This is a genomic window from Neorhizobium galegae, assembly GCF_017877055.1.
Lineage (GTDB): Bacteria > Pseudomonadota > Alphaproteobacteria > Rhizobiales > Rhizobiaceae > Neorhizobium > Neorhizobium galegae_D.
This window is the reverse complement of sequence record NZ_JAGIPG010000002.1, coordinates 852168-909038: the sequence shown is the minus strand read 5'-3', so window position 1 is coordinate 909038 and position 56871 is coordinate 852168. Positions and strand designations below refer to the sequence as shown.

Sequence of the window (56871 nt, the reverse complement as noted above, 5' to 3'; positions counted from 1 at the left end):
AATAACCGACGACGAGGACGAGGCCGACGATCGAGATTATCGTCCCGATGTTGTCGCGCCACCACCAGGTGCTCTCTTGACTTTTCGACGGAGGGGCGACGACATTTTTGGGAAAGCTGGCGACAATCGTCAGGCCCTCCTGCACGCCGAGCGGCCGAGTAGTCGCAAAGGCCGCCTGATTGCCATCAGCTTGCATGCGGGCACTACGGGCGGTCGAGCCAAGCGGTCCGGTAAAGGCAGCGATCTGGAGAATGCGTGCGCTACTCGGCAGCGTGATCCGCGCCGAGGCCTGGGCGATGCGGAATTCCCAGCCGTTGCCGGTGACATTCCAGTAAAGCTCGTCGTGATCGTCAAAATAGCGGATTTGCCGGTCGGTCCTGTAGGTGAAGACGAAGGTGTGCTCGCCATCCCGAAGGAAAACGTCCTTGTCACCGGAATAGATGCGGATGCCGCCGGTGACGCTTTCCGTGTGGAAGGGCTCGGCCTGACCATCGCGGGTGACGGAAACGACCTCGAAGCCGACCCGCACCGTGCGGCCATTGGCATCCTGCATCGTCAGCGGGAAATCGCGGAACAGGCCGCGCTTGATCCTGTCGCCTTCCGCATTGGCGATGATCGTTTCGGTGACCGTCAGGTCGCCGTTGTCGGCGACCTGGATGTCGGAATGGTAGGAGCGGATATATTCCTCCGCTGCGGCAGGCAGCGCCGCCCCTAAGCAGAAAAGCAGAGCCAGACCGAAGCCGGAGAACCACCGCATCACGACATTGCTCCTCTTCGGCGCCGGCCGATCCTTGATTCCGTTATTCGATGCCCGTGTATTCAACCCCGAGCGCAGCCAGCACATCCCAGTAGCTAGGGAAGGTCTTGGCGACGCAATCCGGATCGAGAATGGTGATGCCACCGATCATCAGCCCGGCCAGCGCAAAGCTCATGGCGATGCGGTGGTCGGCGAAGGTATTGATCTCGGCCGGCAGGGTCTGGCCGGCGAGCGTGGGGTCGGAGGCGACGATCAGGTCGTCGCCCTCTTCCGTCGCAAGGCCCTCGCGGATGGCGTTGAGGCCCAGCGAAAGCGCCCTCACCCGGTCGCATTCCTTGACGCGCAGGTTGGCGATACCTGTAAAGCGCACCGGCGTTTCGTTGAAGGCGGCGAGCACGGCGAGCGTCGGGATCGCGTCCTGCATCTGCGAGCCGTCGATTTCGGCCGGCAGATGCGGGAATTGGGCGATCACTTCATAGGCCTTGGCATCCGGCTGGGTGAAGGCGGTGGCCCGCACGCCGAGATCGATGGCACCGCCGGTCAGCACTTCTGCCGCCCAGAGATAGGTGGCAGCCGAGGCATCCGGCTCGATGACGAAATCCGCGGCCTTGTAGCCGGTCGGCTCGACCTTCCAGGTCGCGGCGTCGATCTGCTCGACCCTGGCGCCGAACGCCTGCATGGCGGCGAGCGTCAGGTCGACATAACCGCGGGCGCCGATTTCCGCGCCGGCCAGCGCAACCGTCAAGGGGGCGTTGGCGCCCTGGCTGACAAGCGGCCCCGCCATCAGCAGCGCCGAAACATACTGGCTCGACAGTCCGGCGTCGATCTCGACGCGGCCCGATGCGAAATGACCGTTGCCGCGCACCGTCACCGGCGGGCAGCCGGTCGGCGCCTCGGCATCGATGCCGAGCGATTTCAGGGCGGCGATCAGCGGGCCGATCGGCCGCTTGCGCATGTGCTCGTCACCATCGACGACGACGGTGCCATCGACCGAAGCGACGGCGGCGGTCAGGAAGCGGGTCGCGGTGCCGGCATTGCCGAGGAAGAGTGGCGCAGACGGGGGCAGAAGCTTGCCGCTGCCGGTGACGATAAAGGTCGTCTCGTCCGGCTCGTCGATCAAAACACCCATGGCCCGCAATGCGTCGGCCATGTAGCGGGTGTCGTCGCTTCTCAGCGCGCCGGTCAGCCGGCTGGTGCCGCTGGCAAGGCCCGCCAGAAGCAGCGCGCGGTTGGTGATCGATTTCGAGCCCGGCGGCATGGCGCGTCCGGAAAGCGGCTTGCCCGGCGGCAGGATGGTGAGTTTGGCTCTACCCATGATATTCGTCTCTTAACGCCAATGGAACGCCGCAACGAGGCGGCCGACCGCGCTCTTAAACCGTTGCGGCGTCAACGTCCAATGACGGATTTCAGAACTTGACGGTCGGGACGGCCCGGTCCGCGGCATTCTCGATCTCGAAATACTCGCGCTTCGAGAAACCGAACTGGCCGGCGATCAGGTTGTTGGGGAAGCTTTCCACCTTGACGTTCAGGTCGCGGGCAGCGCCGTTGTAATAACGCCGCGACATCTGGATCTCGCTCTCGATGGTTTCGAGCGAGGCCTGAAGTTCGGAGAAGTTCTGGTTCGCCTTGAGGTCCGGATAGGCCTCGGCAAGCGCGATGATTTTTCCGAGCGCCTGGCCGAGCAGGCCTTCCGCCTGGGCGCGGCCGGCGACATCGCCCGCCGGTACCGCCTGCGCCTGGTTGCGCAGCTTGACGACCTCCTCGAACGTGCCCTTTTCGTGGGCGGCGTAGCCCTTCACCGTCTCGATGAGGTTCGGGATCAGGTCGGCGCGGCGCTTCAACTGGACATCGATGCCGGACCACGCCTCCTCCGCCATCTGGCGCGCCTTGACGAGGCCGTTGTAGATCATAACGACGTAGAATGCGACGAGAACAATTATACCGATCAAAATGTACATCTGAGTCTCCCGACTTGCCGTTGCGATGGGACAGTAGAGGCCTGGTATAAAGAAGTGGTTGAAGTCATCGATTATTTTTCACGGTGATTTTTTTGACTTACCGCAAAGTTCAGGCCGCGTGGATGTCCTAGATTCTCTTACAGAAAATGGGCGATCCCGACGATTCGGCCCACCTCAAAACAATCTGGATGGAATTGCAATGGCGTGCTTGGTGCGAACCGCCAATGTGCTGGCGTTTGCCGTGCTGTTTTTTCAGTACGGAGTGATGATGAAGCCCCCGGAGCCGGCCGGCACGCGCCGATTTCTGCAGATCTATGCGGGGCAGCTTCCGACCGGAGCCTATCCGACCATCAAACCCGTCTGGCAGTTGGGCACGGAATGGACGGGAACCGCCTGAACGGTTCGCCGCACGCGGCCAGGTCCCAAATCAGGCAGCTTTGCCGAAATTCACCCCACCGGCATCGGTCATCAGGAAGGCTTCGCCGCAGGCCTTTGCGAGCGTGCGCACACGCAGGATATAGCTCTGGCGTTCGGTGACCGAGATCACCCCGCGGGCATCCAGCAGGTTGAAGACGTGGGACGCCTTGATGCACTGGTCATAGGCCGGGAAGACACATTTATGCAGCATCTGATTGGCGTTCGCACCCGGAGCACCGGCAGCGAGCAGCGCCTGGCATTCCTTCTCCGCGTCGATGAAATGCCGGTGCAGCATGGCGGTGTCGGCGAATTCGAAGTTATGGCGGGAATATTCCTGCTCGGCCTGCAGGAAGACGTCGCCATAAGAAATCTTTTCCTCGCCCTCGCGGCCATTGAAATTCAGCTCGTAGATCGAGTCGACGCCCTGCAGATAGGTGGCGAGGCGTTCGAGGCCGTAGGTCAGCTCGCCGGCAACCGGCGAGCATTCGATGCCGCAGACCTGCTGGAAATAGGTGAACTGCGAGACTTCCATGCCATCGCACCAGCATTCCCAGCCGAGACCCCAGGCGCCAAGCGTCGGGCTTTCCCAGTCGTCCTCGACGAAACGCACGTCGTGCAGCAGCGGATCGAGGCCGATCGCCGCAAGCGAGCCGAGATAAAGCTCCTGCAGGTTCGGCGGGTTCGGCTTCAGGATGACCTGGAACTGGTAATAGTGCTGCAGGCGGTTGGGATTTTCGCCGTAACGACCGTCGGAGGGGCGACGCGATGGCTGCACATAGGCGGCCTTCCAGGGCTTGGGGCCGAGCGCACGCAGCGTCGTGGCTGGATGGAAGGTACCGGCACCGACTTCCATGTCGTAAGGCTGCAGGATCGCACAACCCTTGTCCGCCCAGTAATTCTGGAGCGCGAGGATCAGCCCCTGGAAGGAGCGGGTCGGAGACATGTGGTCGGGCAGCTCGGTCATGGCCATATCTGTATCGGTTCGAGGATGCGGACGAGTGCCACGCATCAGGGGCACGGGTCAAGGATTTATGCGTTTGCGACGCTTGCAGATCGGAGGCAATCCAAGATCGACGAAATCACCGGCTTCATCTCCAGACTTACGGATTTTCCGAAAATCGGCTCGACCCGGGATGATCTCGGTCATGGCCTCAGAGCCATTCCGGCAACGGAGAAGGCTGTCGTCTGCTTTATCGTCAATAACGAAACGCTGACAGACTTTATCCTCTGCGTGGGTTATGCAGGCTTGGACTGGACATCACGGATCAATGAACAGATCTAGCCCTCTATTCCTCATCCCGCTTCACCCGATACTCCCCTGTCACGGGGTCTCTTTCCAGGGTGCCAATCGCGCCCGTCTGGCGTTCTTTTTCCTCCCGACGGGTGCGCGAGGACAGTCTTTCGGCGTCCTTGATGAACTTCTTGTAGAGCATCCAGCCGCCGCCGATGACGATGATCAGAAAGATAAGCTGCGCCATTTCCCCCTCGCGCTATCCTGACGACCTCAAAGGCCGTAGCGGCTCCACATTGCCTTTTCTTCCAGGCTCGCGGCAAGCCCCGTGACCGCGCCTGCGGCGATTTCTCCGGCCTTTCCCTCACCGAAGACGACGCCGGGTACGCGACGGCCGAAGAGGGTTCGGGCGCTGCCGATCAGTTCCAGCCTCGTATCCTTGCCGTAGCGGCGCTTGAGGACTTCGCGCATGTCGCCGAGACTGTCGATCAGGCCAAGGTCGAGACCGCGCAGCCCGCTCCAGAACAGGCCGGAAAAGATGGTCGCATCGTCGGCGAGCCGCTCGCCGCGGCGCATCTTGACCATCTCGATGAAGACCTTGTGGATCTCGAGCTGCAGGGCCTTCAGGTATTCGATGTCGCCTTCCTTTTCCGGCTGGAAGGGATCGAGGATCACCTTGTTCTCCCCGGCTGTATAGACGCGGCGCTCGACGCCGATCTTGCGCAGCAGTTCCGGAAAGCCGAATCCTCCGGAAACGACGCCGATCGACCCGACGATCGAGGTCGGATCAGCAAAGATCTCGTCGCCGGCGAGCGCGATCATGTAGCCGCCCGAGGCCGCGACATCCTCGACAAACACCAGCACCTTCTTGTTCTTTTCTTCCGCGAGCGAACGGATGCGCTGGAAGATCAGGCGCGACTGGACCGGCGAGCCGCCCGGCGAATTGATCGAGATCGCGACGACCGGCGCATCCTTCTTCGAGAAGGCCTTGTCGAGCATCGGCGCCACGCTCGCAAGGTTGAGGCTCTGCTTGAACTGGCTGCCGCCGGCCATGATCGCTCCGTGAAGCCGAACGACGGGGATGGTCAGGCCCTTCTTGCGGAACCTTTTCGGCATCAACCTCTGCAAAAACCCGGCCATTTCTTTTCCTTCTGTCGCATTCGGCTCTGCCAAAGCATGTATGTGACGGATTTTCAAACGCAATGGCCGCGCCCCCTAAAGCAGGATTTTGATTTTCCAATTTGCGAATGACTTGCATTGTCATTCCAACAAGGCATTATCCGCTCGCGAACGGAGATAGAATGAAGATGGACGTTTTGGGTTCAAAGCAGGACAGCGGCTGGCGGAACAAACGGGGGGAAGCATCGCTTTCCGACGTCCATCGAAGCATCAACATCTCGCGCTCCGGATCACGTTGGCGACGGCTCGCGGCCTTTGCTGGCCCGGGTTACCTGGTCGCGGTCGGCTACATGGACCCCGGCAACTGGGCGACCTCGCTCGCCGGTGGCTCCAAATTTGGCTATGCGCTGCTGGCGGTCGCCCTGCTGTCCAACCTGATGGCGATCGTGCTGCAGTCGCTCTGCGCCCGCCTGGCGATTGCCTCGGGCCGGGACCTGGCGCAGGCCTGTCGCGACGCGTTTCCGAAATGGGTCTCCATTCCGCTCTGGGCGCTTGCCGAAATCGCCATCATCGCCACCGATATCGCCGAGGTGATCGGCACCGCGATCGGCCTCAACCTGATCTTCGGCATCCCGCTCGAGCTCGGCGTGCTGATCACGGCCCTCGACGTGTTCATCATCCTTTATCTGCAGAAGATGGGTTTCCGTTGGGTCGAAGCCTTCATCATCACCCTGCTCGGCGTTATCGCCGTGTGTTTCGCGATCCAGATCTTCCTTGCCGATCCGCAATGGGGCGGCGTCATCCGCGGCTTCTTCCCGACAACCGAGATCGTCACCAATCCGGAGATGCTCTATCTGGCCCTCGGCATTCTCGGCGCGACCGTCATGCCGCATAACCTCTATCTGCATTCCGGCATCGTACAGACCCGCAACTACGGCCACACCCTGCCGGAAAAGAAGGAAGCGCTGACCTATGCGACGATCGACTCCACCGTCGCGCTCTGCTTCGCGCTGTTGATCAATGCCTCGATCCTGATCCTGGCGGCCGCTGCCTTCAACAGCACCGGGCGAACCGAAGTCGCCGAGCTCGGGGAAGCCCATTCGCTGCTCGCGCCGCTTCTCGGGCTCGCCATTGCGCCGACGCTGTTCGGGATAGCACTTCTCTGCTGTGGCCTGAATTCGACGGTGACGGCGACGCTTGCGGGTCAGATCGTCATGGAAGGCTTCCTCAAGATGAAGCTGCAGCCATGGATCCGCCGGCTGATCACCCGGGCGATCGCGATCATCCCCGCGGCGTTCGTGACCATCTGGTACGGCGATGCGGGCACGGCGGAACTACTGATCCTCACGCAGGTCGTGCTCAGCCTGCAGCTTTCCTTCGCGGTCTTCCCGCTGGTGATGTTCACGGCCAGCAAAGCCAAGATGGGCGAACTCGTGGCGCCGATCTGGCTCTCCGGCATCGCCTGGCTGATCGCCGTCGTCATCGCCGGCCTCAACGTCAAGCTGCTCGTGGATTTCGTCTCGGGCTGAGGCGGGCATAGGCGACCCGGCCATTGTTCAGGTCGTCCACGAAAGCCGAGAAGGCATGGCCGTCCGCGCCATGCACGAAAAGCGGCGCCCGGAATGTCAGCCGGGCGCGCGAGCCCTTGACGGCGGTAACGAGGATGCGCGTGGCGCTTTCATCCGGCCGGGGATGAAGGGCGGTGATTTCCAGCCCGCCGAAGCGCCTGCCGCAGGCCGCGATGATCTCGGCGATCGATTGCGGCCGGGCGATCAGCGACAACTGCCCGCCGGGCTTCATGATCGCACCGGCGGTGCGTATCCAGGCTTCGAACAGATCTTCCGTCATCGCATGCGCCTCGGCCTTCAGGGCATCGGGCGTCTTGCGGTCGCTGGCATCGTTGAAGGGCGGGTTCATGATCACGTGGTCATGGATCTCGTCGACAAGACCGGCGGCGAGCCGCGGCTTGCCCGTCAGGGTCACGTCCGCTTCCAGCACCTCGACGCGATCGGCCAGGAAGGCGTTTTCGGGAAGTTGCAGCGTCCAGCGCGCATAGTCGGCCATCAGCGGCGATTTCTCGATCAGCAGGACTTTCGAGTGCTGCAGCCGCGCGGCGACCGCAAGACCCGCGGCGCCTGCGCCCGAACCGAGATCGGCGACGTTCACCGGCTTATCGGAGGCGACCAGCGAGGCGAGCAGCATCGCATCGACGCCTGACCGATGCCCGCCGCCCTTCGGCTGCATGACGTGAAAGCAGCCGCGGTGGAAGGCGTCGATAGTGTGGGTGGGGGAAGTCATGGTTTGCGGCACCATTCGATGTCGGCCCCTTCACACATCCGTTGGCTTACATCCTGCGGCATAAACGACCGTCCCATCCAACCATCAAGGTCGCAGCTCCGCTTCCAACCCCGCGTCCTTCAGGATCCGCCGCGCCTCGTCGGCGCGCTCACTGTCGACCATCAGCCGGCGCTGCAACAGGCCGAGCGAGCCTTCGAGCACGCTCATAGACTGGTCGGCGACCATGCAATGGATGCCCGCATCCTTCATCAGGCTCTCAGCCAGCGACAGGATCACGATGTCGTTGGTGCGGATGATCTCCAGCATGGCTTGTTTGTTACTCCATTATATCCAGCGGGATGCGATTTGCGCTTGCCGCACTATCAGCCTCTTTCTATTGTCGTTTGAAAGAATTCGATAGGGAGGCCTGATCATTGGGCGTCGTCATACCGCTTGAAGAAGGCAAAAACAAACTGGCATCCGTCAAACCGCTGGTGGACCTGACCAAGGCGGACATGGATCGGGTCAACCAGCTGATTCTGTCCAAGGCCGGCTCCGACGTGCAGATGATCCCGGAAGTCGCCAACCACCTGATCTCGTCCGGCGGCAAGCGGCTACGGCCGATGCTGACGCTCGCGTCCGCGGCGCTGTTCGGTTATCAGGGCGATGCCCATGTGAAGCTCGCGACCAGCGTCGAGTTCATGCACACCGCGACGTTGCTCCATGACGATGTGGTGGACGAAAGCGACCTGCGCCGCGGGCGCTCCACCGCCCGGATGATCTGGGGCAACCAGGCCAGTGTTCTGGTCGGCGATTTCCTGCTCGGCCAGGCTTTTCGGATGATGGTGGACGTCGGCTCGCTCGAAGCGCTGGACGTTCTGTCGGCCGCGGCCTCGGTGATCGCCGAAGGCGAAGTGCTGCAGCTTTCCGTCGCCAAGAACATGGAAACGACCGAGGACGACTATCTGTCGGTCATCCGCGCCAAGACGGCGGCGCTGTTTGCGGCCGCCGCCGAAGTCGGCCCGATCATCGCCAATGCCGACAAGGCCGGCCGCGGCGCGCTGAAATCCTACGGGATGAACCTTGGCCTTGCCTTCCAGCTTGTCGACGACGCGCTCGATTACGGCGGCAAGGCTGCCGATCTCGGCAAGAATGTCGGCGATGATTTCCGCGAGGGCAAGATCACGCTGCCCGTCATCCTCTCCTATCGTCGCGGCACCGAGGCCGAACGCGCCTTCTGGCGCCAAGCGATCGAGAAGGGCGAAAGCAGCGACGAGAACCTCGAAAAGGCGCTCGGGCTGATCAACAAATACGGCGCCTTGAACGACACGATCGGCCGGGCGCTGCATTACGGCACGATCGCTCGCGATGCGCTGGCGCCGCTTCCAGTCTCGCCGCTCAAGGCCGCTCTTCTCGAAGTCATTGACTTCTCGATCCAGCGCGTCAACTGACGACAAGCCGTCCGTTGACGAAGGTGTGACCGGCGCCGCGCCTACGCGGCGCTGGGGATTTCCTTGCGGACGTGCTTCAAAAAAGCCATTCTATCATGAATCAATGGGGCGGAATCGGCGGCGGTATTTCACCGGCCTGCCATGCTCTTACGAAAGGCATGTCTATGCGGCAGAAATCCAGCCTTCTTCTGCTCTCCAGCGCGGCACTTGCAACCGTTCTCCTGTTCGGAACGGTGGCCAATGCGGCGACGGCGGAAGCGAAGCCAGCAGTGAAAGACGCGGTGACGTTCGGTCCCGGCAACGTGAAGACGTTTTCTGGCGCCTTCCTGGCAGCCCGAACCGCCGATGTCGATCATGACTACGACACCGCGATCGCGCTTTACCGCAAGGCGCTGGCTTTCGATCCCGCCAACCTGGAAATCCGCGAGCGGCTGATGATCTCGCTGCTGCTCAACGGCGATTTCGACCAGGGCCTCGCTGAGGCCAATGCGCTAAAGGACGACAAGGCCGTCGAGCGGATCACCAAGATCGTCCGCGGCCTCGATTCCCTGCGCGGCAAGAAGTTCGATACCGCCAAGAAGGTGCTTGCCTATGACGGTCCGAACGACCTCGACCGGCTGACCCACCAGCTTCTCTCCGCCTGGGCGGATATCGGCGCCGGCAAGGGCAAGCAGGCGATGGCCAGCATCAACAATCTCAAGGGGCCGGTCTGGTATAAGGTGTTCACCGATTACCATCTCGGCGCCATGGCGCTGGTAACGGGCGATATCGGTACTGCCCGGCAGCATCTCAACACCGCCGTCACCAACAAGGAAGCCGTCGCAACCGCCCCGGACACGTTCATGCGTGCCGTGATGGCGCTCGCCCGCCTCGAAGCCGCTGCCGGCAACAAGCAGAAGGCGCTCGATGCGATCTCCGTCGGCGACGGCATGGTCTCCAATTACGCGCCGCTGAAGGCGCTGCGCCAGAGCATCGAAAAGGGCGAAAAGCCCGAGCAGCAGGTCAGCGATGCCGCCGAAGGCGCTGCCGGCGTGCTGTTTTCGATCGGCGGTGCGCTGAACCGTCAGGGCGCCGAGGACATGGTCTCGCTCTACCTGCAGATCTCGCATGCGCTCGACCCCAGGAGCGCCGATACGCTGATCCTGCTCGGCGGCATTGCCGAAAAGCTGAAGCAGCCAGATCGCGCCATCAAGTTCTATGCGAGCGTACCAGCTGATTCGCCGATGCGCCGCATTTCCGAGCTGCAACTCGGCGTGACGCTTTCCGACACCGGCAAGGTGAACGAAGCCAAGCAGCACCTGAAGTCGCTGATCGATTCCGATCCGTCCGACATCCGCAGCTACATCGCCTATGGCAGCGTGCTTTCCGACGCCAAGGACTACAAGGCCATGGCGGAAACCTACGACAAGGCTGCCGAGGTCATCGGGCCTGTGCCGAAGCCCGGCGACTGGACCATCTTCTTCCAGCGCGGCATCGCCTATGAGCGGCTTAAAAACTGGGCGAAGGCCGAGCCGAACTTCCGCAAGGCGCTGGAGCTCAACCCAGAGCAGCCGCAGGTCCTCAACTATCTCGGCTATTCGCTGGTCGACATGAACAAGAACCTCGACGAAGGTCTCGGCATGATCAAGCGGGCCGTCGACGCACGGCCGGATGACGGTTATATCGTCGACTCGCTCGGCTGGGCCTATTTCCGGATGGGCAAGTTCGACGATGCCGTGACCGAGCTCGAACGCGCGGTGCAGCTGCGCGCTGGCGATTCGACGATCAACGACCATCTCGGCGATTCCTACTGGCGCGTCGGGCGCAAGCTCGAAGCCGTCTACCAGTGGAACCGGGCGTTGATTTCGGAAGGCGAGGATATCAACCGCGAGCAGATCAAGGAAAAGATCGAGAAGGGCCTGGCGCCGCTCGATCCGAACGCCACGACCGCCGACCGCAGCCCGTCGGAACCCGTGGCCCCTGCCCCGCCGGCACCGGCCAATCCCGACAAGAAATCCTGACGCGCATGTTTCTGGACAATCCGTCATCCGACAACTGGCTCGCCGACAAGGCGGGCCTCTTCGAACTGGCGCCCGCCAAAATCAATCTCGCCCTGCACGTGACCGGCCAGCGGGCCGACGGCTATCACCAGCTCGAAAGCATCGTGACTTTTGCGGACACCGGCGATCGGCTGTGCTTTAGCGAAGCGGACGCCGACGATTTTTCCGTTTCCGGCCGATTCGCCTCGCTGCTGCCGACTTCGGCGGAAGGCAAGACGGGCAACCTCGTGCTGAAAGCCCGCGATCTCCTGCGCACGGCGCTGGAGGATAAGGGCGTTTCGGCGCCGCCGGTTGCCATCCATCTCGAAAAGAACCTGCCGGTCGCAGCCGGCATCGGCGGCGGTTCGGCCGACGCGGCAGCAGCCCTGCGCGGCCTGATGCGCTTCTGGAATGCCAGCCTGCCGGACGGGGAACTGGCAGCGCTCGGGCTTTCGCTCGGCGCCGATGTTCCAATGTGTCTCAAGAGCGAGGCGCTGATGGCCAGGGGGATAGGCGAGGAACTGACCGCGCTTCCCGACCTGCCCTCGCTGTCTCTGGTGCTCGGCAATCCGCTCGTCGGTGTCTCGACGCCGGATATCTTCCTGCGCCTGACGCAGAAGGAAAACGCGGCGATCGGCCCGTTCGACAGCGACTGGATCGGCTTCCTGAAAACTCTCCGCAACGATCTTGAACCGCCGGCGCGCTCGCTCGTGCGCGAAATCGACCAGATCTCCAGCCTGATCGGCGCGGAGGGCACGATGCTGACGCGGATGTCCGGTTCGGGCGCCACCTGTTTCGGGATATTTCCTTCCTTCGAAGCGGCGGAAAAGGCGGTGGAGAACCTTAACGGCCAGAAGCCGGAATGGTACTTTCAGGCGGTGAGAACCGTTGGCCAGGCGCCCGAGAAAACCCCATGAACCGGATCGACGACACCCGCTCCTTCATCCCCGTCGGCATCGCCGTGCTGACTGTCTCCGACACGCGCACGCTTGCCGACGACAAGTCCGGCGACACGCTGGTGGCGCGGATTGCGGAAGCCGGCCATGAGTTGAAGGCGCGCGCGATCGTACCGGACGACAAGGACCGTATTGCCGGCCAGGTGCGGGAATGGACGCTCGATCCGGATATCGACGTGGTGATCACGACGGGCGGCACCGGCTTTACCGGCCGGGACGTGACGCCTGAAGCGCTGGAGCCGCTATTCGAAAAGCGCATGGACGGCTTTTCGGAGGTGTTTCACCGGATTTCCTATGACAAGATCGGCACCTCGACCATCCAGTCGCGGGCGACCGGCGGGGTGGCGAACGCCACCTTCATCTTCGTGCTGCCGGGTTCGCCCGGCGCCTGCAAGGATGCCTGGGACGGCATTCTGAAGGCGCAGCTCGATTACCGCCACATGCCCTGCAATTTCATCGAGATCATGCCGCGGCTCGACGAGCACCTGCGGCGCGGCGGCAAATAAGCGTCTACCGGACCGCAGCGGCCACCCAGGCCGGGATCATCTCGCTGGCGAGCTTCGACACCTTCTGGCCGCGCGCCAGGGTTTCCAGATCCATGCCCGATTTCGCAAGCGCGATCGCCTGCCGCTTCGACAGCAGCATGCCGTATTCCAGCGGCGGCACGGCGCGGCCTATACGCTTGAAGAACGGCCGCCTGTAGTTGCGCGCGGGCGCGAACCGGGCCGGCTGCTTGTTGAGCGCGATATATTCCATCACCTCGTCGATCCACCCCGCCTGCAGCCGGGCACCGGGTTCGACCAGCAACAGCCATTCGCCGCGGGCGCTGCGCAAAATATCCTTGATGTCCCAGTGGCCATGAAAACGGCAGCCGGCCGCGTCGGCGACGCGGGAGGAACCGTCCCGCGAACCGTGATCGAGCACCACGACATCGCTTACAAGCCCCTCCACCGCAGCGGAAACGAGCACCGAGAGCGTCTGCGCCAGCTCGGATTCCTGGTCGCGGCATTCCATGATGACAGTCAGCATTCCTGACATGTAACGCATTGCCACACGGAACGCCACAAATGCCGGCTCCAAATTTTGTTCTTGCAATGTTCTTGTTTTGCGGCTAGGAATTTAATCAGCAGGAACGGGGATATCCCCTTCAGGAGCTACCCATGAACGAGTTGCATCAATTGCGGCAGGACGCTTTCGCGCCTGCCCATACGGCCGATATTGCCGATGCGTTGGTCAAGTCCTCCGGTCTTCGGGTGGAGGTCGACCGGCGTCGCGGACGCGGCGCAGGGCTCAATCCCAGCGGCCGTTTCGAGGAAGAGCGCCGCGAGGCATTCGACGATGGCTGGCAGACGTTGGAGGAGCTCGAACCGTTCAGGACCGAGGTGCAGGTGGAAAAGCCGCGCACTGCGATTACCCGCAACGAATCGCCGGATCTTTCCTTCGACCGCTCGATCAATCCCTATCGCGGCTGCGAACATGGCTGCATCTACTGCTTCGCCCGGCCGACCCACAGTTTCATGGGGCTTTCTCCAGGCCTCGATTTCGAATCGAAGCTGTTCGCCAAGCCGGACGTACCGAAACTGCTCGAACGGGAGTTGAGCCGCCCGGATTACAAGGTGCGGGCGATCGCGATCGGCACCAATACGGATCCCTATCAGCCGATCGAGCGGGAATGGCGAATCATGCGGCAGATCCTGGAAGTGCTGCAGAAGGCCAATCATCCGGTCGCGATCGTTACCAAGTCGGCGCTGATCACCCGCGACATCGACATTCTCGCCGACATGGCTTCGAAAGGGCTCGCAAAGGTCGGGATTTCCGTGACCACTCTCGACCGCAAGCTTGCCCGCACCATGGAGCCGCGCGCCTCGACCCCTCCCAAGCGCCTGACTGCCATCAAGGCGTTGACCGATGCCGGCATTCCGACTGCGGTCATGGTGGCACCCGTCATTCCGGCGCTCACCGACCACGAGATCGAGCGGATTCTCGATGCCGGCCATGCGGCGGGGGCGACGGAGGCAAGCTACGTGCTCCTGCGCCTGCCGCTGGAGGTGAGCCCCCTCTTCCGCGACTGGCTGCTGCAGAACTATCCGGACCGTTACAGGCACGTGATGTCGCTCGTCCGCTCAATGCGCGGCGGCAAGGATTATGACGCCGAATGGGGCAAGCGGATGAAGGGCGCCGGTCCCTATGCCTGGCAGATCGGCAGGCGTTTCGAGATGGCGACCAAGCGGCTCGGCATGGTGCGGCGCGGCCTGCCGTTGCGCGACGACATTTTCCTCCGCCCCGACGGCGGCGGCATCCAGCTTTCGCTGCTCTGACCGGACCCTGTTCCGGTTTCATTGCGAATTCCCATTTCCGACGCGACCCGCCCTGTCCCCGCGTCGGAAAATACCCCGGTTCCACCGCCGCCCCTCGGTGGATAGCGACGCCGCAATCGCCCGCCGGGGGTTGCAGGAGGTCGGGACGACGTGCGAGGTTGCCGCCATGTTACCTCGCACGTCGCCCGATTCTCCGATGCTTTTCGAAGACGTCCCTCTGGTTCCGGATTTCAGTCTGGAACTTGTGGCGCGGCAGGCCGGCCACTGGCCGGTCGCGGGCACCGACGAGGCAGGACGTGGTCCGCTGGCAGGACCGGTCGTTGCTGCCGCCGTGATCCTCGACCCGAACAATATCCCGGACGGCCTCAACGATTCCAAGCAGCTGACCCTTAACCAGCGCGAAAGTCTTTTCGAAGCGATCATGGCGACGGCGGAAGTGTCGATCGCTGCCTCCGGTCCGCGGCATATCGACGAGCGCAATATCCTGCGTGCCAGCCTCGACGCCATGCGCCGCGCGGTCGCCGGACTTGCGGTGACACCGGCCTATGTGCTTGCCGACGGCCGCGACGTGCCGCAAGGCCTTTGCTGCCCCGGCAAAGCGGTCATCAAGGGTGATGCCCGCTCGGTCTCGATTGCCGCCGCCTCGATCATTGCCAAGGTAACCCGCGACCGGATGATGACCCGCGCCCATCTGGTCTACCCGGCCTATGGTTTTGCCAATCATGTTGGTTACGGAACGCCGCAGCACCGCGCTGGTATCGATGCGCACGGCCCCTGCTCCCTTCACCGGATGAGTTTTCGGCCGCTTAAAAAGGATGACCTGCCCGAGGCGTAAGCCGGTAGAAATCTACGGCCGTCCAGCACAGTAAACTCACGTCGGTATCGTCTTGAGCATGCTCGACCGCTCGGATACCCGCTCCCACCAGGACATCAGGCCGGAATGCTTGCCCAGCAGATCGTTTGCGACGGGTGACTTCATGAAGTAGTCGATCATCGGCGCCAAATGAAGGTCTGCCAGGCTGATCCCATCCCCGCAGAGCCACGCATGGTTCTGCGACAGGTCGGCAAGGGCCTTCAGACAGGTCGGCGCCCTTTCGAGCGCAGCATCCAGGCGGGCCACATCCGTCTGCCTGCCGCTGGCGGGTTTGGAAACCTGCTCGACGTAAATGCCCCACACGAGGGTGGGGTAGACATAGCTGTCCGCAATGCTAATCATCTGGTTCATGCGCGCCCGAATGCGAGGGGTGGCCGGCTGCAACGCGGGACCACCAAATGCCTCGTCCACATAGCGCGTGATCGCTCCCGTCTCGTAGAGCTTAAAGTCACCATCTTCAAACGCGGGGATACGCCCGAAGGGCTGACGTTCGAGGAATGACATTGGCGGACCACCTGTCGCAAAGACATCGACCGGAACCAGTTCGTGGTTCACGCCCTTCTCGAGCAGGACGAGGCGGGCGATCCGCACATAAACGCTATAGCCTGCGCCGAACAATCGTGGCTTGCGCATGACGCTCTCCGTAGGAATCTCCTATTTCCCAAAACCAAAAAGGCCGGGTTTTCGCCCGGCCTCTGGAAAGTCTTTGTCTGATTAAAAATCAGTTCAATCGCGACTGCACCTTGCCGACGGCGTCCTTGAAGAGCGTGTCCTGGGTGGAGGTGTCCGCCTTGCGGGCGATGACGCTCTGGGCGGCGGCGATGGCGAGGTCGACCGCGGCGGAGCGCACGGCACCGATCGCTTCGGCTTCCGCCTGTTTGATCTTCTGCTCGGAAAGCGCGTTGCGGCGAGCGACGAATTCCTCGGTCTTCTGGCGGGCTTCCTCGGTCAGGGCCGCTGCTTCGCGTTCGGCGACCGCCACGATCTGAGCGGCTTCCGCTTCGGCTTCCTTGCGCTTGCGCTGGTATTCGGCGAGCAGGGTCTGGGCTTCTTCGCGCAGACGCTTGGCTTCGTCGAGTTCCTTGGTGATGTTGGCGGCGCGCTCGTCGAGCGACTTCGCCAACATGCCCGGGACTTTCAGATATACGACCAGTGCCAGGAAGAGAACGAGACCTACGAGCGCGAAAAATGTTGCATCGAATGCCATCGATCAGGCCTCCGTCTTCGCGGCTGCGACTGCAGCCTTGATGTCGTCGCCGCTTGCCTTGGCGCCGATCAGCTGATCAACGATGGCAGAAGCGGTATCTTCAGCGATCTGGCTGACTTCGGCAAAGGCCTTCGCCTTGATTTCACCGATGCGGTTTTCGGCAGCAGAGAGCTTGTCGGCAAGTTCGGCCTCGATCGCTGTGCGGTCGGCGGCAGCCTTGGTCTTGGCGGCCTCGCGAGCGGTTTCGGCAATCTTGTGGCCCTTGGAACGGGCGGCAGCCAGTTCCTTTTCATAGGTCTCGACAGCGGCGTCCGCTTCCGCCTTCAGGCGGGCGGCTTCGTCGAGGTCCTGGGCGATCCGGTCGTGGCGGTGTTCGAGAATGCCGCCGACGCGTGGAACGATGACCTTCTTCATCAGGAGATAGAAGAGGCCGAAGGTGATGACGAGCCAAAGCAGCTGCGACGAAAAATGGGTCGAGTCGAACGGCGGGAAAACGCCGCCACCATGGGCAGCGCCGGTTTCGGTATGTGCTTCGCCAGCAGGCGCGGCATGCGGATCAGTAGCGGCCGGCGCGGTTTGCGCATATGCCGAGGTCACGAACATCATCACCTCCAGGTGTATTCCAAATGCGAAGGATCACGGCACGCCTTTTGCAAGCGGCCGCGATCCGAATTTCCTGGACAGATCTTAGACTGCGTACAGGAGCAGGAGAGCGATGAGCAGCGAGAAGATGCCCAGAGCTTCCGTAACGGCGAAGCCGAACACCAGACGGCCGAACTGGCTGTCAGCGGCGGACGGGTTGCGCAGAGCGCCCGAGAGGTAGCTGCCGAAGATGTTGCCAAGGCCAAGAGCCGTGCCGGCCATGCCAAAGCAAGCCAGGCCTGCACCGATGAACTTTGCTGCTTCCGCTTCCATGAGAAACTCCTTCGAAATGGTTGTTGCGGCTGATGACTGACGCCTCAGGACGCCAATGTCGTTTATCCTTAGTGCCCGCCGGGATGGATCGCGTCGTTGAGGTACATGCAAGTCAGCACCGCGAAGACGTAAGCCTGGAGGAAGGCGACGAGGAATTCGAGACCGGTCAGGGCGACCGTCATGATGAGAGGCAGGACTGCGCCGCCGACACCCAGCGCGCCCATGGTTCCGAGCGAGGCGACGAAGCCCGCGAACACTTTGAGCGTGATATGGCCAGCCAGCATGTTGGCGAAAAGACGGATGGAAAGCGAAATCGGCCGGGACAGGAACGAGATCAGCTCGATCGGAACCACCAGGAACAGCAGCAAGAAAGGCACGCCCGAGGGTACGAAGAGCTTCAGGAAGTGCAGGCCGTGCTTATAGAAGCCGTAGACGAGGACCGTGCCGATGACGAGGATCGCCAGCGCGAAGGTGACGATGATCTGGCTGGTGATCGTGTAGAAATAAGGGAACATGCCGAGCAGGTTGGCGGTCAGCACGAACATGAACAGCGAGAAGACCAGCGGGAAGAATTTCATGCCGCTGCTGCCGGCGCCTTCGCGCAGCATTCCGGCAATGAATTCATAGGACATTTCCGCGACCGACTGCGCCCGGCCGGGGATCAGGCCGCGCTGCGAGGTCGAGAAATACAGGAAGCCAGCGGCACAGGCGACGGTTGCCACCATGAAAAGAGACGCATTGGTAAAAGAGAAATCGATGCCGCCGATCTCGATCGGTACGATCTTGCTGATCTGGAACTGATGGATCGGATCGTTTGCCACCGTCTACCTCTTGTCCTTAGCCGCGCCAGGTCGGCTCAATTGCATTTCCAGAAACCGGGCCTATCATTGGCCGCCGCTTCCCTTGTCATCCTTGCCGCTTTGCTGGTTCGTGGTCGGCGGCGGAGCCACCATTCCCACGGAGCGAAGCACGTTCAGCACACCTGCACAGAACCCGAGGAGGAGAAGAACAATCATCCCCCACGGCGCAGTGCCGGCAAAACGGTCGAGCAAAAAGCCCAAAATAGCCCCGACCGCGACTGCGGAGATGAACTCGGAGGAGAGCTTCAAGCCCAAGGCCATGCCTTTTCGGCTTTCCTCGGATTGCGCGTCCCTCTTCGCCTCTGCCGCGTCGTCAGCCTTCTTGTCCGCAAGTTTCGCGGACAAGCGCTTCCGGCGCTCTTCCAGACCATCGTCGCGGTGATCCGTCATGTGCGTCCTCCCCTATTTCTGCTCCCGGCACAACCGGTTTCATGCTTTCCAACCGCAAAAACTGCAGTTAGCGGGGGATTTCGCGCCGTCCGGCCCGTTTTCAAGTCGCGCGCAACATAGTTTTGCCCGCCCCTATAGTCAAGGCGTCCAAGACTCTTCGATCCAGGTAAATTAACAAAGCAAATTCAATCACTTAAAACGAACACAACCGAAGCCGGGTAAAACTGCCGCGGGAATCGCCGCCTGTGGCGGTGACAGAAAGCGGCTCAGCTCCAGCCGCCGCCATAGGTGCGGTAGAAGACGTGCAGGCCGATGCGGCCGACCTTCTTCATCGTGCGCGCCCAGTCGGGGTGGACATAGACGGCATGATAATGCGTGGCGGAACCGACTTCCGGGAGCCATATCTTGCCGGCGGTCACGGCCATGGCCACTTCGCGTGCCATCTTCCAGTGGTATTCGGAGCGGATGCGGTCCTTGATATTGTCGCAGGCAAAGGAGAACTGGCAGCGGTTGCGCCAATCCTCGTTCTGGTAGACGACGTCGCAGATCGTATCGGGATAGGCCGGATTGCGGACGCGGTTCAGGATCACCTGGGCGACCGCCGCCTGGCCGCGGGCGGATTCGCCGCGCGCCTCGAAATAGATGCCGGAGGCGAGGCATTGCTGCTCGCGCGCCGAGAAGGAGGAAGGCGGCAGCGGCGTCGCAGCCCAGGCGTGATCATCGAGACCGATCGGCGGAATGAAGCGGCCGGCGCTCGGCTTTTCCTTTAGGATAGCGTCGAAGGGCGATTCCTTGGCGAAATCCCGCGCCGGGGCCGGCGCATAGGCGGTTGCCAGTACGTCGGCCTGATTGTTGTTGATGAGGCTCGCGATCATCGGCATAAGGTCGTCCTCAGGCTTCGGCTCGTCCTTCTTGCGGAAATAAAAGGAGGCGAGCTCGACCGGCTTCTCAGCCTTCGCAGCCTTGGCGAACTTCGCCAGTTCATCAGGGTTGTCGATGGGCAAAGTCAGGGAACTCGAACGTTGCAGCACGGAACCGGCAGAAAAGGCCTTGGGCGGCTGCATGGGCTCAATTGTGACAATGCGGCCCTTCTTGGCGGCGCGGTTGACGCGGTCTTCATCGGGGCGCGGATCGGAGGATTTTTTCTCGTCGACAAGTGCGATCTTGCGGCCGTCCGGAAGTTCGAGGCCAGCATTGCCGGAAACCGCGTTCTTCAGGCCGGGAAATGCGAGCGAGGCCTGATGGATCGAGCCCGCCGGCGAATCGGTCAGCACCATGCGCCATTGTTCGGCGCTGTCGAAACCGGTCAGAAGGTCGGCGAGATCGCCATGGGCGGGGGCGGAGGGGAAAACCAGCCAGCAGGCAAGGCCGAAGACGGCCGGAGAAGTCCATCCATTCAGTCCGGATGAGGACTTGCGACGCAAAACACTCTTCGAACGCAAAACCTTAAACTCCACAGGGCAACAAGAACCCGATGAAGATCAATCATTAACCTTGATGAGCGGTTAACGCCGGCTGCGGAAAACGCCCGACAGCCAGCCTGAATTAGCACATTCACATCAATGTCAGCGAAGGGCACGCCAATGGCGTGCCTCAGATGATGACATGCGAGCCGAGTTCGACGACGCGGTTGGCCGGCAGGTGGAAGTAGTCGGACGGGTCGGTCGCGGTGTTTGCCATGGCGATGAACAGCCGGTCCTGCCACATCGGCATGCCGGATTCGGCATCCGGCACCAACTTGCGGCGGCCGAGATAGAAAGAGGTCGACATGATGTCGAACTTGAAGCCCGTCTTGCGCAGATAGGCGAGCGCCTGCGAGACATTGTGCGACTGCATGAAGCCGAAGCGCAGTTCGATCAGCGTGAACCGCTCCGAGACCTTCTCGATCTTGAACCGCTCCTCAAGCGACACACGCGGCTTGTTGACCGTGACGATGGTCAGCACGACGTTCTTTTCGTGCAGGACGTGGTTGTGCTTGATGTTGTGCAACAGCGCGGCGGGCGCGGTTTCCGGATCGCTGGTCAGGAAGATCGCGACGCCGGGCACGGATACCGGCGCATGATCGCTCTTCTTCTCGACCATCGGAATGAAGGTTTCGAGCGGCACGTCGATGCGGCGGGTCTTTTCGAAGAGGATCGCGGTGCCGCGCTTCCAGGTCCACATGACGATGGTGAAGATGATCGCCATCATGACCGGAACCCAGCCGCCGTCGTGGATCTTCAAAAGGTTGGCACCGAGGAAGACCAGTTCCAGGGCAAGCAGCGGGGCCAGAATGCAGATCGCGAAAGTCTGCGGCCATTTCCATTTCACCCGCACGAATTCGAACGCCATCAGCGTGGTGACGACCATGGCGCCGGTCACCGAGATACCGTAGGCGGTGGCAAGCGATTCGGAACTTCCGAAGCCCAGGACCAGCGCGCTCACACCGACCAGAAGCAGGGTGTTGACCCCCGGCAGGAAGATCTGCCCGGTATTGGTCTCGGAGGTGATCAGGATCTGCATGCGCGGCAGATAGCCGAGATGGATCCCCTGGCGGACCAGCGAGAAAGCACCGGTGATCACCGCCTGGCTGGCGATGATGGTGGCCGCGGTCGCGAGAATGACCACCGGCAGCAGCGCCCATTGCGGGAACATCAGGTAGAACGGATCGGACATCGCTTCCGGGTGCTTCAGCACCAGAGCACCCTGCCCCAGATAGTTCAACGTCAGCGCCGGGAAGACGAGCGTGAACCATGCCCACTGGATCGGCCGTCGGCCGAAATGGCCAAGGTCCGCATAAAGCGCTTCGGCACCGGTAACCGTCAGGAAAACGGCGCCGAGGACGACGATGCCGACAAAACTTTCGTTCAGCATGAATTCGACCGCATAGACCGGATTAAAGGCCGCCAGGATGCTGTAATCGTCCGATATATGGGCGACGCCGCCGGCACCCATGACGATGAACCAGACGGCGGTGATCGGCCCGAAGAAGCGCGATACAAGACCCGTTCCCTTCGACTGGATGGTGAAAAGGCCAATCAGGATGCCGACCGAGATCGGTACCACGGCGCTGCTCATCGACGGCGCCACCAGCTTCAGACCCTCGACCGCGGACAGGACCGACAATGCCGGAGTGATCATCGCATCGCCAAGAAAAAGCGCGGCGCCGATGAGGCCGAGCAGCATCAACGTTGCCCTGTGGCCATTGGCGGTCTTGGTCAAAAGCGCAAGGAGCGAGAGCGTGCCGCCTTCGCCGTCGTTGTCGGCGCGCAGCAGGAAAAGCACGTATTTGAACGTGACGATGATCGTCAGCGTCCAGATCATCAGCGAGATGAGGCCGATGATCTCGAGTTCCGTGACGCCGTCGTGGGCGATCGGCTTCAGAGCCTCGCGGAATGCATAAAGCGGGCTCGTGCCGATGTCGCCGTAGACGACGCCGACGGAGCCGAGTGCGAGCGCAAAAAGGCCTTGGACCTTCGTTTTCTCGGCGTCGTGATGTTCAGCGGGGTGACCCATGGGGGATGTCCGGCTTAAAGCCAGCCTTTCCAGCGAAAGAAGAAAAAGGGGATGATGGCGGATAGAAGCATCGCCAGGATCGCGAGCGGATATCCGATATGCCACTCGAGTTCCGGCATGAATTTAAAGTTCATGCCGTAGATCGAGGCAACGAGCGTCGGAGGCAGGAACACGACCGACGCGATGGAGAATATCTTGATGATGGAGTTCTGCTCGACATTGATCAGCCCGAGCGAAGCATCCAGCAGAAAGGCGATGTTGCCGGCGATGTAAGAGGCATGTTCCGAAAGCGAATCGACATCCCGCGCAACGGTACGGCAGAGGTTGTCGTCGCTCTTGTCCTGGCTGATCAATGGCACGTTCATCAGAAAGGTCAACAGCCTGGCAAGCGAACCCAGGCTGTCGCGCACCTTGCTGATCAACCGGTGGTATTCGGCGATATCGGCGAGCTTGCGTTCCAGGAACTGCGGCGGGCGGCGCTTGCCGCGGTCGCGGAAGATGTCCGTCGACAGCGCATCGACGTGATCGACCGTCTGCTCGAGAATTTCGGCCGTGCGATCGGCGATGGTTTCAAGAAGTCTTGCCAGCAACGTGGCACCATCGCGCCCGGGTTCCGGCAGACGGCTCAAGCTGGCGATGAACAGCTGGAAGCTTTTCGGCTCGGCATAGCGCACGGTGATCAGCCGGCTGCCGGACAGGATGAAGGCGACGTCGGTGAGCTGCGGATCCTTGCCATCGGCACGCCAGACGAGCGATGCGGTCATGAACACCGAATCCTTCTCGATATAAAGGCGGCTCGAAGGCTCGATGTCCTTCAGATCCTCGCGGGTCGGGACTTGAATTCCGAGGAGGCCCTCGACATAGGCGTCTTCCTGCGGCGTCGGTTCGATCAGGTCGATCCAGACGATGTCGTCTGGAAGCCGGCGCAGCGCCTCGGCCGGCGCAAGCGTCTTCATCGAGCCAGTGGCGCTATAGACATTGATCAATCATGGTCTCCGACCGAAAGCTGTCGGCCTTGAACGAGAAGCGGGCTTGCCGGTTCCCGGGTTCCGGGACTGCCGGCCAGTCCCGGCGGGACGGGCCTATAGAGACAGCCATAGTCAAAATCAAGAGGCGTATAAATCTCTCATCGGGCACCGCAACATGACTCCCGCGTCAAATATGTTCAAGGGGGCTTCGGCGGTAAGACGATTCGCGGCCTACATCAAAGCCTTGGCCGGAAACCGCCGCCAAAGTGCCTGTCCATCGGCGCGAGGGAGGTATTCCGAAATGTTGAGGAACATATATGCGAATTTTTATTCGAAAACGATTGCCGGCGCCGGTCGCGGAGTGAGGCCACCAAGCTCGGCCCAGACCCTTGCGGCAATCTCACGGTAGATCTTTGCCGAGGCTCCTTCCGGATCGGAGGCGACGACGGGGGTGCCTGCATCGGAACGCTCGCGGATGTCGATCGTCAACGGAACCTCGCCCAGGAACGGCACGCCGATCCGCTCCGCCTCGCTTCTCGCGCCGCCATGGCCGAAGATGTCGTAGCGCTTGCCGGTATCGGGAGCGAGGAAATAGCTCATATTCTCGACGATGCCGAGCAGCGGCACCTCGACCTTTCGGAACATGGCGATCCCCTTGCGCGCATCGAGAAGCGCCAGGTCCTGCGGCGTAGAAACGATCACTGCGCCGGCCAGAGGCACCTGCTGGGCCATGGTGAGCTGAACATCGCCGGTGCCCGGCGGCATGTCGACGACGAGCACGTCGAGGTCTCCCCAGGCGACTTCGCGCAGCATCTGCAGGAGCGCCGACTGGACCATCGGCCCACGCCAGATCATCGCCGTCTCCTCATCAACGAGGAAGCCCATCGACATGGCCTTCAGCCCGTAATTCTCCATCGGCTTGATGATGCGGTTTTCGATCTGCTGCGGACGGCCGGTGATCTTCAGGAGGCGCGGCACGGAAGGCCCATAGATATCGGCATCGAGAATGCCGACCCGCAGGCCGTTCGCCTGAAGCCCGAGGGCGAGATTGACCGCCGTCGTCGACTTGCCGACGCCGCCCTTGCCGGACGCCACTGCGATGATGGCACCGACACCCGGGACACCAGGCTTTTCCCGCTGCGGCGGTTGGGCCGGCTGCTGGCCTTGGGGCGGATGGCTATGGCCGTGATCATGGGCGTGCCCATGCGAATGCGAATGGACGGCCGGAGCGGCGGGCTGCGGACGCGGCGGCGGAGCGGAGCCCGCCTTGCGGTCCGCCGTCAGCGTCACCAGCGCTCCCTTGACGCCTGGCATTGCCTTGACGGTGCGTTCCGCAGCCACCCGCAACGGCTCCAACTCGTTTGCCCGCGCTGCCGGGACTGTAATCGAGAAATAGACCTTGTTTTCGGAGATGAAGACGTCCGAGACCATGCCGCGCGAGACGATATCGCCTTCGAGGTCCGGTCCGCGCACCTTCGCCAGAACCGCCAGAACTTCCTCTTTGGTCACGTCGGCCATGATGTCAAAACTCCCAAATGCCTGATGCGATACCGATCCCTCGAAACGGGATGTCGCGTTCGCAGATATATAGGAGTTCGGCATTGCCGGGAGCAAGCAAGATAAACCGCCGTTCGATCGGCAGCCATGTGGCGCACTGATCGAACGGCAGCTTTTCTTGTCACGCCTCTTGGGGCGCTTGCAGTCCCCTCTGGACCTGCCCCTACAGAAGCACGAAACATGCCAGACGGGAAGATACTTCCTATTGATGAGCTTTTTCAACCACTTCCGGCCAAAGGCCCTGCTGCGGCGCAGCATCCCCTGACAGACAGCATATTTTGCACCAGTCAATGCTTGAGCAGTGGTGAAATTTTGTGCACTGCAGCACTCGATTTGGTTATTTGATCAAACCGATTCTGAGCGCCTTGGCGACTGCCTGTGTGCGGTTGACCGTGTCCAGCTTCTTGGCCGCCCGATTGAGGTAATGGTTGACCGTATGTTCGGAGAGGCCGAGGATTTCTGCGATCTCCGCGCTGGTCTTGCCGGCGGCCGTCCAGTTGAGGCAGTCGATCTCGCGGTCGGTCAGCACGTCCGTGGTGCGCACATCGAGGTTGCGGATTTCCGCCAGGCGCTCGAAGACGTGGATGGAGATGTACATCAACTCCATCATCTGCTGGTGGTTGAACAGCAGGCCATCGCCTGCAAAAGAAACGGCACCGCGGCTGCCGGACATGTCATGGACCGGAAAATAAGCGCCACGGACGAGACCGAACCTTCCGAACATGCCGCGCACGACCGGTCCTTGCCGCTCGGGCGGCACCGTATCTAGATCGAAGGTGAACGGGATCGTAGAGACGCGCAGCCGCCGAAGCACGGGGCTGGTCTGCATCATGCCTTCGCGGTCGAAAAGAGACATCAGTTCCGCAGGCCAGTTGGTAATTACCGTGTTGTTCGATAATTCGAGGGACGTGGCGTGAGGCAGGTTGAGGACCATGAAGGCGCGGCAGCCGTAGTGTCCCGCTGTCCGCTTCATGAACCGGAACACGTCGAACTGTGTCTTGAGATCAGCAATTTCTCCGACACTTCCGCCAAAGACACGAGGTTCTTCTGCTTTCTCGGTATTGGCCATCATCTGCTTCTCTGCCCGCCGGGTCGCGTCGAGCGATTCCTGGTATTTCCCATGCATCCGCCCAATCCGGTCCTTCGCGTTACCCGCCTCCGACGCTTAGAACGGAAAAGGCTCTCCGGATTTGCCCGGATAGTTCCCGCCGAACGTGCCTTCGTGGTGGAGGCTACTATTTCAGATTTTAATTAGATGCTAAATTTGTGGTTATTATCAATTCCGAGAAAATGGTGACCTCAAATATCAACTTCGGACAATGGTGACATCTACTCGGATTTGCAAACCTTTGCATGCCTCCAGCCGTTTGTCAGGAGATAATTGTTGGGGATCAAATCACCTATGCCGGGAGTTTGCCGACTCTCGCCTGTCGATGATACTAATCGATCCCCTCGGCATGCAATTGGAGATTTCAAGTGGCGACCACACACGCTTTCGAAGGCCGTGTCCTTTCTTCCTCCCTCTGCGAACTCGGAGAAGGCCCCTCCTTCGAGTCGGAAACGGAAACGCTCTGGTGGTTCGATATTCTCGGCAAGGGATTGCACGAATTGCATCTGCCGACCGGGCGGGAGATCGTGCATGCGTTGCCGGTGATGGGCAGTGCGCTTGCCTCGATCGACGCCGCCCGACAGCTGATTGCGAGCGACAAGGGGATCTTCATCCGTGACCGCGCGACCGGCGGGCTATCCCTCTATCGCGAACTGGAGCCGGAAAAGCCAGGCAACCGCTCGAACGACGGAAGGGTACACCCCTCCGGCAGCCTCTGGATCGGAACGATGGGAAGGAAGGCCGAGGACAACGCCGGTGCTATCTATCATGTCCGCCAGGGCGAGGTGACAAAGCTGTTCGACCGCATCAGCATCCCCAACTCGATCTGCTTCTCGCCCGATGGTGCGATCGGTTATTACACAGACACGCGCGTTAACCGGTTGATGCGTGTGTCCCTCGACCCTGCGACAGGCCTGCCAAACGGCGAAGCTGAGCTCCTGATCGACGAGAACGGCAGGCCGGGCGGCATCGACGGGTCGATCTGCGCCAGCGACGGAACGATCTGGAACGCCCGCTGGGGCGAGGGCGCCGTCGACCATTATTCGGCTGACGGGCGGCATCTGTCGCGTCACCTGCTGCCAGCGAAACGCACCACCTGCCCTGCCTTCATCGGCAAGGGCCGGCTGGCCGTGACTTCGGCCCGGGAGGGACTGGACGAGGCCGCTCTCACTGCCGATCCGCTCGCCGGTTCGCTGTTCGAAATCGCCGTTTCCATTCAATGCGATCCGGAGCCCGTTTATCGCCTCTGAAAATGCAAAGGTGTGCCAAACTAGCAAAACACAAAAAAGTTCCAGCTCAAACGCCTAAATTTTCAGCAATCATGCCCGGAACCAATCGGTCTTCATAACATTCTCCTCTCGAACCAGCGCGGTCGGAGAGCTCCATCGGAGCGGCCGCGTGTTCACAGATAAAGTTGAGCAGAGGAAGGTAGGTTCGTTATGAAGAAGACCCTTAGCACGATGGCAGCCGTTGTTCTTTTGGCGTCCACCGCCATTGCACCGGCATTTGCCCAGACCCAGCCGGCGGCGCCGGCCTCCCCGGCTCCGGCAGCCCCCGCCGCCCCGATGGCCCCGGCTGCGAAACCGGCTGACAGCGCCGCAACGCCGGCTCCGAAGACCGGCACCGCCACCGCAGCTGCTTCCGGCGGTTACCTGACCGAACAGGCGGAAACCCAGATCAGCGCCAATGATTATATCGGCAAGTCGATCTACAACGCCGAAAACAAGAGCATCGGAGACGTCAACGACCTCATTCTTGAAGAAGACGGCGGCATCGTTGCTGCTGTGATCGGCGTCGGCGGCTTCCTCGGCATCGGTGAGAAGGAAGTTGCTCTTCCGATGGACAAGATCACCATGACACGTGATGCGGAAAACAAAAACGAAGTCCGTCTGACCACCACGGAAACGGCAGAAGCCCTTCAGGCCGCTCCGGAATTTAAGACCCTGGCAGACAAGCAGGCGGAAACCGACCGGACAACCACGTCCTCCACCGGCACCTCGATGCCTGCAGGCGGCGCCACTAACCCGTCGACGACACCGGCTGCCCCGAGCAAATAACCGCTCGGTCGGCCAAGGGTCCGGAACGGGCGACACGTCGTCACCCGAAACGGGGCGGTACCACGGGTGCCGCCCCTTTTTGCATTGAGAAGAAGACGCATCTGAACGGCCGAATGACTAGCGCTTCACATCCTGGAGGCGCTCCGCGGCTTCCGGCAACCTTCCACGCCCGCGCCATCGTAACTGCGATTGAACGCTGCGAGGAAGTATTTACATCCGGTTGCATCACAATTAATAATGCACGCCTGCGGGAGCGAGGGGTTCAACATGCCATTCTTCGTTATTGCCGGTAAATTTCATTGCGTGAACTATTCTCCCGACGGGGACACAATTCGATTTGCGCCGAATGACCTTTCAGAGCTGGCGCTTCTCCAGGGCGTTCCAGCCAAGGTGAATGCTCGCGGGCATACGAGCGTGCGCGTCGAGGGTATCGATGCTCTGGAAACCCATTATGGCGGCCGACACCAGCCTTTGGCGCTGGCAAACGAGGCTCGCAACGCCCTCCTTGGCTTTCTCGGCATAAGCGACGTCGTTTGGGACACCAATCAATCAAGCGTGCTTTCAGCCAGGGATGGGGTCGAGGGCTATATTCTCGCTCGCGCTACCGACAAGTTCGGACGCATCATCGCTTTCCTCTTCCCTGGCGCGCCATCCAGCTCCAGCGGCTCCGACGTATTCCTTCGACCTGCCATGCTCGAAGCAAGCCTCAACCGGTTCATGCTGTCGGAAGGACTGGCTTTCCCCACCTATTACCAAACGCTTTTCGGCGAATTGCGCACGGCGCTGACCCAGACAGTCCAGCAAGCCCGCGCCGCAAACCGGGGAGTATACGCCGTCGACCGCACCAATACCCTATCTACCATCGAAAACATCGGATCCTTGACGGAAACGCTCGTGCTGATGCCGAAACTCTTTCGTCGCGCGTCGGACTATGTGGCTGAGGCGGGAACGATCAGAGGCTTCAAGGCCGCATTGGAGCTCAACGAGGAACCCGTTCTCGACCTTGTCGAGCTTAACTACACGCATTTCGATACGTTCATCGAGGAGGTCGGCGACCAGATACGTCTGACGCGCAAGCCGGAGGACCTTGTATTCGATCCGATGCCGGAACGGCCGGGCGGGGAATTCAGGGCGATGGTCAAGGAAATAGAGCCCGCTCTCTAGGAGGGGAGCGCTTCAAGCCCGTTCGATGGTCATGAAGTCGCGGTAGTGTTCCTGGAGGTAGCGCATGGTGACGGCGCTATCGGCCGGTCTGCCGTAATAATAGCCCTGTCCCATCGCGCAGCCGAGCTCGTTAAGCTTGTCCGCATCGGCCTTTTCCTCGATGCCTTCCGCTACCACGGCCAGATTGAGGCCGTCGCACATGGCGATGATCGCCTTGACGATGTGTTCCGATGCGCGGTCCGTGGTGATGCGCGAGACGAAGGCACGGTCGATCTTCACCTTGTCGAAGGTGAAGTCGCGCAACCGCCCCAGGCTCGACTGGCCCGTGCCGAAATCGTCGAGCGAGATGCGCACGCCCTGCTGGCGGAGATCGGTAATGATGCGCTGCGCCGTATCGGCCGAGGTCATCACCGCCGTTTCGGTAATTTCCAGCTCCAGCCGGTGGGGATCAAGGCCAACGCGTGCCAGGGTCGCGAGGATGGTCTCGGTTGTGCCGGGGTCCATCAGCTGCGCTGAAGAGAGGTTGAAGGAGAGGAAAAGCTCGCGCGGCCAGGAGAGTGCCGCCTCCGCAGCCTTGTGCAGTAACGTTTCAGAAAGCGCGTCAATAAAACCGCGCTCTTCGGCAAGGGGCACAAAAACCGCGGGCGAGACGAAGCCGAGATCGGCATCGATCCAGCGCGCGAGCGCCTCGAAACCGACCACTCCGCCATCGCTGATGCGCACGATCGGCTGAAAATGGACATCCACGGCATCGGCGATGATGGCGTTGCGAAGCGCCTGTTCCAGCTGTGTCGCCCGCTTCATCTCCTGGGCGATCTCGCGGGAGTAGACGGTGATCTGTCCGCGGCCGCGGCGTTTCGAGCGGTAGAGCGCGGTTTCGGCGCTTTTCAGCAGTTCCTCGAAATCCTCGCCGGCGAAAGGATAGATCGCAAAGCCGAAGGAGGCCGAAAGGCGAACGTTGCGGTCGCCGAGATCGTAGGGGGCGGACAGGACGTCCTTGATCATCTGGCCGATACGCTCAGCCCCGATGCGCTCGAAGACCAGAGGCAGGATGAAGGCAAATTCGTCGCCGTCATGGCGGGTGACGGTCGCGCCGTCCGGAATGCAGGCTTTCAGGCGATGGGCGACCTGGCAGAGGATTTCGTCGCCCGCTTCGGCGCCGAACAGATCGTTGATCGGCTTGAAACCGTCGAGATTGGCAATGCAGATGGTAAAGGGTGCAGGATCCTGAGCTCGCTCGGCGGCCAGCACGCGCACCTTATCGCGCAGGCGGTATCGGTTTCCAAGACCCGTCAGGGCGTCACTGTAGGCCATCGCCTGCAGTTCATTCTGGCTGACCTGCGGCAATGGGTTTCCCGCCGACTTCATGAATAATCCCGTTGCGCTTCACAGACCGGCGCAGGATGCGGGAAAAAGATTAAAAAATCATGGCCCTGGCTTAACTTACATGAACGGATTGATTAATCGGTTAAGCATACGACTGCCTTGCGGAGATGCCGAGAAATGTCTGAAAGACGGCTTCCAGCGCCTCGGGGCTTATCGGCTTGAGGATCACCTCGTTCATGCCGGAGGCGAAACATTGGTCGCGATCGTAGTCGAAGGCCTGGGGAAGTACGCCGATGATCGGAATGGAGTTTTCGATCGTCTCGAGGTTCCGGATGCGGACGCTTGCCTCGAAACCGCTCAGCTTCGGCAGGGTGATGTCCATCAGGATCAGCCGCGGCGACCGCTCCTGCCAGAGCCGGACCGCTTCTTCGCCGTCGGCGGCGATCGCATAACGATAACCCAAGCCCTCGAGGATCTGCGAAAAGACGATCTGGTTCACTCCGTTGTCTTCGGCGACCAGGATGTCGATGGCCGCGTTTTCGCCGGCTTGCGAGGCGGTATGCCAATCCTCTTTTGACCCGACTTCAGTCGTCGCGGGCTGGCTGAACTGACGCGTGACGGCGGCGGCGAGTTCTCGCTTCACCCGGAAGCCATCGATCGCCAATGCAGCTATGCCTTGCCGCTGGACGATTTCAAGGCAGTGCTTGCCGGCCAGCGTATCGACGACGACGAGATCGATTGCGATACCGGCTTCTTCTGCGAGCTGCAGGAAGAGTTCCAGTTCCTCACCGTCTGAAACCGAAGAGGTGTCAAATCCCAGATCGGCGAGAATTTCCAGAGCCTCGGCACCCGTCCGCGGATCGGAGGAGGCGACAAGGACCTTGCGGCGGGGAAGACTGCTCGTATCGGACGCAATCGCCGCCTTCCCCGGTACGTCGCGCTCCTGCCGGGCCAGCGAAGTGGTGATCAAACCGCCCCGGCTCATGCGGGGCTTGATCTGCTCGCCGTCTCCATCGGTTGCGACCAGGCCAGTAATGTCTTCCATGGCGGTGACCAGGTAATACCGGCCCGGTTTTCCGATACGGTATTTGTTGGCGATGATGACGACCTGCGAGCCGTCCGGCCGGATCACCAGTTCGGACATCTGCTGGGGCTCGCCAAGATCGAGGACCCCGCGATTGATACGGTCTAGGCGCTGTTCGACCTGCGGGGGATGAACATCGGATCCCTTGCGACCGAGAATCGCCTCTGGCGGCATATCGAGGAAGCTCGCGGCCATCTTGTTGACGGCGACGAAGGTCAGACTGCTGTCCTTGACGGTAATTGGGAACGGCAGGTTGTCGAGCACCTCTTCGGTGATCTGCACCCGTTCCATGTCGGCACGCCACTGCTCCTCGCGTTTCTTGTGATCCGAGATATCCCTGATGACGCAGACGCCGTAACCGGACGACAGGCGGCGCTTGGTGAAGCTCAGCCAGCGATCGGTGCCGCGACGTTCCTGCGACTCGGCCCGTTCCTTCCAGAGAGTGGCGATCTGCTCGGCAACCCAATCCTCACGGCTCAGCATCCGGCGCGGTCCGGAGGTCTCGGCCAGGAACCGCCCGCCGCCATCGTAAATGGCCCCGAGGAAGTCCCGAAGGCGTGTACCGGGGGTCAGAAAGGTCTTGGGGACCGGCAGGAGGGTCAGCAATTGCTGGCTCGCAAAGACGATCAGGTCATTCTTGTCGTAGACAAATACACCGCCCGAAATGCCCTCGGAAATCACTTCGAGCATGACAGCTTGAATGTTTGCGTCCGCCGACGCCAAATCATTCATAGGATGGGACTCCCCGTATGCTTTTTCGGACCGGATAAAGGCCGGGCCGTAATGCCGATATTCGCCTCTCGGCGTTATTCCTTCTAGTTTTCGTCTGGTCGGCGCGGGAACATGCTGGCTCCAAGTCCTCAACGAGTAATCAGGGCTCGCATGACGGTGCCCAGCTGGCCGCCATTCCGATCACCCGCGGGAAGCTGGCGCCTCCCCGGTTTCATCCAAGGTCAATACGGGACAAATTATCGCCTTTATCTTAAAGCCGGATTAATGAACAGCCGTGCATCAACCCTGGATGTCATTCCATCGGTTTGGGAAAGGTACGATCCGGGCTTTCCTTCCGGCGCCGAATCCGGGAAAATGGCTCATGTCCGTCAAACAGTTGCCCGAGACCCTGATCAACCAGATTGCTGCCGGCGAAGTCATCGAAAGGCCCGCCAGCGCCGCGAAGGAACTGATCGAAAACGCTATCGATGCCGGCGCGACCCGCATCGAGATCGCCACCGCCGGCGGCGGCAAAAGCCTGATCCGCATCACCGACAACGGCTCCGGCATGGATGCGGCCGATCTCGATCTTGCGGTACGGCGGCACTGCACATCGAAAATATCCGAGACGCTCGACGACATCCGCACGCTCGGCTTCCGCGGCGAGGCCCTGCCCTCGATCGGTTCGGTGGCGAAACTCACCATCACCAGCCGCCGCAACGGTCATTCGGAAGGATCGCAGGTGGCGGTGATCGGCGGCAAGATGTCCGGCGTGAAACCGGCGCCCGCCAATACCGGCACAGTCGTCGAGGTGCGCGACATCTTTTTCGCGACGCCGGCGCGGCTGAAATTTCTCAAGACTGAAAAGGCCGAGGCCGGCGCTATCACCGAGGTGGTGAAACGCATGGCGATCGCCTTCCCGCAGATCCGCTTCGTGCTGTCAGGCTCTGACCGCACCACGCTGGAATTCCCGGCAACCGGCGACGACCACCTCGCCCGCATGGCGCAGATCCTTGGTACCGATTTCCGCGACAACGCGATCGAGATCGACGCGATGCGCGAAGATGTCGGGCTCTCCGGCTTCGTCGGGGTGCCGACTTTCCATCGCGGCAACTCGGCGCATCAATATGCCTTCGTCAACGGACGGCCAGTGCAGGACAAGCTGATCCTGTCGGCCCTGCGCGGCGCCTATGCGGAAAGCGTACCCTCCGGCCGTTATCCTGTCGCGGTCCTGTCGATCACGCTCGATCCGGCGCTGGTGGACGTCAACGTGCATCCGGCCAAATCCGACGTGCGCTTTCGCGATCCGGGCCTGGTGCGGGGCCTGATCGTCGGGGCGATCCGCGAGGCGCTGCATCGCGAAGGCGACCGAGCGGCGACGACCGGGACATCAGGCATGATGCGCGCTTTCCGCCCCGGCTTCCAGCCGGCTCAGGCGGCGCCGCGCACCCCCTGGGCAGCGGCCTCTTCGCCATCCAGGCCGCTTTATCCCCAGCCAGCCAACGACTTTGCCGAGCAGGTGCAATCCGGTTTCGACGTGCTGACCATGCCGGCCGCACGCGCCGATGCGTCGATCGCGGAACCCGCTCCGAGGACGGCTGCCGAAGAGGCACCGCGTTATCGTCTGGGTGCCGCGCGGGCGCAGGTCCACGAAAACTATATCGTCGCGCAGACCGAGGACGGGCTGGTCATCGTCGATCAGCATGCCGCCCATGAACGGCTGGTGTTCGAGGCGATGCGCAAGGCGCTCGACAACAAGCGGCTGGCGAGCCAGGTCCTCCTGATCCCCGAGATCATCGACCTGCCGGAAGAGGATTGCGACCGGCTGATGGCAAATGCGACGGAGCTCGACCGGCTGGGCCTGGCGATCGAACGGTTCGGCCCCGGTGCTGTCGCAGTGCGCGAGACGCCTGCCATGCTCGGCGAAGTCGATGCAGCCTCGATGGTCCGCGATCTTGCCGACGAGATCGCCGAGTGGAACACGGCCGGGGGCCTGCGCGGCAAGCTCGAATATGTCGCCGCCACCATGGCCTGCCACGGCTCGGTGCGTTCCGGCCGGCGGCTGCGGCCGGAGGAGATGAATGCGCTTTTGCGGGAAATGGAGGCCACGCCCGGCTCCGGCACCTGCAATCACGGCCGGCCAACCTATATCGAACTCAAGCTTTCCGACATCGAACGGCTCTTCGGCCGAAGCTGAAAAAGCTGGCAATTCAGGCACAATCGGGTTAGAGCAGGCGCCATGTTTTTCCGCAGGAGACGACAGATGAACCGGTTCGAGGGAAGCGGGTTCCGCGAAGCGAAGATCCGGTATCTCGACGGCGACTACCAGATCCTGACGGCCGGCTCCTATGTCATATGCGCCATGACGGGCGCGCAGATCCCGATCGACGAATTGCGTTACTGGAGCGTCGCTCGGCAGGAACCCTATGTCGATTGCGCCTCCTCATTGGAAGCCGACAAGCGCGCCGGCATACTGCCGAACCAGAGCCGCGGCTAAACCTTCGCGGCGTTTCCTTCCCTGATACGCCGCTCTCGGAAATTGGCGATCGCTGTGTCGATGATCTTGCCCGGTGCCTGCGGATCGTCGAATGCCATATCGACCTCGACCACACTCACCTTGTTCGCCAGTTCCTCCATGCGCCCGTGATGTCCCTGAAGCCGCACCGCATCCTTGGCAGTGGTCACAAGGGTCAAACCGTCCTTGGCAGCATCATCGAGAAGGTCCGAGATCTCGTCCTCGCTGAAATAGTGATGGTCCGGAAAGTCGCGTTTTTCCATGATCAAGCCGCCGACCTGCTGGACGGTGCGGTAGAACTTTTCCGGATCGGCAATGCCCGCGAAGGCGAACAGCGCCTTGCCGGCGATTTCGCGATTTTCGCGGGGCTTCAGCGCCGCAACGTAGATCTGCTTGCCGGCGCGTGCGGCCTGGCGCACCAGCCGGTCGGCTGCCTCGCCGTTGCCGACCTTCAAGATCGCCGAGAGCTGGCGCATCTGTTCCGGGATCGGCGCTCTCACCGGTCCGCCGGGCACGAGATGGCCGTTGCCGATACCACGCACCGTGTCGATGACCACGAGCGCGAAATCGAGCGCCAGCCGGGCGCTCTGGAAGCCGTCGTCCATGATGATCAGGTCGGCGCCTTCCGCGACCAGCTTGTGGGCGCCGTCGACCCGGGTGCGGGAAATCACCGTCAGCGTTTCGCGGCAGAGCAGCAGCGCCTCGTCGCCCACCGCCTCGGCCCGATGATGCTCGGGATCGACCACGGTCGTGACATCGAGCGAGCCGCCGTAACCGCGGCTCAGGAAACCCGGCTTCAGACCTTTTTCCTTGGCGGCGCGGGCAAGCGTGATCGCGGTCGGCGTCTTGCCGGCCCCGCCGACGGTGAAATTGCCGATGCAGATCACCGGCACAGGAACGCTGGCACGCCTGGCTTTCGCCATGCGGCGGCCGGCGATCCGGCCATAGAGAAACGAAACGGGGGCAAGGCCCCAGGCACGCCAATCCGCTTTCGTCCACCAGAATGGCGGTGCTTCCGATACCATGCTCTAAAGTCTCCGGCCGATCCGTTCCGAAACAGCCCGCGAAGAAAAGGCGAGTTTGCTGAAAAAGGCAAGTCTTTGAAGCTTTTGAGCGGCTTAGGCTCTGCGCTTTTCCGGCAGAAGGTCGATCAGTGCCGTGATATCGTCGAGGCAGATATCCGCCGAGGCCGACAGCGTTTCGCGCGAACCGGTGCCGGTCAGGACCGCGACCTTCAGGCCGACGCCGGCGCTGGCGCCCATATGCATGTCGTGATTGTTGTCGCCGACCATGGCGACCTCGGCCGGATCAAGCCCGGTGGCGCGGCAGAAGCCGAGCACCATGCCGGGCTCCGGTTTCACTCCGTGACCGCTGTCGTAGCCGGCGATGAAATCCACATGATCGATGATGCCGAAGCGGATGGCGGTCTGGCGGATCGCCTGTTCGTTGTCGCTCGAGGCGATGCCGAGCTTGAAGCCTCTCGCCTTGAGCGCGCCGAACAGCGCGGCAAGGTCGGTGACCGGCACGGAAAACTCCGCCGATCGGATGAAGAGGTCGTCGAGCAGCCGGGTGAGTTCACCCACCTCGATCGGCGAACCGGCGGAGACGAAACCGGCGGCGATCTCGGCGGCATTGCCGGCGGCAAGCAGGCTGTCGGCGCGCGTGTGGCCGGAGACGGTATCCATGCCGCCGGAAAACAGGAGCTGCGGCTCGAGTTCGGCATCCCCGGCCGCGGCGATACGCGCCGCCTCGCGGTTCACCGGCCCCCAGCTTTCGTCATAGAGCAGCAGGGTGCCGTCCTTGTCGAACAGGATGCCGGCGATGTGTGCGAGCTTTTCGGGGGTCATCGTACGGCGGCGGCTTTCGGCTGCAGCCTTGCGCTTACCGTCAGAGGATTGACATAGGGCTCCAGCGCCTTGATCGTCTTCGACAGCGCACCGCGCATCTCGTCCATCGCATCATGGCCGGAATCGATCATCTTCACCCGGGCGAGGTCGTTGATCATCAGGTAGTGGACGGCCTTTGCCAGCATCTCGACATCCTTGACGATGCGGGCACCGCCCTTGCGCACCAGATGCTGATAGGCGTCGCGGAAATTCTGGACATGCGGGCCGGAAAGCACCGCGCAGCCGAGCATAGCCGGTTCGAGCGGGTTCTGCCCGCCCTCGTTCGTCAGCGACCTGCCGACGAATGCGATCTCGGTCAAACGCAGGTAAAGCCCCATTTCGCCGATGGAGTCACCGAGGAAGACGTCTGTTTCCGGCGTCACCACATCGTTGCGCGAGCGGCGGGCCACGGTCAGGCCCGCTTCCTTCAGCATCTCTTCGACCGCGTCGGCGCGATCCGGATGGCGCGGCACGAGAATGGTCAGCTGACCGTTCTTCGGTTTCAGCGCCTTGTGCACTGTCGCCGCCGCCTTTTCCTCGCCCTCGAAGGTCGAGATCGCCGCCCAGGTCCGGCGGCTGCCGATTTGCTTGCGATAACTTGCGAGCACCGCCTCGTCGCAGGGCGGCGGATCGGTATCGCTCTTCAGGTTTCCGGATGCGATGACCGGCCAGGCGCCGAGATCGCGGAAGCGCTCGGCATCCAGATCCGACTGAGCGACCACCAGAGCCATCTTGCCGAAGATGGCTTCGGCGATCGAACTGCGGTTGCGCCAGCGATCGAAGGACCGGTCGGAGATGCGGGCATTGACGCGGATCTGCGGAATGCGGCGGCGAGCGAGTTCGGCGATGGTGGTCGGCCAGATCTCGGATTCCGCCGTGATGCAGGCATCCGGCTTCCAGTAGGCGATGAAGCGCTTGATCGGAAACTTCAAGTCGAGCGGCACGTATTGGTGGATCACCTCGTCAGCCAGCCGCGACCGGACGAGATTTGCGGAAGTGACGGTGCCCGTCGTCAGAAGGATGTGGATCTCACGGCGCCGCAGCTCGCGGATCATCGGCATGATGGCGATGGTTTCCCCGACGCTTGCCGCGTGCACCCAGATGAGCGGGCCACGGGGCCGGGCAAGGCTTGCATAACCGAGCCGTTCCAGCTTGCGGGTCCTGTCTTCCTTGCCCTTCATGGCGCGATAGGCAAGGTAAGGCCCGACCAGCGGATAAAGGGAAATACCGGCCACCCGGTAACCAACGAGAGCCAAGCGCGCAGAAATCTTGCTCACCGCGTTTGCCCCCGATGCGTGATGGCCGCCATCAATGTGATAGACCCTCCGATTGCTCATCCGTAACCCAGTTTTTTGTGTTTTACAAATGCGTCAAAAAAGGGTCCCCGGGATCGATACCAGGCGAGGGACCAGCATCGCGAGCACATTGTAAAACCCGAGGCTTATCTCAAGCCGACTTAGTATCAGGATCGAGCAGGCGGTGCATATGGACGATGAAATAACGCATATGAGCGTTGTCGACCGTCTGCTGCGCCTTGCCCCGCCAGGCGACGAGCGCACTTGCGTAGTCCGGATAGATGCCGACGATATCAAGCGCCGAAAGATCCTTGAATTGAAGACCTTCCAGGCTCTGCAATTCGCCGCCGAAGACTAGATGCAGAAGTTGTTTCTTTTCGCCCGTTTCCGTCATTGTCCGTATCCGTCCGTTCCAGCTCCCCGGCTCTTCCTGTGCTGGATTCCAAAGAAAAGGTCAACCCGGAGCTAGGCCGGCAAGCTGGGGCAAAAGGCTGCGGAGCGCATGTTCGGCGCCGGCGGCCAACATTTCGTGGATGACACTCTCACGGTTATAGACGAGCCGGTTGCCGGCAAGATCGACAAGGCGGCCGCCTGCCCGTTCGAGGATGAGGTCGGCGGCGGCCAGATCCCAGTCGTGAGAGGCGCGCTTGACGACCGTGCCGTCGATGCTGCCGTCAGCGATCATGGCAAGCCTGTAGGCAAGCGACGGCACATGCCGCACCCGGCGGACTTCGTCTCTAAAACCCGGCTCGAATTTCTTGATGAGATTTTCATCGGCCGCGATGACCAGTTCGCCGTTGCTGCGGCAGACAGTGACCGAAATCGGCCGGCCGTTCTTCAGAGCCGGTCCATCCCTCACCGCAGAGAATTCCTCGTCGAGCGCCGGCGCTACCAGGACACCGGCGACCGGCTGGCCGCGATGGACGACGGCAACCGAGACGCACCAGGTCTTCTCGCCGTTGATGAAGGCGCGGGTGCCATCGATCGGATCGACGACGAAAAGCGTTTCGCGGCCAAGCCGGGCTACGTCGTCGTCAGTCTCCTCGGAGAGCCAGCCGTAATCCGGCCGAGCTTTCAGAAGCAGGGTCTGCAGCCGGTCGTTGGCCGCGAAATCCGCGGCGCTGACCGGCGACCTGCCATCGTTCTTCCACCAGACTTCCGGCGAGCGGCCGAAAAATCCGTGGGCGATCTCGCCAGCCTGGCGCGCCGCATCGAGAATGAGTTCGAGGTCCTGCCTCCAGTCCTGCGTTGCCGCCATCGAGATCAGCGTCCCGCCAGCGTCATGCCCTCGATGGCGATGGTCGGAGAGGCGACGCCGAACTTGCGGTCGATGTCGCTCGCCGGCGTCAGTCGCATGAACATGTCCTTGAGGTTGGAAGCGATCGTCACTTCCGAAACGGGATAAGCGAGCTCGCCGTTCTCGATCCAGAAGCCGGTCGCGCCGCGCGAGTATTCGCCGGTGATCATGTTGACGCCCTGGCCGATCAGTTCTGTGATGTAGAAGCCATTGCCGATCGACCTGATCAGGTCCTCGGGCGAAATGTCGCCGGGCTCCAGCGCCAGGTTGGTGGAGGCGGGCGACACGGCCGTGCCGCCGCGCACGCCGCGGCCGTTGGTGACGAGGCCAAGTTCTCGCGCCGTCGAGGTCGACAGGAACCAGTGGTTCAGGACGCCATCCTCGATCATGACCATGCGCTCGCCAGACACACCCTCGCCGTCGAACGGACGCGAGGAGGAACCACGCACGATCAGGGGATCGTCGGTGATGTTGAGTCCGGCTTTCAGCACCTGCTGGCCCATCTTGTCGCGCAGGAAGCTGGTCTTGCGGGCGACGGACGCGCCGTTGATGGCGCCGGCGATGTGGCCGACGAAACCGCGGGCGATACGCGGATCGAAGACGACGGTGACGTTGCTGCCGGTATCGACCTGGCGCGGGTTGATGCGCTTGACGACGCGCTCGCCGGCACGGCGGCCGATCATCTTGGGATCGTCGAGATCGGCGGCATAAAGACGGCTGTCGAAGTCGTAATCGCGCTCCATCTTCGTGCCCTCGCCGGCGATGACGCTGACCGAGCGGCCGAAACGGCTGGCCATATAGCTGCCGGAAAAGCCATGGGAGGTGACGAGAACAAGGCCGCCCATGCCCGACGATGCGCCGGCGCCGGAGGAATTGGTGACGCCCTGGACGTCGAGCGCCGCCTGTTCCATTTCGAGCGCCGCTTCGCGGAGCGCGTCGGTCGGCACATCGGTCGGGTCGTAGAGTTCGAGGTCGGGATAGGATTTCGCCAGATCCGCCTCGTCCGCAAGGCAGGCGAACGGATCTTCGGGGGAGACCTTGGCCATGGCGACGGCGCGCTCGGCAAGCACCTTCATGTCGAAGCCGGGATTGGCCGAGACGCTGGCGACCTGTTTGCCGACGAAGACGCGAAGCGAGAAATCGTCGCTCTCGGAGGCTTCCGTGCCCTCGACCTTGCCGAGACGGACGCTGACAGAACGGGAACGGGAACGAACCACGACCGCATCCGCCTGATCCGCTCCCGCGGCCTTGGCGAGATCAATCAATTGGCTGGCACGGGAAAGCAGTTCGGCGGAATCGATTTCAGAGGTCATGATTGCAAGCCTTTCATTCTCGTCCCATTTATTGTGCACTGTCAGAAGCATCAAGGGCGGCTCGCCGATTCTTGATGTCCCACCTTAGACTGAAAGTATCCCGCATGACCGCTTCCGGCTCGCTATTTTCGCAAATGCTTCTCCTGCTTGCCGGCGCGGTGATTGCCGCCCCCGTGTTCAGGAAGCTGGGGCTCGGCACGGTGCTCGGCTATCTTGCCGCAGGCGTGGTCATCGGGCCGATCATGCAGCAGATCGTCGAGACGGAAGAAGTGCTGCATTTCGCGGAGTTCGGCGTCGTTTTCCTGCTGTTCATCATCGGGCTCGAACTGAAGCCCTCCCGCCTCTGGCAGATGCGCGGCGACGTGTTCGGCCTCGGCCCGGCACAGGTGGTGATCTCGGGACTGGCGCTGAGCGGGCTCGCACATCTGACCAACATGGCGGATTGGCGCGGTAGCCTGATCGTCGGTTTCGGTCTTGCGTTGTCCTCGACGGCCTTTGCCCTGCAGATCCTCAACGACGACGGCGAGATGAACAGCCGACACGGCCAGCGCTCGTTTTCGGTGCTGCTGTTCCAGGATCTCGCCATCGTGCCGCTGCTGGCGCTGATCACCATCCTGGCGCCCGGGACCACGGAGACGGAAGCCTCGCCGCTTCTCGATTTTGCAATCGCGGTCGGAGCGGTCGGCGCCATGGTGATTGCCGGCCGCTATCTTTTGACGCCGATGTTCCAGATCATCGCCCGCACCGGTGCGCGGGAGGTGATGATCGCCGCGGCGCTGCTGGTGGTGCTGGGATCGGCGGCGGCGATGCAGGCCGTGGGACTGTCGATGGCAATGGGCGCCTTCCTGTCCGGCGTGATGCTCGCCGAGTCTTCCTACCGGCACGAGCTGGAAGCCGATATCGAACCCTTCCGCGGCCTGCTTCTGGCGCTGTTCTTCATGGCGGTCGGCCTGTCGCTGGAAGTCCATGTCATCCTCGATAACATCTTCTTCATCCTGCCCGCCGTGCCGATCTTCATGGCCCTCAAGGCGCTGATCGTCTACGGGCTCTCCCGGCTCTGGGGTTCGCCGCACAACGATGCGGTGCGCATCGCGTTCCTGCTGCCCCAGGGCGGCGAATTCGGTTTCGTGCTGTTCACCACCGCAACGGCCGCCGGCCTGTTTTCGTCGGCCACCGCCTCGCTGCTGATCGCCGGCGTGACGCTTTCGATGGCGCTCACGCCGTTCGGTGCAGCACTTTCCAAGCGGCTCCTCAACGGCGAGAGCCGCGAGGAACTGGAGGAGGATTTCGACGGCGCCGGCGCCGACGTGCTGATGATCGGGTTCTCGCGTTTCGGCCAGATCGCCGCGCAGATCCTGCTTGCCGGCGGCCGCGAAGTGACCGTAATCGACGATTCCGCCGACCGTATCCGCCAGGCGGCCGCCTTCGGCTTCCGCATCTATTTCGGCGACGGGACACGCCGCGACGTGCTGATCGCGTCCGGCATCGAAAAGGCGAAGGTCGTGGCTGTCACCACCCAGAAGCGCGAGACGACCGACCAGATCGTCGATCTCATCCGCTCGCAATTCCCGGACGTGCGCCTTTATGTGCGCTCCTACGACCGCATTCATTCCCTGTCGCTTCGGGATCGCAACGTCGAATACGAGCTGCGCGAGACGCTGGAATCCGGCCTGCTGTTCGGAAGAAAGACGTTGGAGGCGCTCGGCATGAGCGAAAACGAGGCCGAGGAGATCGGCGACGACATCCGCCAGCGCGACGAGGAGCGGCTGCAGATCCAGGCCGTCCAGGGGCTCGGCGCCGGGCGCGAGATGCTGTTTAACAGCCCGGTCCGGCCGGAACCGCTGATCAAGCCGAAACGGTCGATGGTGGTGGACGCCGACGAACTGAACGCCGAGCCGGCGACGGCGGAGAACGGCTAGTTGTTCGCTTCCGCCGCCGCATGCAGCGCGTCGATGGCGCGCTTCAGCTCGTCCTTGACATGTTCGGACTCGTCGAGGATTTCGCGAGCCTTCAGGAAGTCCAGCACCCGGAAACGATTGACCGAAGGCCGGAGAAAGATCTGCGGCGGATTGAGCTTCAGTTTGAGGGCGATGCTCGCCTGCATGGTGAGCTGGCTTGCGCCGAACAGGCTGTCGATGCGATTGGGCGCATGGGTGCCGTCGCCCTCCGGCGCACCGACCACGTCGACGCCGATCACCACGTCGGCAACGTCCATCAGTTGCTCATAGGGGACGGGATTGAAGACGCCGCCATCGATCATCACCCGGCCGTTGACCCGGACCGGCATGAACAGGCCGGGAATGGCGGCGGAGGCGGCAATCGCGGTCCGCAGCTCGCCCTGTTCGAGGATCACTTCCGCTTGGCCGTAATAATCGGTGGCGGAGATCTTCATCGGGATTTCGAGATCGGTGAAATCCTCCGGCACCTGCGGCGGCAGGAAGGCATCGAGGATGAGTTCGAGATTGAACTGGCCGAAGCGGAAGCCGCCAAGCTTGTCGCGCATGGTGGCCGGGCCGAGACCCCAGAGCTTGTTGAGAAGGGTGCCGCGGTGGCCGACCGTCTCCAGCGCGTATTGGCGGATCTCGCGGCCCGTCATGCCCGACGCCATGCCGGCGCCGATGATCGCGCCGATCGACGAGCCGGAAATCGCCACCGGCCGGATGCCGAGTTCGTCGAGCGCTTCGATGACCTGGATATGCGAGAGGCCCCGCGCGCCGCCGCCGCCAAGCGCGATGGCAAACGTCAGGCCGCCCTTGGCACTGACGGCTTCGAGATCGGGAATTGCAAGCCTTGTATTCATTCCTCTGACCTCAGGCCGGCTGGTAGCGGAAAAAATCCATGCGGGTATCGCCGAACGTCCGGCTTTCCAAAAGCTTGAAGACGGCATCGACAGCTGGATTTATGTCGGCCCGCTCCTCCAGAATGGCAAGGGCTCCAGGCGCAAGCCAGCCGCCCGCGTGGGCAGAGAGCATGGCGCCCTCGCCGAGCCCCTGGCCATAGGGCGGATCGGCGAACAGGAAATGAAAAGGCTCGATATTGTTGGCCGTGCCGAGCTTGGTGGCATCACGACGAAGAATCCGCGCCCGGCCATGCAGGCCAAGGCTGTCGATATTCTCCCACAGCAGCCCCCTGCCCTCGACGCCGTTTTCGACGAAGAGCGCACTCTTGCAGCCGCGCGACAACGCCTCCAGCCCGACAGCGCCCGTACCGGCGAAAAGGTCGATCACCCGCCCGCCATCCAGCGCCTGCGGGTAGACGTGGCCGATGATGTTGAACAGGCTTTCGCGCGTCCGGTCGATGGTCGGCCGGATGTCATTCGTCTTGGGCGTGGCCAGGGAGCGGCCGCGAAATTCACCACCGACAATCCGCACCGCGCGTCACCCTCTCGGCGTGCGCGGCTTGCCGCCTGCCGGGCGTCCGCCCGAGGCGGGCCGGCCACCGGGCTTGCCACCACCAGCAGGTTTTCCACGGCCGCCGGAAGGCTTTCCGCCAAAGCTCTTGCCACCGCCCGGCTTTGCTCCAAACGGCTTGCCGCCAGGCTTTCCACCGCGCGGCCTGTCGCCGGCGGACCGATCACCTGCGGGACGATCACCACGCGGCGGCCGATCCGAAAACGGCCGGTCGCTGCGCGGACGCTCGGAGCGGCCCTCGCCTGCGGAGAAGGACCGTGCGGGACGCTCTCCATCCTCGCGCGGTTTGCGGTCGCTGAATGGACGTTCGCCTCTGGCCTTGTCACCGAAGGCGCGTTCGCCCCTCGGCTTGTCGCCAAACGGACGGTCTCCACGGGGCGGACGGTCACCGGAAGGACGCTCGCCGCGCGGGCGCTCGGAACGGCCTTCGCCGAAAGAGCGAGCAGGGCGATCACCATCGACGCGTGGCTTGCGGTCAGCAAACGGGCGGTCGCCGCGAGGTTTGTCGCCGAACGGGCGGTCGCCACGCGGACGTTCCGAGCGAGCCTCGCCGGAGAAGGATTTGGTTCGGGGACGCTCGCCGCCTTCACGCGGCTTGCGTTCGCCGAATGAGCGTTCACCCTTCGGCTTGTCACCGAAGGAACGATCGCCGCGGGGCGGGCGATCACCAGAGGACCGCTTATTGCCGAAATCGCCCTTCTCCGGCTTGTCAGGGCCGTCGGCACGGATCCAGTCGCTGTCCTCCTGGGCGCGGTTGACGATGACCGGACGGTCGTTCTGCGGAACGGGCTTCTTGAAAAGCTGCTCGGCCTCGGCACGGGCGGAGGATTTGCGTGTCTTGTTTTCGGTGGTCGGACGGGCGCCCGGCGCCATCCAGACGTTGGCGGTGCGGCTGGTGCCCATCGGAGGACGCTTCTTCGGGCGGTCCTCGTCCTCCTGGTCCCGGGCGCCGAACGGCTTTGCGCCGCGCGGCTTGTCGGCGAACTTGCGGTCGTCGCGCTTGGTGTCGAGGCGGCCGAGCGCCTTTTCGCGCCGGTCCTCCGGCTTGCCGGCCCGCGGACGTTCGGTCTTCTCCGGTCTTGCCGCCCATTCGGAACGCTCCGCACGGGTCGGCTTCTCATCTTCCGCAACGGTCTCGGTATAGATCGGCGCGTCGAAATTGGCCTTGGATTCCTCGATCAGACGGGGCCCAAGCTGGTCGCGCAGCATGCGGCCGCGCACCTCCACGACCTCGCCTTCCGGCAGGTCTCCGAGCTGGAAGGGGCCGTAGGAAATACGGATCAGGCGGTTCACCTCGAGGCCGAGCGCTCCCAGCACGTTCTTGATCTCGCGGTTCTTGCCTTCGCGAAGGCCCATGGTGATCCAGGAATTGTGACCCTGGGTGCGGTCGAGCGTGGCGTCGATCGAACCATAGAGCACACCTTCGACGGCGATGCCGTCCTTCAGCTTGTCGAGATCCTCCTGCTTGACCTCCCCATGGGCACGCACGCGGTAGCGACGCAGCCAGCCGGTGGTCGGCAGTTCCAGCACCCGGGAGAGGCCGCCATCGTTGGTGAGCAACAGCAGGCCTTCGGTATTGATGTCGAGGCGGCCGACGGACAGAACGCGCGGCAGGCCTTCGGGCAGGTTGTCGAAGACGGTCGCGCGCCCTTCCGGATCGGAATTGGTGGTCACCAGGCCAGCCGGCTTGTGGTAGAGCCACAGGCGGGTGCGCTCGATGCCGCGGATCGGGGCGCCGTCCACTTCGATCTTATCCGCGAGCGTCACGTTGACGACGGGCGTATCGAGAACCTTGCCGTTCAGGCTGACCCGGCCTTCCATGATCATCCGCTCGATATCGCGGCGCGACGCGACGCCGACACGTGCGAGGATCTTCGAGATGCGCTCGGGCTTGCCCTCGGCCTCCATGGTTTCCGGTGCGGGCGGCAGCTTGCGGACGGGCTTTGCCGCCTTTTCAGCGCCGGCCTTGGCCGCGGAATTCTTCCTAGGCGCAAGGCCTTCCTTGGCGGAAAAACCCGCCTTGCCGCCGGCTGCAGCCTTTGGAGCGGCCCGGGGTTTGGTTTCGCGAACGAAAGTCTTGCCTTCGCCGCGCTTCGGCTTGTCTTTGGAATTCATTTGTTGTTTGCCTGAAGCGTGATGTCTACGGAGCGATCCGGACATTCTTGTTCGTGTTGACTAAGATGGATTCGTGCCCGCAGCCGGGCGTCCAGTTGGATGCTTCCTACCAGTTCGCGCGATCCGGGTTAAGAGGAAATCGCCGAAATGCCTAATACCGATGGGTTCATGGACGCAGCGCTTGCAGAAGCCAAAGACGCGGCCGCCCGCGGCGAGGTTCCGATCGGCGCCGTTCTAGTCATCGACGGTTTTATTGTCGCCCGCTCCGGAAACCGGACCCGCGCCGAAAACGACGTTACCGCCCATGCTGAAATCGCCGTCATCCGGGATGCCGCGGCCGCCATCGGCCAGGAGCGGCTGTCGGGTGCCGACCTTTACGTGACGCTCGAACCCTGCACCATGTGCGCGGCGGCGATCTCGTTTGCGCGCATCCGGCGGCTCTACTACGGCGCGGAGGACCCGAAAGGCGGAGCGGTCGACAACGGCGTGCGCTTTTTTGCCCAGCCGACCTGCCATCATGCGCCGGAGGTCTATTCCGGCCTCGGCGAAAGCGAGGCCGCGAGCCTGCTCACCGGCTTCTTCAGATCGAAAAGAGAGAGTTAAGCCAAGCTTAGAAGAGCTTCCACCAGTCGCTGCCCTTCTTGGCTTCCGCGGCTTGTGCCTTCCGGCGCTTTTCCTTCTGGCTCTCGGGCTCGCCGACATCCGACAGGGCAGCCGCATCCGCCGAACGGAACTCCGCTGGCGGCTCGGCAAGCGAGCGACGGCGTCCGGTGACGCTGACGGTTTCAGCATCTGCCTTGGCCTTGCGGAAGGCTTCCCATTTCTCGGTCTCGGTCATCTGACCAGCCTGGCCGCTGCCCGCCAGCAGCGGTGAGCGATAGCCGGGATCGTTCTCGTGAGCGGCCGCTTCGTCACGCAGACGCTTGCGGGTTTCTTCCGGAGATTCGACCCAGTTGGGGTTGCTCTCGCGGCTCGCCAGCGATTGCTGGGGCGCCGGCAGCGCCTGGTCCTGACCCTTGGCGACAACCAGCGAAGGACGCGGATTGTATTTCAGGCTCGCTTTCGCTTCGGCACTCTTGCCGCCCAGCGAGACGGACTGCCCGAGGTCGTCGGTCAGCTGCTCCATGGCCGTCTTGTCAGTGCCGTAGGTCGGACCGCCGATGCAGCCCGAAAGGGTTAATGTCGAGGCGAGGATGCCGGCCACACCCATGCCGACACGAAACGCATATGTCGCTTTCATCAAAACCCTTCCAGCGGCGCCCGTCCTGACGCCTCAGACACACTCAAACGCCTGATGGCCGGAAAATCCGGCCAATTTCAGGCGGTTTTACCGGATGATTGCTCAAAGCGCAATCATCCGGTGGTTTTCAGCCGTCAAAGCCGGCCGAGAGCGGCCAGCTCGCGCAATGCGGCAGCGTCGCGCGCCGACACATCCGGATACGCGGGATCGGAGCCGACATCGGTCGTCACCCGCCACGAACGGGCACATTTGGTGCCTTCCGCGAGTTTCGGATCGACGGCGACGCCCTGCACTTCCGGCAGACGGAAGGCGCTCTCCGGCCCCTCGCCCGCAACAATCGCGATGCCCGACGTGATGCAGGTCTCTTCGAAGTCCTGGCCTTCCAGCGCCTTCATCAGCTCCGGATCGTTGACGTAAACGACGGGTGCTGCCTCTAGCGAAGAGCCGATCCGCTTGTCCTTGCGTTCGATTTCGAGCGCGCCTGTGACAACCGAGCGCACCTTGCGGATTTGAGCCCACTTTTCGGCGACCGCATCGTTCTTCCACTCGGTCGGAATTGTGGGGAACTGCTCGAGATGGACCGAGACGGCGTCCGGGTCGCGCGACAGCCAAGATTCTTCGGTGGTGAACGGCAGCATGGGGGCAAGCCAGGTCACCGTGCACTCGAAGATCCTGCGGATGACGGCAAGAGCCCCGCGACGGCGCAGCGACGACGGCGCGTCGCAATAAAGCGCATCCTTGCGGATATCGAAGTAGAAGGCCGACAGCTCGATATTCGAAAAATCGATCAGCGCCCGGGCGATCTTCTTGAACTCGAAGGCGTCGTAGCCTTCGCGGACGAGCTTATCGAGTTCGGCGAGACGATGCAGCATCAGCTTTTCGAGTTCCGGCAGATCGGCATAGGCGATCTCCTCACCCTCGTCATGGGCAAGCGTGCCGAGCATCCAGCGGATCGTGTTGCGCAGCTTGCGATACGCATCGACATTGGTCTGGATGATCGTCTTGCCGAGGCGCTGGTCTTCCCAGTAGTCGGTCGTCATCACCCAGAGGCGGAGGATATCGGCGCCAGCATCCTTCATGACGTCCTGCGGCGCCACGACATTGCCGAGCGACTTCGACATCTTCTGGCCCTTCTCGTCCATGGTGAAGCCATGGGTGACGACCGTGTCATAAGGTGCCCGGCCGCGGGTGGCGGCGGATTCCAGAAGCGAGGAATGGAACCAGCCGCGATGCTGGTCGGAGCCTTCGAGATAGACGTCGGCGGGCCATTTCAGGTCCGGGCGGTCTTCGAGCGTGAAGGTGTGCGTCGAGCCCGAGTCGAACCAGACATCGAGGATGTCCATCACCTGGGTCCAGCCTTCATTGGCGCGCGAGCCGAGGAAGCGCTCGCGTGCACCTTCGGCAAACCAGGCGTCCGCACCTTCGAGATCGAAGGCTTCGAGGATGCGCTGGTTGACCGCCTCGTCCTGGAGGATCTCGCCCTCATCGTCGACAAAGACGCAGATCGGCACGCCCCAGGCGCGCTGACGCGAAAGCACCCAGTCCGGGCGCTGTTCGATCATGGCGCGCAGGCGGTTCTGGCCGGCTGATGGCACGAAACGGGTGTCGTCGATGGCTTTGAGCGCCCGCGAGCGCAGCGTCGTGCCGTCGGCGAGGTCCTTGTCCATGTAGACGAACCACTGCGGCGTGTTGCGGAAGATGATCGGCTTCTTCGACCGCCACGAATGCGGATACTGATGCTTCATCCGGCCGCGGGCAAACAGCGCGTTGCGCTCGATCAGCGCCTTGATGACGCGGTCGTTGGCATCGCCCTTCTTGCCGTTGTCGTCCATGACGCGAGCGCCTTCGAAACCGGGAGCGTCGGCGGTGTAGAAGCCGCCGTCATCGACCGTGAAGGGGATTTTCGACGAGATGCCGCGGGCTTCGAGTTCGCGGGCGACCGATGTCCAGGCGTCGAAGTCCTCGCGGCCGTGCCCGGGGGCGGTGTGGACGAAACCGGTGCCGGCGTCATCAGTGACGTGGTCGCCGGCGAGGAGCGGGACGGCAAAGTCGTAGCCGCCGCCGAGGCCCTTGAAGGGATGGGCGCAGACGATCGCACCAAGCTCATCGGCGGAGATATCGCGCAGACGTTTGTACTGGAGCTTTGCCTTGGCGAAGCTCTCTTCCGCCAGCTTGTCAGCAAAGATCAGCTTTTCGCCCGGACGCGGGCCGAAATCATTGGCCGCCTCGGTAACCTCGTAGAGGCCATAGGAGATCTTTGGCGAATAGGAGATCGCACGGTTGCCGGGGATGGTCCAGGGCGTGGTGGTCCAGATGACGACGTGGGCGCCTAGCAATTCATCAAACCGCTTTGCAAATTCGATTGCTGCAGCCGCGATATGTCCGGAACCTACTGCCGGGTCAACTCCATGCAGTCCCGTGGTACCGTGCCTTCTCACGACGGGGAACTTCACCCAGATCGTATCGCTCTCATAGTCGTGGTATTCGACTTCGGCTTCAGCCAGCGCGGTGCGCTCGACCACCGACCACATGATCGGCTTCGAACCGCGATAGAGCTGACCGCTCTGGGCGATCTTCAGCAGCTCGCCGGCGATGCGGCTCTCGGCGTGAAAATTCATCGTCAGGTAAGGGTTTTCGAAATCGCCGACGATGCCGAGGCGCTTGAATTCTTCCGCCTGGACCTTGATCCAGCCGGCGGCGAATTCACGGCATTCCTGGCGGAATTCGTTGATCGGAACCTCGTCCTTGTTCTTGCCCTTGGCGCGATAGGCTTCCTCGATCTTCCATTCGATCGGAAGGCCGTGGCAGTCCCAGCCCGGAACATAGTTGGAGTCATACCCACGCATCTGGAACGAGCGGGTGATGACGTCCTTCAGGATCTTGTTCAGCGCGTGGCCGATGTGGATATTGCCGTTGGCATAGGGCGGGCCATCGTGCAGCACGAATTTTTCGCGGCCGGCGGCGGAAGCGCGCAGCTTTTTGTAGAGGTCCATCTGCTGCCAGCGGGCAACCAGTTCCGGCTCCTTCTGCGGCAGGCCGGCGCGCATCGGGAAGTCGGTTTCGGGCAGATAGAGGGTTTTCGAATAGTCGAGCTTTTCGGCGGTATCGGTCATGGTGAGCAATCGTCCTGGCGCCGCGACGGGGCGCATCTCGATGAAAATTCGCTGGCGGAAGGCGCTCATGAAGCGCCAAAAACCCGGACCCTCCGGCCGCTCTTACAGCGCGCGGAAGGCCGGGCCTATAATTCGAATGATCTGGGCCAGCCGGAATTTTTTCATGGTCGCGGTTCTTAAGGGTTTTTGCGGCGGAAAGGAAGGGGATTACCGTGCCAATTTCCTCCCGCGCGGCAAATAACTATCTGGTAAACCCCCGGCATTTGCAGGCGGCCGAAATTGTCGTTGAGGAAGTCATCTCCTATCCCTTCGACAGCCGGCTGCTGAAGTAGCCCCTCAAAACGCGATCTTGGCGTCCACTTCGCCGAGCGGCCTGACACCGGAAAGCAGCGCCCGCGCCTCCTCCTCGTCGCGCCTGATCTGGGCGACCAGGGCATCGAGCCCGTCGAATTTCAGTTCGTCGCGCAGGTGGCCGAAGAAGGAGACGGAACAGGTTTCGCCGTAAAGGCTGCCGGAGAAGTCGAAAAGGTAGGTTTCCAGAAGCGGCGCGCCATTCTCGGTCACCGTGGGGCGGCGGCCGTAGCTGGCGACGCCGTCGAAAAGCGTGCCGTCGGGACGGCGAAAGCGGACGGCGTAGATGCCGGCCTTGAGCTCGGCCTCCGGCGGAAGCTGCATGTTGGCGGTCGGAAACCCCAGCTGGCGGCCGAGCTTTTCACCGCCGATCACCTCCGCCTCGACCGTGTAGCGATAACCGAGCAGGCCGGCCGCGGCGGAGACATCGCCTTCAGCCAGCAGGTCACGGATGCGGCTGGACGAGATCACCTCGGCATTTTCGTCGCGGAAGGCATCGACCAGCTGCACGTTGAAACCGTGCTTGGCGCCCGATGCCATCAGGAAAGCGGGACCGCCTTCCCTGCCCTTGCCGAAATGAAAGTCGAAGCCGGTGACCACGGCGCTGGCTGCGAGCCAATCCACGAGGATGGTCTGGATGAATTCCTCCGCCGAGCGGGTCGCGAAGTCCCGGGTGAAAGGATATTCGATCACCGAGCGGAAACCCATGGCTTCGAGCAGCCGGGCCTTCAGCGGCGCCGGCGTCAGCCGGAACACTGGCTCTTCGGGGCGGAAAACGGTGCGCGGATGCGGCTCGAAGGTCAGCACCAGCGCCGGCACGCCGCGCTCTTCGGCAAGCGTCAGCGCCCGTTCCAGGACGCTGCGATGGCCGCGATGCACGCCGTCGAAATTGCCGATGGCGATGACGCCGCCCTTCAGTTCCTCGGGCAGCGGTTCCTTCTTCTCGTTGCGGTGGAAGACAGTCATGCAGCGGGTTCCGGTTCAGGCCAATTCGGCCCAGGGGGCTATGCGAGGCGCGGCATCCAGTATTTCGGCGCGGCATTTTCCCGTTTCAGCCAGGCGTTGAGGATCGCCTCGTCGGTCTGGCCGTTGACGGTGTATTCCGCGACATGGATGCCCGCGCTGATATAGAGCAGGTCGAGGCCGTATGCGAGCGCCCCGCGCACGTCGGTCGGCATGCCGTCGCCGATCGCCAGAACCCGGCTCATCGGGAATTCGCCGCGCACTTCGCGGGCGGCTTCGATCGCCGCCTCATAGATCGGCCGATGCGGCTTGCCGGCAACGCGGGTCTTGCCCCCGAACTCTTCGTAATAGGCCGCGACCGCGCCGGCGCAGGGGATGATCTTGTGGCCGCGCTCGACGACGAGGTCCGGGTTGGCACAGATGAAGGGCACATCGCGCTTGGCAAATGCCATCAGCATGTCGGTGTAATCTTCCGGCACTTCCTTCTCGTCGTCGAAGAAACCGGTGCAGACGATGCATTCGGCTTCCTCGGCGGAGACCACCTCGACGCCGAGCCCCTCGAACAGGTTGAGGTCGCGTTCGGGACCGATCAGGAAGACCTTTTTCGGGCCGTCCACGATCAGGTGCTGAGTGACATCGCCGGATGTGACGATCCGGTCATAGGTGCCGTCGGGCACGCCGAGCATGCGCATCTGCTCGATGACGCCGGGCGCCGTGCGCGGCGAATTGGTGATCAGCACAACGGTTGCGCCGGCTTCGCGGGCTGCGGCGAGAGCCTTGCAGGAATGCTGGAAAGCCTCGACGCCGTTGTGAACGACACCCCACACGTCCGAAAGGACCACGTCGTAGTCACCGATCACTTCGCTCAGGTTGCCGATGCGCTTTGCCATGTAACCTTTCCCATCTCGCAAGTCCCGGGTCACATGACAAACCCCGTTGAGGATTACAAGAGATATTCGGGAGAAAAGCCGCGACCGCATCGGCGGCGTCCGCAGGGGTCGCTTTTTTCCCCATGCAGGCCGAACCGGATGGCGAGGTTGAGGATGACGCCGGCAACCGCGGCGTATTTGGGCGCTATACGGACTTCGGCAGGTGCCTCAGTGGGCATTCGCAGGCCTCGTGCTGCTGTTAAACGCGCCGGCGCCTTTCTTCTACCAAAGTCCGGTGCAACATGCCGACCTGTCCGGAGAGGTGGCCGGTACCGAAGACCCTGATGTGCCGATGGCGGCGGTCAGTTCCGCCAGGCGCAGGCGTTGCCCAGCATTCGTATCGTTAAGCGTATTTCCCATGAGGTTCCGAGCCGCCCCGAAAATTTTGCGGCCGTTCTTGACTCATCCGCCGGCCGCCCTTATCTCGACGCTGGCTGGCACTCTCCAAGCGGGAGTGCTAACAGCACCGAGATACGGGTTTCACCCGTCCATGTCATTTGATCGAGGGATTAGACAATGGCAAGCACCAATTTCCGCCCCCTTCACGACCGCGTCGTTGTTCGTCGCGTCGAATCCGAAGCCAAGACCAAGGGCGGCATCATCATTCCTGACACCGCCAAGGAAAAGCCGCAGGAAGGCGAAATCGTCGCCGTCGGCACCGGCACCCGCGACGACAAGGGCAACATCACTGCTCTCGACGTCAAGGCCGGCGACCGCGTCCTGTTCGGCAAGTGGTCGGGCACCGAAGTCAAGCTCGATGGCGAAGACCTTCTGATCATGAAGGAATCCGACATCATGGGCATCATCGGCTGATTTCCGGCCGGTTGCTCTTCATTCGAAATCGCTGACACCCCTTTTCAGGAGTTATCAAAATGGCAGCCAAAGAAATCAAGTTCGGCCGCACCGCGCGCGAAAAGATGCTGCGCGGCGTCGACATTCTCGCTGACGCAGTCAAGGTAACGCTCGGCCCGAAGGGCCGTAACGTCATCATCGACAAGTCCTTCGGCGCTCCGCGCATCACCAAGGACGGCGTATCGGTCGCCAAGGAAATCGAACTTGACGACAAGTTCGAAAACATGGGCGCCCAGATGGTCCGCGAAGTTGCTTCGAAGACCAACGACATCGCCGGCGACGGCACCACGACTGCTACCGTTCTTGCCCAGGCGATCGTTCGCGAAGGCAACAAGGCCGTCGCAGCCGGCATGAACCCGATGGACCTGAAGCGCGGTATCGATCTCGCCGTTGCAGACGTCGTCAAGGATCTCCAGGCCAAGGCCAAGAAGATCTCTACCTCGGAAGAAGTCGCACAGGTCGGCACGATCTCGGCAAACGGCGACAAGCAGGTCGGTCTCGACATTGCTGAAGCCATGCAGAAGGTCGGCAACGAAGGCGTCATCACGGTTGAAGAAGCCAAGACCGCCGAAACCGAACTCGAAGTCGTCGAAGGCATGCAGTTCGACCGCGGCTACCTCTCGCCCTACTTCGTCACCAACCCGGAAAAGATGGTCGCCGACCTCGACGACGCTTTCATTCTCCTCCACGAGAAGAAGCTCTCGAACCTGCAGGCGATGCTCCCGGTTCTCGAAGCCGTCGTCCAGACCGGCAAGCCGCTCCTGATCATCGCTGAAGATGTCGAAGGCGAAGCTCTTGCAACGCTCGTCGTCAACAAGCTGCGCGGCGGTCTCAAGATCGCTGCCGTCAAGGCTCCGGGCTTCGGCGACCGCCGCAAGGCCATGCTCGAAGACATCGCCATCCTGACGGGCGGCACGGTCATCTCCGAAGACCTCGGCATCAAGCTCGAAAATGTCACGCTCGACATGCTCGGCCGCTCCAAGAAGGTTTCGATCTCCAAGGAAAACACCACGATCGTTGACGGTGCCGGCGCCAAGTCCGACATCGAAGGCCGCGTTGGTCAGATCAAGGCTCAGATCGAAGAAACCACCTCCGACTACGACCGCGAAAAGCTGCAGGAACGTCTGGCCAAGCTCGCCGGCGGCGTTGCCGTGATCCGCGTCGGCGGTTCGACGGAAGTCGAAGTCAAGGAAAAGAAGGACCGCATCGACGACGCTCTCAACGCGACGCGCGCTGCCGTTCAGGAAGGCATCGTACCGGGCGGCGGCGTTGCCCTGCTGCGTTCTTCCACGAAGATCGCTGCAAAGGGTGCCAACGACGACCAGGAAGCCGGCATCAACATCGTTCGCCGCGCTCTTCAGTCGCTGGTTCGCCAGATCGCTGAAAACGCTGGTGACGAAGCTTCGATCGTGGTCGGCAAGATCCTCGAAAAGAACGAAGACAACTACGGCTACAACGCCCAGACGTCTGAATATGGCGACATGATCACCATGGGCATCGTCGACCCGCTCAAGGTCGTTCGTACCGCCCTGCAGAACGCAGCTTCGGTTGCTTCGCTGCTGATCACCACCGAAGCCATGATCGCCGAACTTCCGAAGAAGGAAGCTGCTGGCGGCGGCATGCCTGGCGGCATGGGCGGAATGGGCGGCATGGACATGATGTAAGACCCCCGGGTCTTACATCTGAGCCAACCGGTTCAGTTCGGAAAGGGCGATCCTCGGATCGCCCTTTTTGTTTGTCTGTGGGATGGAGCCCGGCTGACAAAGACCCAGACCACAATTACAGTCGCGCCATGAGTTTCTTCGAGAGCCTGCTCGTCCTGCTGCTTGTCGCGATCGTGCTCCTGCAGATCTCGCGCCGGCTTTCCGTGCCCTATCCGTCGATGCTGGCGCTTGCGGGTGCCGCGGTCGCGCTGGTGCCCGGCATGCCCTATATCTCGCTCGATCCGCACACCGCGCTCGCGCTGTTCATCGCGCCGGCGCTGCTCGATGCTGCCTTTGATTTTCCGATCGGGATCGCCCGACGATTCTGGGTTCCGCTGCTCGTCTTTGCGATCGGCGGCGTATGCGCGACCGCGGCCGTCGTCGCCTTTGCCGGATGGGCGTTTGCCGGGTTGCCGATTGCAGCCGCGCTCGTGCTCGGGGCGATCGTCGCTCCCCCCGATGCGGCAGCGGCGACGGCGGTGCTGTCGTCTATGTCGATCCCCCGCACCACCGATACCGTGCTGCGCGGCGAGAGCCTGTTCAACGACGCGGCTGCGCTCCTGATCTTCGATGCGGCGCTGTCCGTTCAATCGGCCGGCAGCCTCGATACGGGCGTCGCCTTGCATCTTTCCGTCGCGGTCCCGGGCGGCATCCTGCTCGGCATCCTGGCTGCCTGGGTGGTCCGGCATCTTATGCGCTTCGTCGCCGGCACGCTCGGCGGCATCCTCTTGCAGTTCGTGCAGACATTCCTTCTGTGGATCGTCGCAGAACGCCTCGGCCTGTCGGCGGTGCTCGCCATCGTCGCCTTCGCGATGACGCTTGCGAGAAGCAGCGAAGCCCGCTCCTCGGCCCGCATGCGCGTGCAGTCCTATGCGGTCTGGACCGCGGTCGTGTTCGTGCTCAACGTCATGGCCTTCCTGCTGATGGGCATGCAGGTTCGCGACATCGTCGGCGGAATGCCGGCGGATCATCTTTGGGATGCCGTGCATTTTTCGCTGATCACCATCGTGATCGTCGTCGTCGTCCGTTTCATCGTCTGCGTCGGTTACAACCGCCTCACCGCCTGGCACGAGCGCAGCCGCGGCAGGCCGGAACCCGCGACAACGACCCAGGCGCTGCTGGCCGGCTGGTGCGGCATGCGCGGCCTGGTGACGCTCGCGACCGCCTTTGCCCTGCCGGTGGACTTTCCGCAGCGCGACGTGGTGGTGCTGACCGCTTTTTCGGTGGTTCTTGCGACCCTCGTCGTCCAGGGGCTGACGCTCACTCCGATCATCCGATGGCTCGGCCTCGACCGCCGGGCCGAGGGGCATGGCGAACTCGCCGTCCTGCGCGGCAAGATCGCCCTCGCCGGCCTTTCCAGGCTCGACGGCGCGGCCGAGACGGAGGCGGAACTGCTGCGCTCCAAGTTCCGCATCGAGCAGTTGGCCGCTTCCCGTATTGAGGACGCCACCTCTCTCGAGACCTACCGGCGGCTGGCCTTGACGGCGATTGCCGCGCAGCGGGAAGAGCTGGAAAAGCTTCGCTCGGTGCACAAGGTCAATGTCGACGAGTACAATCTGCTGCTCGAAGAGATCGACTGGCGCGAGCTCTCTGTCCTGCCGGAAGACGCGCGCCGGATCGAGGAGATCTGATCCGCTGTCCAGTCGAGATTTGCGGCGAGCACCGGAAATG

The 56871-nt window shown here is 62.3% G+C and carries 55 protein-coding genes (1 of these 55 cut by a window edge); 19 read left to right on the top strand and 36 right to left on the bottom strand.

The window, feature by feature from the left end; all coding sequences use genetic code 11:
• The 3 genes from J2857_RS14660 to J2857_RS14650 form a co-directional block, all read right to left on the bottom strand.
• A protein-coding gene (locus tag J2857_RS14660) for a DUF2207 domain-containing protein (RefSeq protein WP_245363347.1) crosses the window boundary here: on the bottom strand, positions 1-757 show its start. It extends 1172 nt beyond the left edge of the window; 757 of the gene's 1929 nt are visible here — the first part of the coding sequence; the start codon lies at positions 755-757; its stop codon lies off the left edge, out of view.
• A gap of 43 nt (positions 758-800) precedes the next feature.
• Positions 801-2072: a 3-phosphoshikimate 1-carboxyvinyltransferase gene (locus J2857_RS14655; RefSeq protein WP_245363346.1), complete on the bottom strand. Its 1272-nt coding sequence runs from the start codon at positions 2070-2072 to the stop codon at positions 801-803.
• A gap of 91 nt (positions 2073-2163) precedes the next feature.
• The gene (locus J2857_RS14650; protein WP_210010851.1) at positions 2164-2715 is read right to left on the bottom strand and encodes a LemA family protein; all 552 of its coding nucleotides are present in this window, start codon (positions 2713-2715) and stop codon (positions 2164-2166) included.
• 58 nt (positions 2716-2773) lie between these two features.
• On the opposite strand from J2857_RS14650, the gene J2857_RS30965 reads away from it, so the two are divergent.
• On the top strand, positions 2774-3112 hold the full coding sequence (locus J2857_RS30965) for a hypothetical protein (protein WP_245363345.1): 339 nt from the start codon (positions 2774-2776) through the stop codon (positions 3110-3112).
• A 30-nt stretch (positions 3113-3142) separates the two neighbouring features.
• On the opposite strand, the gene J2857_RS14640 is transcribed toward J2857_RS30965, so the two are convergent.
• The gene (locus tag J2857_RS14640; RefSeq protein WP_046632950.1) at positions 3143-4096 is read right to left on the bottom strand and encodes a glycine--tRNA ligase subunit alpha; all 954 of its coding nucleotides are present in this window, start codon (positions 4094-4096) and stop codon (positions 3143-3145) included.
• Between J2857_RS14640 and J2857_RS14635 the strand changes: the two genes are divergently transcribed.
• A complete protein-coding gene (locus J2857_RS14635) occupies positions 4076-4414 on the top strand; it encodes a hypothetical protein (protein ID WP_210010850.1) in 339 nt (112 codons plus the stop codon). The two genes, J2857_RS14640 and J2857_RS14635, sit on opposite strands and share 21 nt — an antisense overlap.
• Positions 4415-4418: 4 nt before the next feature.
• Here the strand turns inward: J2857_RS14635 and J2857_RS14630 are convergent, their stop codons facing one another.
• Both J2857_RS14630 and J2857_RS14625 read right to left on the bottom strand, forming a co-directional pair.
• The gene (locus J2857_RS14630) at positions 4419-4610 is read right to left on the bottom strand and encodes a hypothetical protein (RefSeq protein ID WP_210010849.1); all 192 of its coding nucleotides are present in this window, start codon (positions 4608-4610) and stop codon (positions 4419-4421) included.
• 26 nt (positions 4611-4636) lie between these two features.
• Positions 4637-5503, bottom strand: a complete 867-nt coding sequence (locus J2857_RS14625; RefSeq protein ID WP_210010848.1) for a S49 family peptidase — start codon at positions 5501-5503, stop codon at positions 4637-4639.
• 167 nt (positions 5504-5670) lie between these two features.
• Between J2857_RS14625 and J2857_RS14620 the strand changes: the two genes are divergently transcribed.
• Positions 5671-7011, top strand: a complete 1341-nt coding sequence (locus J2857_RS14620) for an Nramp family divalent metal transporter (RefSeq protein WP_210011683.1) — start codon at positions 5671-5673, stop codon at positions 7009-7011.
• Here J2857_RS14620 and J2857_RS14615 read toward each other — a convergent pair.
• Positions 6980-7780 carry a tRNA1(Val) (adenine(37)-N6)-methyltransferase gene (locus tag J2857_RS14615; protein ID WP_210010847.1) on the bottom strand — a complete coding sequence of 267 codons (801 nt, stop codon included), beginning with the start codon at positions 7778-7780 and terminating at the stop codon, positions 6980-6982. The two genes, J2857_RS14620 and J2857_RS14615, sit on opposite strands and share 32 nt — an antisense overlap.
• A gap of 84 nt (positions 7781-7864) precedes the next feature.
• Entirely contained in the window at positions 7865-8086 is a 222-nt protein-coding gene (locus J2857_RS14610; RefSeq protein WP_210010846.1) for a DUF2007 domain-containing protein, read from the bottom strand.
• Between the two features lie 107 nt (positions 8087-8193).
• Between J2857_RS14610 and J2857_RS14605 the strand changes: the two genes are divergently transcribed.
• The 4 genes from J2857_RS14605 to moaB all read left to right on the top strand — a co-directional run bounded on the left by J2857_RS14605 (position 8194) and on the right by moaB (position 12690).
• Positions 8194-9210: a polyprenyl synthetase family protein gene (locus J2857_RS14605; RefSeq protein ID WP_210010845.1), complete on the top strand. Its 1017-nt coding sequence runs from the start codon at positions 8194-8196 to the stop codon at positions 9208-9210.
• A gap of 164 nt (positions 9211-9374) precedes the next feature.
• A complete protein-coding gene (locus J2857_RS14600) occupies positions 9375-11210 on the top strand; it encodes a tetratricopeptide repeat protein (RefSeq protein ID WP_210011682.1) in 1836 nt (611 codons plus the stop codon).
• Positions 11211-11215: 5 nt separating this feature from the next.
• Positions 11216-12145 (top strand): 4-(cytidine 5'-diphospho)-2-C-methyl-D-erythritol kinase, encoded by a 930-nt coding sequence (locus J2857_RS14595; RefSeq protein ID WP_210010844.1) that lies wholly within the window; start codon positions 11216-11218, stop codon positions 12143-12145.
• Positions 12142-12690, top strand: coding sequence for a molybdenum cofactor biosynthesis protein B (gene moaB, locus J2857_RS14590; RefSeq protein ID WP_210010843.1), 549 nt, complete (start codon positions 12142-12144; stop codon positions 12688-12690). The genes J2857_RS14595 and moaB overlap by 4 nt, the downstream gene beginning before the upstream one ends.
• A gap of 4 nt (positions 12691-12694) precedes the next feature.
• Here the strand turns inward: moaB and J2857_RS14585 are convergent, their stop codons facing one another.
• Complete coding sequence (locus tag J2857_RS14585) at positions 12695-13213, bottom strand: glycosyl transferase (protein WP_210011681.1); 519 nt, start codon at positions 13211-13213, stop codon at positions 12695-12697.
• Between the two features lie 131 nt (positions 13214-13344).
• On the opposite strand from J2857_RS14585, the gene J2857_RS14580 reads away from it, so the two are divergent.
• A complete protein-coding gene (locus J2857_RS14580) occupies positions 13345-14502 on the top strand; it encodes a PA0069 family radical SAM protein (RefSeq protein ID WP_210010842.1) in 1158 nt (385 codons plus the stop codon).
• 166 nt (positions 14503-14668) lie between these two features.
• Positions 14669-15337, top strand: a complete 669-nt coding sequence (locus tag J2857_RS14575; RefSeq protein ID WP_210010841.1) for a ribonuclease HII — start codon at positions 14669-14671, stop codon at positions 15335-15337.
• Positions 15338-15373: 36 nt separating this feature from the next.
• On the opposite strand, the gene J2857_RS14570 is transcribed toward J2857_RS14575, so the two are convergent.
• From J2857_RS14570 to J2857_RS14520, 11 genes are all read right to left on the bottom strand, one after another.
• The gene (locus tag J2857_RS14570; protein ID WP_210010840.1) at positions 15374-16009 is read right to left on the bottom strand and encodes a glutathione S-transferase family protein; all 636 of its coding nucleotides are present in this window, start codon (positions 16007-16009) and stop codon (positions 15374-15376) included.
• An 88-nt stretch (positions 16010-16097) separates the two neighbouring features.
• Positions 16098-16583, bottom strand: a complete 486-nt coding sequence (locus J2857_RS14565; RefSeq protein WP_210010839.1) for a F0F1 ATP synthase subunit B — start codon at positions 16581-16583, stop codon at positions 16098-16100.
• A gap of 3 nt (positions 16584-16586) precedes the next feature.
• Positions 16587-17186 (bottom strand): F0F1 ATP synthase subunit B, encoded by a 600-nt coding sequence (locus J2857_RS14560; RefSeq protein WP_210011680.1) that lies wholly within the window; start codon positions 17184-17186, stop codon positions 16587-16589.
• Positions 17187-17270: 84 nt separating this feature from the next.
• Complete coding sequence (locus tag J2857_RS14555) at positions 17271-17498, bottom strand: F0F1 ATP synthase subunit C (protein ID WP_007774919.1); 228 nt, start codon at positions 17496-17498, stop codon at positions 17271-17273.
• Between the two features lie 68 nt (positions 17499-17566).
• Complete coding sequence (locus tag J2857_RS14550) at positions 17567-18319, bottom strand: F0F1 ATP synthase subunit A (RefSeq protein WP_210010838.1); 753 nt, start codon at positions 18317-18319, stop codon at positions 17567-17569.
• 63 nt (positions 18320-18382) lie between these two features.
• Complete coding sequence (locus J2857_RS14545; protein ID WP_210010837.1) at positions 18383-18748, bottom strand: AtpZ/AtpI family protein; 366 nt, start codon at positions 18746-18748, stop codon at positions 18383-18385.
• 266 nt (positions 18749-19014) lie between these two features.
• Positions 19015-20172, bottom strand: coding sequence for a cell wall hydrolase (locus tag J2857_RS14540; protein WP_306864000.1), 1158 nt, complete (start codon positions 20170-20172; stop codon positions 19015-19017).
• A gap of 169 nt (positions 20173-20341) precedes the next feature.
• Positions 20342-22243 (bottom strand): potassium transporter Kup, encoded by a 1902-nt coding sequence (locus J2857_RS14535; protein WP_210010835.1) that lies wholly within the window; start codon positions 22241-22243, stop codon positions 20342-20344.
• 14 nt (positions 22244-22257) lie between these two features.
• Entirely contained in the window at positions 22258-23229 is a 972-nt protein-coding gene (locus J2857_RS14530; RefSeq protein ID WP_373426717.1) for a magnesium transporter CorA family protein, read from the bottom strand.
• Positions 23230-23538: 309 nt separating this feature from the next.
• On the bottom strand, positions 23539-24729 hold the full coding sequence (apbC, locus tag J2857_RS14525) for an iron-sulfur cluster carrier protein ApbC (protein ID WP_210010834.1): 1191 nt from the start codon (positions 24727-24729) through the stop codon (positions 23539-23541).
• A gap of 376 nt (positions 24730-25105) precedes the next feature.
• Positions 25106-25837, bottom strand: a complete 732-nt coding sequence (locus J2857_RS14520; protein ID WP_210011678.1) for a helix-turn-helix transcriptional regulator — start codon at positions 25835-25837, stop codon at positions 25106-25108.
• Between the two features lie 407 nt (positions 25838-26244).
• On the opposite strand from J2857_RS14520, the gene J2857_RS14515 reads away from it, so the two are divergent.
• The 3 genes from J2857_RS14515 to J2857_RS14505 all read left to right on the top strand — a co-directional run bounded on the left by J2857_RS14515 (position 26245) and on the right by J2857_RS14505 (position 29097).
• On the top strand, positions 26245-27126 hold the full coding sequence (locus J2857_RS14515) for an SMP-30/gluconolactonase/LRE family protein (protein ID WP_210010833.1): 882 nt from the start codon (positions 26245-26247) through the stop codon (positions 27124-27126).
• A 189-nt stretch (positions 27127-27315) separates the two neighbouring features.
• On the top strand, positions 27316-27933 hold the full coding sequence (locus J2857_RS14510) for a PRC-barrel domain-containing protein (RefSeq protein WP_210010832.1): 618 nt from the start codon (positions 27316-27318) through the stop codon (positions 27931-27933).
• A 267-nt stretch (positions 27934-28200) separates the two neighbouring features.
• Positions 28201-29097, top strand: coding sequence for a thermonuclease family protein (locus tag J2857_RS14505; protein ID WP_210010831.1), 897 nt, complete (start codon positions 28201-28203; stop codon positions 29095-29097).
• Between the two features lie 12 nt (positions 29098-29109).
• Here the strand turns inward: J2857_RS14505 and J2857_RS14500 are convergent, their stop codons facing one another.
• Both J2857_RS14500 and J2857_RS14495 read right to left on the bottom strand, forming a co-directional pair.
• Positions 29110-30465, bottom strand: a complete 1356-nt coding sequence (locus J2857_RS14500; protein ID WP_210010830.1) for a putative bifunctional diguanylate cyclase/phosphodiesterase — start codon at positions 30463-30465, stop codon at positions 29110-29112.
• A 100-nt stretch (positions 30466-30565) separates the two neighbouring features.
• Positions 30566-32239, bottom strand: coding sequence for a response regulator (locus J2857_RS14495; protein WP_210010829.1), 1674 nt, complete (start codon positions 32237-32239; stop codon positions 30566-30568).
• Positions 32240-32600: 361 nt separating this feature from the next.
• Between J2857_RS14495 and mutL the strand changes: the two genes are divergently transcribed.
• Positions 32601-34415 (top strand): DNA mismatch repair endonuclease MutL, encoded by a 1815-nt coding sequence (mutL, locus tag J2857_RS14490; RefSeq protein WP_210010828.1) that lies wholly within the window; start codon positions 32601-32603, stop codon positions 34413-34415.
• 66 nt (positions 34416-34481) lie between these two features.
• Positions 34482-34715, top strand: coding sequence for a DUF2093 domain-containing protein (locus J2857_RS14485; protein WP_046630976.1), 234 nt, complete (start codon positions 34482-34484; stop codon positions 34713-34715).
• Here J2857_RS14485 and lpxK read toward each other — a convergent pair.
• The 6 genes from lpxK to J2857_RS14455 form a co-directional block, all read right to left on the bottom strand.
• Positions 34712-35758 (bottom strand): tetraacyldisaccharide 4'-kinase, encoded by a 1047-nt coding sequence (gene lpxK / locus J2857_RS14480; RefSeq protein WP_210010827.1) that lies wholly within the window; start codon positions 35756-35758, stop codon positions 34712-34714. The two genes, J2857_RS14485 and lpxK, sit on opposite strands and share 4 nt — an antisense overlap.
• Positions 35759-35851: 93 nt before the next feature.
• Positions 35852-36580, bottom strand: coding sequence for an HAD family hydrolase (locus J2857_RS14475; RefSeq protein ID WP_210010826.1), 729 nt, complete (start codon positions 36578-36580; stop codon positions 35852-35854).
• Complete coding sequence (waaA, locus tag J2857_RS14470; RefSeq protein WP_210010825.1) at positions 36577-37896, bottom strand: lipid IV(A) 3-deoxy-D-manno-octulosonic acid transferase; 1320 nt, start codon at positions 37894-37896, stop codon at positions 36577-36579. The genes J2857_RS14475 and waaA overlap by 4 nt, the downstream gene beginning before the upstream one ends.
• Positions 37897-38065: 169 nt before the next feature.
• Positions 38066-38308, bottom strand: coding sequence for a DUF4170 domain-containing protein (locus J2857_RS14465; RefSeq protein WP_007756862.1), 243 nt, complete (start codon positions 38306-38308; stop codon positions 38066-38068).
• Between the two features lie 60 nt (positions 38309-38368).
• Positions 38369-39172 (bottom strand): 3'(2'),5'-bisphosphate nucleotidase CysQ, encoded by an 804-nt coding sequence (locus J2857_RS14460; protein ID WP_210010824.1) that lies wholly within the window; start codon positions 39170-39172, stop codon positions 38369-38371.
• Positions 39173-39177: 5 nt separating this feature from the next.
• Positions 39178-40524: a TldD/PmbA family protein gene (locus J2857_RS14455; RefSeq protein WP_210010823.1), complete on the bottom strand. Its 1347-nt coding sequence runs from the start codon at positions 40522-40524 to the stop codon at positions 39178-39180.
• Positions 40525-40628: 104 nt separating this feature from the next.
• Here J2857_RS14455 and J2857_RS14450 point away from each other — a divergent pair, with 104 nt between their 5' ends.
• Positions 40629-42443, top strand: coding sequence for a monovalent cation:proton antiporter-2 (CPA2) family protein (locus J2857_RS14450; protein ID WP_210010822.1), 1815 nt, complete (start codon positions 40629-40631; stop codon positions 42441-42443).
• Here the strand turns inward: J2857_RS14450 and J2857_RS14445 are convergent.
• Genes J2857_RS14445 through J2857_RS14435 form a run of 3 tightly spaced genes read right to left on the bottom strand, consistent with a single transcriptional unit; the run spans position 42440 to position 46049 of the window.
• Positions 42440-43324, bottom strand: a complete 885-nt coding sequence (locus tag J2857_RS14445; RefSeq protein WP_245363343.1) for a patatin-like phospholipase family protein — start codon at positions 43322-43324, stop codon at positions 42440-42442. The two genes, J2857_RS14450 and J2857_RS14445, sit on opposite strands and share 4 nt — an antisense overlap.
• 10 nt (positions 43325-43334) lie before the next feature.
• Positions 43335-43895, bottom strand: coding sequence for a 16S rRNA (guanine(966)-N(2))-methyltransferase RsmD (rsmD, locus tag J2857_RS14440; protein ID WP_113129828.1), 561 nt, complete (start codon positions 43893-43895; stop codon positions 43335-43337).
• A 6-nt stretch (positions 43896-43901) separates the two neighbouring features.
• Positions 43902-46049, bottom strand: a complete 2148-nt coding sequence (locus tag J2857_RS14435) for a pseudouridine synthase (RefSeq protein ID WP_210010821.1) — start codon at positions 46047-46049, stop codon at positions 43902-43904.
• Positions 46050-46196: 147 nt separating this feature from the next.
• Here J2857_RS14435 and J2857_RS14430 point away from each other — a divergent pair, with 147 nt between their 5' ends.
• Positions 46197-46652 (top strand): nucleoside deaminase, encoded by a 456-nt coding sequence (locus J2857_RS14430; RefSeq protein WP_210010820.1) that lies wholly within the window; start codon positions 46197-46199, stop codon positions 46650-46652.
• Positions 46653-46659: 7 nt separating this feature from the next.
• On the opposite strand, the gene J2857_RS14425 is transcribed toward J2857_RS14430, so the two are convergent.
• The 5 genes from J2857_RS14425 to J2857_RS14405 all read right to left on the bottom strand — a co-directional run bounded on the left by J2857_RS14425 (position 46660) and on the right by J2857_RS14405 (position 52824).
• Positions 46660-47289 carry a hypothetical protein gene (locus J2857_RS14425; protein ID WP_210010819.1) on the bottom strand — a complete coding sequence of 210 codons (630 nt, stop codon included), beginning with the start codon at positions 47287-47289 and terminating at the stop codon, positions 46660-46662.
• 134 nt (positions 47290-47423) lie between these two features.
• Entirely contained in the window at positions 47424-50402 is a 2979-nt protein-coding gene (ileS, locus tag J2857_RS14420; RefSeq protein WP_210010818.1) for an isoleucine--tRNA ligase, read from the bottom strand.
• Between the two features lie 336 nt (positions 50403-50738).
• On the bottom strand, positions 50739-51719 hold the full coding sequence (locus J2857_RS14415; RefSeq protein ID WP_210010817.1) for a bifunctional riboflavin kinase/FAD synthetase: 981 nt from the start codon (positions 51717-51719) through the stop codon (positions 50739-50741).
• A 38-nt stretch (positions 51720-51757) separates the two neighbouring features.
• The gene (locus J2857_RS14410; RefSeq protein ID WP_210010816.1) at positions 51758-52606 is read right to left on the bottom strand and encodes a TIGR01459 family HAD-type hydrolase; all 849 of its coding nucleotides are present in this window, start codon (positions 52604-52606) and stop codon (positions 51758-51760) included.
• Between the two features lie 53 nt (positions 52607-52659).
• The gene (locus tag J2857_RS14405; protein ID WP_210010815.1) at positions 52660-52824 is read right to left on the bottom strand and encodes a hypothetical protein; all 165 of its coding nucleotides are present in this window, start codon (positions 52822-52824) and stop codon (positions 52660-52662) included.
• Positions 52825-53161: 337 nt separating this feature from the next.
• On the opposite strand from J2857_RS14405, the gene groES reads away from it, so the two are divergent.
• The 3 genes from groES to J2857_RS14390 all read left to right on the top strand — a co-directional run bounded on the left by groES (position 53162) and on the right by J2857_RS14390 (position 56831).
• On the top strand, positions 53162-53458 hold the full coding sequence (gene groES, locus J2857_RS14400) for a co-chaperone GroES (RefSeq protein ID WP_007752582.1): 297 nt from the start codon (positions 53162-53164) through the stop codon (positions 53456-53458).
• A gap of 59 nt (positions 53459-53517) precedes the next feature.
• Complete coding sequence (gene groL, locus J2857_RS14395; protein ID WP_210010814.1) at positions 53518-55161, top strand: chaperonin GroEL; 1644 nt, start codon at positions 53518-53520, stop codon at positions 55159-55161.
• Positions 55162-55289: 128 nt separating this feature from the next.
• Positions 55290-56831: a cation:proton antiporter gene (locus J2857_RS14390; protein WP_210010813.1), complete on the top strand. Its 1542-nt coding sequence runs from the start codon at positions 55290-55292 to the stop codon at positions 56829-56831.
• Positions 56832-56871 lie beyond the last annotated feature (40 nt).

Bases quoted from the DNA above. Each gene is read 5' to 3' on its own strand.
- J2857_RS14655 (WP_245363346.1), bottom strand. From the start codon at position 2,072: ATGGGTAGAGCCAAACTCACCATCCTGCCGCCGGGCAAGCCGCTTTCC.
- J2857_RS14650 (WP_210010851.1), bottom strand. From the start codon at position 2,715: ATGTACATTTTGATCGGTATAATTGTTCTCGTCGCATTCTACGTCGTT.
- J2857_RS14640 (WP_046632950.1), bottom strand. From the start codon at position 4,096: ATGACCGAGCTGCCCGACCACATGTCTCCGACCCGCTCCTTCCAGGGG.
- J2857_RS14630 (WP_210010849.1), bottom strand. From the start codon at position 4,610: ATGGCGCAGCTTATCTTTCTGATCATCGTCATCGGCGGCGGCTGGATG.
- J2857_RS14625 (WP_210010848.1), bottom strand. From the start codon at position 5,503: ATGGCCGGGTTTTTGCAGAGGTTGATGCCGAAAAGGTTCCGCAAGAAG.
- J2857_RS14620 (WP_210011683.1), top strand. From the start codon at position 5,671: ATGGACGTTTTGGGTTCAAAGCAGGACAGCGGCTGGCGGAACAAACGG.
- J2857_RS14615 (WP_210010847.1), bottom strand. From the start codon at position 7,780: ATGACTTCCCCCACCCACACTATCGACGCCTTCCACCGCGGCTGCTTT.
- J2857_RS14610 (WP_210010846.1), bottom strand. From the start codon at position 8,086: ATGCTGGAGATCATCCGCACCAACGACATCGTGATCCTGTCGCTGGCT.
- J2857_RS14600 (WP_210011682.1), top strand. From the start codon at position 9,375: ATGCGGCAGAAATCCAGCCTTCTTCTGCTCTCCAGCGCGGCACTTGCA.
- J2857_RS14595 (WP_210010844.1), top strand. From the start codon at position 11,216: ATGTTTCTGGACAATCCGTCATCCGACAACTGGCTCGCCGACAAGGCG.
- moaB (WP_210010843.1), top strand. From the start codon at position 12,142: ATGAACCGGATCGACGACACCCGCTCCTTCATCCCCGTCGGCATCGCC.
- J2857_RS14585 (WP_210011681.1), bottom strand. From the start codon at position 13,213: ATGCTGACTGTCATCATGGAATGCCGCGACCAGGAATCCGAGCTGGCG.
- J2857_RS14580 (WP_210010842.1), top strand. From the start codon at position 13,345: ATGAACGAGTTGCATCAATTGCGGCAGGACGCTTTCGCGCCTGCCCAT.
- J2857_RS14575 (WP_210010841.1), top strand. From the start codon at position 14,669: ATGTTACCTCGCACGTCGCCCGATTCTCCGATGCTTTTCGAAGACGTC.
- J2857_RS14570 (WP_210010840.1), bottom strand. From the start codon at position 16,009: ATGCGCAAGCCACGATTGTTCGGCGCAGGCTATAGCGTTTATGTGCGG.
- J2857_RS14565 (WP_210010839.1), bottom strand. From the start codon at position 16,583: ATGGCATTCGATGCAACATTTTTCGCGCTCGTAGGTCTCGTTCTCTTC.
- J2857_RS14560 (WP_210011680.1), bottom strand. From the start codon at position 17,186: ATGTTCGTGACCTCGGCATATGCGCAAACCGCGCCGGCCGCTACTGAT.
- J2857_RS14555 (WP_007774919.1), bottom strand. From the start codon at position 17,498: ATGGAAGCGGAAGCAGCAAAGTTCATCGGTGCAGGCCTGGCTTGCTTT.
- J2857_RS14545 (WP_210010837.1), bottom strand. From the start codon at position 18,748: ATGACGGATCACCGCGACGATGGTCTGGAAGAGCGCCGGAAGCGCTTG.
- J2857_RS14535 (WP_210010835.1), bottom strand. From the start codon at position 22,243: ATGGGTCACCCCGCTGAACATCACGACGCCGAGAAAACGAAGGTCCAA.
- apbC (WP_210010834.1), bottom strand. From the start codon at position 24,729: ATGGCCGACGTGACCAAAGAGGAAGTTCTGGCGGTTCTGGCGAAGGTG.
- J2857_RS14520 (WP_210011678.1), bottom strand. From the start codon at position 25,837: ATGGCCAATACCGAGAAAGCAGAAGAACCTCGTGTCTTTGGCGGAAGT.
- J2857_RS14510 (WP_210010832.1), top strand. From the start codon at position 27,316: ATGAAGAAGACCCTTAGCACGATGGCAGCCGTTGTTCTTTTGGCGTCC.
- J2857_RS14505 (WP_210010831.1), top strand. From the start codon at position 28,201: ATGCCATTCTTCGTTATTGCCGGTAAATTTCATTGCGTGAACTATTCT.
- J2857_RS14500 (WP_210010830.1), bottom strand. From the start codon at position 30,465: ATGAAGTCGGCGGGAAACCCATTGCCGCAGGTCAGCCAGAATGAACTG.
- J2857_RS14495 (WP_210010829.1), bottom strand. From the start codon at position 32,239: ATGAATGATTTGGCGTCGGCGGACGCAAACATTCAAGCTGTCATGCTC.
- mutL (WP_210010828.1), top strand. From the start codon at position 32,601: ATGTCCGTCAAACAGTTGCCCGAGACCCTGATCAACCAGATTGCTGCC.
- J2857_RS14485 (WP_046630976.1), top strand. From the start codon at position 34,482: ATGAACCGGTTCGAGGGAAGCGGGTTCCGCGAAGCGAAGATCCGGTAT.
- lpxK (WP_210010827.1), bottom strand. From the start codon at position 35,758: ATGGTATCGGAAGCACCGCCATTCTGGTGGACGAAAGCGGATTGGCGT.
- J2857_RS14475 (WP_210010826.1), bottom strand. From the start codon at position 36,580: ATGACCCCCGAAAAGCTCGCACACATCGCCGGCATCCTGTTCGACAAG.
- J2857_RS14465 (WP_007756862.1), bottom strand. From the start codon at position 38,308: ATGACGGAAACGGGCGAAAAGAAACAACTTCTGCATCTAGTCTTCGGC.
- J2857_RS14460 (WP_210010824.1), bottom strand. From the start codon at position 39,172: ATGGCGGCAACGCAGGACTGGAGGCAGGACCTCGAACTCATTCTCGAT.
- J2857_RS14455 (WP_210010823.1), bottom strand. From the start codon at position 40,524: ATGACCTCTGAAATCGATTCCGCCGAACTGCTTTCCCGTGCCAGCCAA.
- J2857_RS14450 (WP_210010822.1), top strand. From the start codon at position 40,629: ATGACCGCTTCCGGCTCGCTATTTTCGCAAATGCTTCTCCTGCTTGCC.
- J2857_RS14445 (WP_245363343.1), bottom strand. From the start codon at position 43,324: ATGAATACAAGGCTTGCAATTCCCGATCTCGAAGCCGTCAGTGCCAAG.
- J2857_RS14435 (WP_210010821.1), bottom strand. From the start codon at position 46,049: ATGAATTCCAAAGACAAGCCGAAGCGCGGCGAAGGCAAGACTTTCGTT.
- J2857_RS14430 (WP_210010820.1), top strand. From the start codon at position 46,197: ATGCCTAATACCGATGGGTTCATGGACGCAGCGCTTGCAGAAGCCAAA.
- J2857_RS14425 (WP_210010819.1), bottom strand. From the start codon at position 47,289: ATGAAAGCGACATATGCGTTTCGTGTCGGCATGGGTGTGGCCGGCATC.
- ileS (WP_210010818.1), bottom strand. From the start codon at position 50,402: ATGACCGATACCGCCGAAAAGCTCGACTATTCGAAAACCCTCTATCTG.
- J2857_RS14415 (WP_210010817.1), bottom strand. From the start codon at position 51,719: ATGACTGTCTTCCACCGCAACGAGAAGAAGGAACCGCTGCCCGAGGAA.
- J2857_RS14410 (WP_210010816.1), bottom strand. From the start codon at position 52,606: ATGGCAAAGCGCATCGGCAACCTGAGCGAAGTGATCGGTGACTACGAC.
- J2857_RS14405 (WP_210010815.1), bottom strand. From the start codon at position 52,824: ATGCCCACTGAGGCACCTGCCGAAGTCCGTATAGCGCCCAAATACGCC.
- groES (WP_007752582.1), top strand. From the start codon at position 53,162: ATGGCAAGCACCAATTTCCGCCCCCTTCACGACCGCGTCGTTGTTCGT.
- groL (WP_210010814.1), top strand. From the start codon at position 53,518: ATGGCAGCCAAAGAAATCAAGTTCGGCCGCACCGCGCGCGAAAAGATG.
- J2857_RS14390 (WP_210010813.1), top strand. From the start codon at position 55,290: ATGAGTTTCTTCGAGAGCCTGCTCGTCCTGCTGCTTGTCGCGATCGTG.